The following is a 54,216-nucleotide window of genomic DNA, read 5'->3' as shown; positions in this document are numbered from 1 at the left end:
GATTCGCTTGAGCTTGGCCCGGAAGTCGTGGGCCCGTTGCACGTAGGAGGCGCTGATTTCCGCCAGGCGCGCGACTTCTTCGTCGCTGAGCGTGCGCGCCAGTTTTGCCGGCGCACCCAGAATCAGCGAATTGTCGGGAAATTCCTTGCCCTCGGTAATCAGCGCGCCGGCGCCAACGAGGCAATTGCGGCCGATCTTCGCGTTATTCAAGATCACCGCCTGTATGCCGATCAGGCTGCCATCGCCGACGGAGCAGCCATGGATCATCGCCTGGTGGCCGATGGAGACGCCCTTGCCGAGCGTCAACGGCGAGCCGGGATCGGCATGCAGCACCGAGTTTTCCTGGATGTTGGTGTTCTCGCCTATCGTGATCTGTTCATTGTCGCCGCGTATCGTCACGCCGAACCAGACACTGGCATTCGCCTCCAGCCTTACCCGGCCGATGACGCTCGCGGTTTCCGTCACATACGCGCTGGAATGGATTTCGGGCGTCAGGTCGCCCAGCTGATAGATGGCCATAGGGATTGAGTAGAATGGTGAATTTTTTGGCAAGCCCGCATTGTAACGCTGCACCTATGACTTCACCGACGACCGAACATTCCATGCCCAGTGAATTGCGCCAGGCTGCGCTGTTCTGGCTTGCCGAGCGCAATCCCGCGGCAAAGGCCGCCGGCGTGACTGCGCTGCGGGAAGCCTGGCTGCAGGGCGGCATCGCCCTCATAGCCGACGCTTCCATTCCCGCGCCGTCCGGCATCCCGGGCCGGCCCGAGCGTCCGGAACTGGTGCCGCCGCTGGCGGTGGAGCGGCGCTCGATGGCAACAATCGAGGGCAGGGCAGCGCTGCTGCATGCGCTGGCGCACATCGAGTTCAATGCGATCAACCTGGCGCTGGACGCGGTCTGGCGCTTTCCCGGCATGCCGCAGGAGTACTACGCTGACTGGCTGAAGGTGGCGGCCGAGGAAGCGCTGCATTTCTCGCTGCTCGATGCGCACCTGCGCACGCTGGCCCATGCCTATGGCGACTTCAGCGCGCACAACAGCCTGTGGGACATGGCGCAAAAGACTGCCGAAGATGTCCTCGCGCGCATGGCGCTGGTGCCGCGCACGCTCGAGGCGCGCGGCCTGGACGCCTCGCCGCCGGTACGCGCGAAGCTGGCGCAGGCCGGCGATGTGACCGCAGCCGGCATCATCGACATCATCCTGCGCGACGAAATCGGCCATGTTGCCATCGGCAACCGCTGGTACGGCTGGCTGTGCCGCGAGCGCGGCCTGGAGCCTGTGGCGACCTATGCCGAACTGGCGCAGCGCTACCGGGCGCCGACCCTGCGCGGACCGTTCAACCTCGAAGCGCGCCGCGCCGCCGGATTCACCGAATTGGAGCTTGCGCAACTGAAGTGCTGAGGCCGCGGCTCGCTCACGACACGCCGCACTACACTTGGGACTTCATCAACATCCAACGGAGTCGGGACATGAGAACCACCATCACGCTCGCCTTCTGTCTGACGCTGGCAGCGCTGGCGGGTTGCGAGCGCAATACGCCGCCCGAGGCGAAGGGGCCGGCCGAGAAGGCGGGAGAGAAAATCGACCAGGCCGCGGCGAAGGCGGCGCAAGGCATCAACAACCTGGCGGACAAGGCCGGCTCGGGATTGCAGAAAGCCGGCGAAAACATGCAGAAGGAAGCCAAGGAAGCGCAGGCGAACAATGCCGCGCGCGACGCCCAGGCTTCCGGTCAGCCACAGAAATGAAGCGACACAAGCGCTGCGGCTGAACCCTGTCGTGAACACTTTTCGGGGTTCATGACAGCGCCTTGATTCACTGCTGCCGCTGCGCTTCCCTTTCCCGCAGCACACGCCGCTGCACCTTGCCGGTCGTGGTCATCGGCAAGGCTTCGAGAAATTCGATTTCTTTCGGATATTCATAGGGCGCGAGCTTGCCCCGCACATGCTGCTGCAGATCGGCGATCAGCGCGGCGTCGGCGTCGGGGCCGCGTTCCACGCCCGGCGCCAGCACGATGAACGCCTTCACCAGGTTGCCGCGCTCGGGATCGGGCCTGGGCACGACTGCGGCATTCTGCACCGCCGGGTGCTTGACCAGGCAATTCTCGATTTCCGCCGGGCCGATGCGATAGCCGGCAGCCTTGAACATGTCGTCAGCGCGGCCGCCGTACCAGAGATAACCGTCCGCGTCCGGCGTGGCCAGGTCGCCGGTGCGGCACCAGTCGCCGCTGAACTTGTTGCGCGTGGCTTCCTCATTGTTCCAGTAGCCGAGAAACAGCACCGGGTCCGGATGGCCATGGATGTCGGTGCGATGCAGCGCGACTTCGCCGAGTTCGCCCGGCGCGACCGGATTTCCTTCGTCGTCGATCACCGCCACGCGGTGCCCGGGATAGGGCCGACCCATGCTGCCCGGCTTGACCGGCCACTTGCCAGCGCTGTTGCCGACGATGTAATTCATCTCGGTCTGGCCGAACATTTCATTGATCGTCACCCCCAGCGCTTCCTGCGCCCACAGGATCACCGCGTCGCCGACCGATTCGCCGGCGCTCATGATCGCGCGCAGCCGCAAGCGATAGCGTTCGCGCGGCGCCGGCACTGACTTCATCATCATTTTCAGCGCGGTCGGAAACAGGAAAGTATTGGTCACGCCGTACTTCTCCATCAGCCGGAACGCCGTCTCCGGTACGAAGCGGCCGCGATAGCCGACGATCGGCATGCCGAAATACAGCGCCGGCAGCAGCGCATCCATCAAGCCGCCGGTCCAGGCCCAGTCGGCCGGCGACCAGAACACGTCGCTTTCCTGCGGAAACCAGTTCTGCGAAGCGACGAAGCCGGGCAGATTTCCGAGGATTGCCGACTGCGGCAACAGCGCGCCTTTCGGAGCGCCGGTGGTGCCGCTGGTGTAGATCAATATCGCCGGATCGCCCGCTCGCGTTGCCGCCGGCGCGAAGTCTTCCGGCGGCGCCATCAGCTCCACATGCCAGCTGATACCGGCGTCGCAATCGATGGCCAGCACCTCGCGCAAGGCCGGACATTGCGTCCGCGTCTCCATCAGACTCGCCGCGGCGGCATCGTCGACGATGGCGTAGGCGGCGCCACTGTCCTGCAATCGGTAAGCAAGCGCATCGGGGCCGAACAGGATCGACAGCGGCACCGCCACCGCGCCCAGCAGGTGGCAGGCGATATGCGCAATTGCGGTTTCCGGTCGCTGCGGCAGGATGATCGCAATACGGTCGCCACGCTGCGCGCCACGCCGTTGCAGCGCCGCCGCCAGCCGCGTGGCCTGTTCCTGGAGTTGCGTATAGCTCAGGGTGGAAGACGTGCCGGCATCGTCCTCGAACAATACGGCGATACGCTCGCCATCGGCGGCCCAGCGGCTGCAGCACATTGCGGCGATGTTGAAGTCGGGCGGCACTTCCCAGTGGAAATCGCCGTAAAGCCGGCCATACGTGTCTCGAAGCACATCCTTGCTGCTGACTGTCATGAGGTCTCCGTGATAATCTTCGAACGTTCGTTCTATTATTGGCCTGACAAGTCCTTCTGCTGTCATTGCTTGTCGGGCGCATTTATTCACTTTGCAAGTTGCGGGCATTATCGCTTGCACATGCCCCGTTAGCGAGACCAACGATGAAAGCTTCCCGTTCCGAATTCCTGTCCCTCCGCGGCCTGCGGTACCACATCCGGCACTGGGGGGAAGAGGGCGCGCCGAAGCTGTTCATGGTGCATGGCTGGATGGATGTATCAGCATCCTTTCAGTTCATGGTTGATTGCCTGCAGCGCGACTGGCATGTGATCGCCCCGGACTGGCGCGGCTTCGGCCTCACCGACAACAGCGGCAGCGATACCTACTGGTTCCCGGACTACATGGGCGACCTCGATGCCATCCTCGGGCATTACTCGCCCACGGAGCCGGTGAACCTGCTCGGTCACAGCATGGGCGGCAACGTCGTCACTACCTATGCCGGTGTGCGCAATGCGCGCATCGCGCGGCTGGTGAACCTGGAGGGCGTGGGCATGCCGGCGACCCGGCCGGAACAGGCGCCGCGCCGCTACGAGAAATGGCTGGATGAATTGCGCACGCCGCCGGTGTTGCGCACCTATGCGTCGCGCGCCGAGGTGGCGGCACGGCTGCAGAAGACCAATCCGCGCCTATCGGATGCGCGGGCCGATTTCCTGTCGCAGCACTGGTCGCGTGAAAGCGCGCCGGGCGTCTGGGAAATCCTCGGCGATCCGGCGCACAAGGGCATCAGCCCGCTGCTGTACCACGTCGAAGAAATCATGGCCTGCTGGAGCCGCATTGCCGCGCCGACGCTGTACCTGGAAGCCGAGGACACCGACCTGTGGCGCTGGATGGGCAAGCGCGAAGAAGCGCGCGGCGAGATCGACAGGCGCATCGCCACGATTCCGCAGGTGAGCACGCGCATGATTCCGGATGCCGGCCACATGCTGCACCATGACCAGCCGGAAATGCTGGCCGAAATCATCGAAGGCTTCCTGCTTGCGTCATAGGAAGGCGGGATTGCAAGGCAGCGCCCGTGCGGCGAGCGTACAATCCGGCTTTGCATCCCCTCGGTCTTTGCGCCCCATGCTCAACTACGATCTGCACTGTCATTCCAATGTTTCCGACGGCGTACTCGCGCCGGCTTCGGTCGCAGCGCGCGCAAAGTCGCGTGGCGTCGATGTGTGGGCGCTGACCGATCATGATGAAGTCGGCGGCATCGCGGAAGCACGGCAGGCGGCGCGCTCGGCCGGACTAGACTTCGTGCCCGGCGTCGAGATCTCCATCACCTGGGCCGGGCAGACGGTGCACATCGTTGGCCTGCAGATCGATGAAACCAATCCGGTGCTGCGCCAGGGCCTGGAAGACACGCGTTCCGGCCGCGAACGCCGCGCAAAGGAAATCGGCGAGCAGCTCGCCGCGGTCGGCATCCCGGATGCCTTCGAAGGCGCGCTGCAATACGCCGGCAATCCCGATCTCATCTCCCGCACCCATTTCGCCCGCTACATCATTCAGCGCGGCGTTTGCCGTGATGTGGCCTCGGTGTTCCGCAATTACCTGACCGAGGGCAAGCCTGGCTATGTGCCGCACCGCTGGGCGTCGCTCAAGCAATCGGTGGAGTGGATACGCGCGGCGGGCGGCATACCGGTGATTGCTCACCCGGGTCGATACAACTATGACGACACGGCCTACGATGCGCTGTTTTCCGAGTTCAAGGATCTTGGCGGGCGCGCCATCGAAGTCGTCACCGGCAGCCATACCGTGGACCAGTACGAGGAATATGCGAAGGTCGCGAAGCGCTACGGCTTCCTGGCCTCACGCGGCTCGGATTTCCACGGGCCCGGCGAATCGCGTGTCGACCTGGGCGACCTGCCGCCGCTGCCGTCCGGCCTGACGCCGGTCTGGCATGACTGGTGACCCCATCGTTTCATGATGTTGCCTTGCTGTGCTTCTTGAAGCGCGCGGCCCTCGGCCGCATATGTGGCTCGTATTTCGGACGCCGCTTTCGAATGCCGTCCTGAAAGCACCTCTGGGGAGATCTCGCAATGAAACGCCTTTTCCTGTTCCTGGCGACCAATATCGCGGTCATCGCGGTCATGTCGATCGTGCTGTCGTTATTGGGTGTAAATCGCTTTCTGGCGGGCAGCGGGCTGAACCTGCCGGCGCTGATGGTGTTTTCGCTGGTGGTCGGCTTCACCGGCTCGATCTTTTCGCTGCTGATTTCCAAGCCGATGGCGAAATGGTCCACCGGCGCTCAGGTCATCGATGCGCCTTCCAATTCCACCGAGCTGTGGCTGCTCGATACCGTCAGGAAGCTTGCCGATCGCGCTGGCATTGCGATGCCGGAAGTGGCCGTCTATGAAGGTGAACCGAATGCCTTCGCCACCGGCGCGTTCAAGAACTCGGCGCTGGTCGCGGTGTCCACCGGGCTATTGCAGGGCATGACGCGCGACGAAGTCGAAGCGGTGCTCGGGCACGAGATCGCGCACGTGGCCAATGGCGACATGGTGACCATGACGCTGATCCAGGGCGTGGTGAATACCTTCGTAGTGTTTCTGTCCCGGGTGGTTGGCTATGTCGTGGACCGCGCGATCTCGCGCGACAACAACAGCTCGCCCGGCATCGGCTACATGGTGACGGTGATGGTGTGCCAGATCGTCTTCGGCATCGCCGCTTCGCTGATCGTGGCATGGTTTTCAAGGCATCGCGAATTCCGCGCCGACGCCGGTTCGGCCAAGCTGCTCGGCGGCCCTCAGCCCATGGTCAAGGCGCTGGCGCGGCTGGGCGGCATAGAACCGAGCCATCTGCCGGAATCGGTGGCCACGCTAGGCATTCATGACAAGCCCGGTTTTCTCGACCTGTTTTCCACCCACCCGCCGATCGAGCAGCGCATCGCGGCGCTGCGCGAGATGCGTTATTGACAGGGATTTCAACTGAACCGAACCCGACATGGCGGCGGCCAGCGGCTTCCGCCTTTTTTTCGATGAGCCAATTCTTCCAGATCCATCCTGAAAATCCGCAGCCGCGGCTGATCAAGCAGGCGGCGCAGATCCTGCAGTCCGGCGGCATCGGCGCCATACCCACCGACGCCTGCTATGCGCTTGTCGCGCGCCTGGACGACAAGGCTGCGGCCGACCGGCTGCGGCGCATCCGCGGCGTCGATGAGAAGCACCACATGACGCTGCTGTGCCACTCGCTGTCGGAGATCGCTACCTATGCCCAGGTCGACAACGGGCAATACCGGATGCTGAAGGCGGCTACTCCCGGTCCCTATACCTTCATCCTGGAAGCGACCCGGGAAGTGCCGCGCCGGCTGTCGCATCCGTCGCGCAAGACTATCGGCCTGCGCCTGCCGCAGAACCCGATCGCCCAGGCGCTGCTCGAGGAACTCGGGCAGCCGCTGCTGGGCATGACGCTGATGCTGCCGGACGATGAGCATCCGCTCTCGGATGTCGAGGAAATCCGCGCCCGGCTGGACCGCCAGATCGAGTTGATCATCGACGGCGGCGCCGGCGCGCTCGAGCCGACCACGGTGATCGATCTGACCGGTCCGGAACCCTCGCTGATCCGCCAGGGCCTGGGCGACGCCGCGCCCTTCGGCCTGTGAGCCGGGGCCGGCTGTCGCCCTGAATCGCTCTGCTAGAATGCCGCCGATGAACTCCATCCAAACCTTTGCCGTCTACGCGCTTCCCATCCTGTTCGCCATTACGCTGCATGAAGCGGCGCATGCCTATGCGGCGCGCTATTTCGGCGACAACACCGCGTATGCGCAGGGGCGCATGAGCCTGAACCCGGCGCGGCATATCGATCCGGTTGGCACGCTGCTGATTCCGATCGTGCTGTTCTTCGTCGGCAGTCCCTTCCTGTTCGGCTATGCCAAGCCGGTGCCTATCGAATATCGCAACCTGCGTCACCCGAAGCGGGACATGGCCTGGGTGGCGCTGGCCGGTCCGGCGGCGAATCTGTTCATGGCGCTGTTGTGGATGCTGTTCACCGTGGCGCTGTCCGCGGCAAATTCACACGAGGAATTCTTCTTTCGCATGGGACAGGCCGGCGTGCTGACCAATCTCGTGATCTTCGCCTTCAACCTGTTCCCGGTGCCGCCGCTGGACGGCGGCCGCATCCTCACCAGCGCGCTGCCGAACCGCGCCGCCTACAAGTTCGCGCAGCTGGAAGCCTATGGCTTCGTCATCGTGCTGGCGCTGGCCATGCTCGGCTTCCTGAAATACTGGATGGCGCCGGTGATGGCGGTGGCCAACGCCGGGCTGCTGCTGCTGATTTCCCCCCTGACCCATTTACTCTGAGCTGAATCACCATGTACCCAGACCGCGTAGTCTCCGGCATGCGCCCGACCGGCGTGATGCATCTTGGCCATTACCATGGCGCCCTGAAGAACTGGGTTCGCTTGCAGTCCGAGCACCAGTGCCTGTTCTTCGTGGCCGACTGGCATGCGCTGACCACGCACTATGACGATCCGAGCATCATCGAAACCAGCACCTGGGACATGGTCATCGACTGGCTCGCGGCGGGCATCGATCCGTCGCAGGCCACGCTGTTCATCCAGTCCAAGGTGCCCGAGCATGCCGAGCTGCATCTGCTGCTGTCGATGGCCACGCCGCTGGGCTGGCTCGAACGGGTGCCGACTTACAAGGACCAGCAGGAAAAGCTGGCCGACCGCGACCTGGCCACTTACGGCTTTCTCGGCTATCCGCTGCTGCAGGCGGCCGACGTGCTGATCTACCGCGCCAGCATGGTGCCGGTCGGTGAAGATCAGGTGCCGCACGTGGAAATGATGCGCGAGCTGGCGCGTCGCTTTAACCACCTGTACGGCAAGGAAAAGGATTTCGAGGAAAAGGCGCGCGAGGCGGTCAAGAAGCTCGGCGGCAAGCGTTCCCGGCTGTACAACGAGCTGCGCACCGAGTTCCAGGAGAAGGGCAGCGCCGATGCGCTCGAACAGGCGCGTGCGATGCTGGATGATGCGCAGAACCTGTCGATGAGCGATCGCGAGCGCCTGTTCGGCTATCTCGAAGGTAGCCGCAAGCTGATCTTGGTGGAGCCGCAGGCGATGCTGACCGAGGCATCGCGTCTACCCGGCCTGGATGGCCAGAAGATGTCCAAGAGCTACGGTAATGCGATCGGCCTGCGCGAAGACCGGGAATCGGTCACGAAGAAAATTCGCACCATGCCGACCGATCCGGCGCGGGTGCGCCGCACCGATCCGGGTGAGCCGGAGCGCTGCCCGGTGTGGCAATTGCACAAGGTCTACTCGGACGAGCCGACCAGGGAATGGGTGCAGAAGGGTTGCCGCAGCGCGGGCATCGGCTGCCTCGAATGCAAGCAGCCGATCGTCGACGCGGTGCTGAAGGAACAGGAACCGATGCGCGAGCGCGCGCAGCAATACCTGGATGATCCTTCGCTGGTGCGCGCGATCATCGCCGACGGTTGCGACGTGGCCCGCAAGATGGCCCAGGAAACGATGCGCGATGTGCGCGAAGTCATGGGCCTGTCTTACAGCTGATGAGCGCAACCCTGCCTCATGCGCCGCTTGCCGCGCCTTCGTCCTGGGTACGGCGCTTCGCGGCGCAGATTCCTCCGGGCGAAGTTCTGGATCTGGCCTGCGGCGGCGGACGGCATGCGCGTCTCCTGGCCGCGCTCGGGCATCCGGTGCTGGCGGTGGATCGCGACCCGCAAGCGCTGGCTGCCTGCGTAGCGGATGGCATCAATACTGAATCGCGTGACCTGGAGGATGGTTCGCCCTGGCCCTACGCGGCAGGGCGCTTCGCCGGCATCGTGGTCACGAACTATCTGCATCGGCCCCTGTTTCCGGCGCTGTTCGACAGCCTGGCGCCGGGCGGCGTGCTGATCTATGAAACCTTTGCGCTCGGCAACGAGCGCTACGGCAAGCCTTCGAATCCGGCATTCCTGCTTCGGCCTGGCGAACTGCTGGAGCTTGCGGCGCTGCGGTCCGAACGGCTGCGCATCGTTGCCTACGAAGACGGTCTTGTCGACGAGCCGAAGCCGGCGCGCTTGCAGCGTATCTGCCTGCTTGCCGTTGGAACAGACGAGGCAGCACTGAAGCTCTAGCAATCCGTGCGGGAAGGGCCCGGCATGCGCGGTATCGTGTGACCGAGCTATCCGCTACAATCGACGCTTTATTTTATTTTCCGCAGACCATCATCATGATCCAGGGCAGCATCGTAGCCATTGTCACTCCCATGCATCCGGACGGCAGCCTCGACCTGCCTGGACTGCGCAAGCTGATCGATTGGCATATCGCCGAAGGCACCGACGGCATTGTCATCGTTGGCACTACCGGCGAGTCGCCGACGGTATCGGTCGAAGAACATTGCGAGCTGATCCGCATCACGGTCGAGCATGCGGCAAAACGCATCCCCATCATTGCCGGCACCGGCGGCAATTCCACCTCTGAAGCCATCGAATTGACCGAATACGCGAAGCGTGTCGGCGCCGACGCTTCGCTGCAGGTGGTTCCCTACTACAACCGCCCGACCCAGGAAGGCATGTACCGTCACTTCCGCAAGATTGCGGAATCGGTCGATCTGCCGGTCATCCTGTACAACGTGCCGGGCCGCACCGTGGCCGATATGGCCAATGAGACCGTGCTGCGTCTGGCCGAGGTGCCGGGCATCGTCGGCGTGAAGGAAGCGACAGGCAACATCGGCCGAAATACCGATCTCATCCGCCTGGCGCCTGCCGATTTCGCGGTGTATTCCGGTGACGATCCGACCGCAATGGCGCTGATGTTCTGTGGCGGCAAGGGCAATATCTCGGTTACCGCCAATGTGGCGCCGCGCGCGATGCACGAGCTGTGCGTGGCGGCCATGAACGGCAATGTGGCCGAAGCGGTGCGCATCAACAATCGGATGCTGCCCTTGCATAACAAGCTCTTCGTCGAACCGAACCCTGTCCCGGTGAAGTGGGCAATGGCCGAAATGGGCCTGATCGAGCACGGCTTGCGCCTGCCGCTGGCGCCGCTGGCGGAAAGCCTCCATGACACGGTCCGCGCAGCACTGCGCGAATCCGGCCTGATGCAGTGAGCCACGCACCCATGTATCCCGATTCCCCAGATATGACAAACCGGAAATCCTCCTCCAGAACGCAACGCGCCCATGCACAACGTGGCGCCAACCAGGCAGTGCTGCGCGGCCTGACCGCCGCGGCGCTCATCTCCGGCCTCGCCGGCTGCGGCTCCATCAATTCCTCTTTCGGCACGCTGCTCGAGCCGGAGCGCATCGACTACAAGAGCGCGGCAAGCGCGAGCAAGCGCGGCGCGAATCTCGAAGTGCCGCCGGATCTGACCCAAGTGCAGCGCGACAACCGCTATGCGCTTCCCGACGCCAATCGCGGCGTGGCCACCGCATCCAGCTTCAATCAGCAGCGCCAGGACGCCACGGCGCCGGTGGCCGCCGGCAGCGTGGCACCGAACGCCATCGGCGGCGCGCCGGCTGTTGCCGCGTCGACCGGTGCCGCAGTGGCCCCTGCCGCGCTTGCCGATGTGCGCGTCGAGCGCGACGGTAGTCAGCGCTGGCTCGTGGTGAAGCAGCCGCCGGAAGCACTCTGGCAGCCGATCCACGATTTCTGGCAGGACAATGGCTTCCTGATCGCCTATGAAAACCAGGAAGCGGGCGTGATGGAAACCGATTGGGCGGAAAACCGCGCGAAGATACCGCAGGATTTCATTCGCAATACGATCGGCAAGGTGTTCGATTCGCTTTACTCGACCGGTGAGCGCGACAAGTTCCGCACCCGCCTCGAGCGCGGCCCCGATGGCACGACCGAGATCTACATCAGCCATCGCGGCGCGGAAGAAGTGCTGACCGGCCTGGAGAAGGAACGCACCGTGTGGACGCCGCGTCCTGCCGATCCGGGCCTGGAGGCGGAATTCCTGTCGCGCCTGATGGCGCGCCTGGGCGCCACCGATGCGCCGAAGGCCAAGGTGGCCGTCGTGCAGGCGCCGATCGAAGCCTCGCGCGCGAAGCTGGTGCGCGAAGGCGGCACGGCGATGGTCCGGGTGGACGAGTCCTTTGATCGGGCCTGGCGTCGCGTCGGTCTGGCGCTCGATCGGGTCGGCTTCACTGTCGAAGATCGCGATCGCTCGCAGGGCCTGTACTTCGTGCGCTATATCGACCAGGACAAGGATGCGGATAGCAAGGTTGCCGACAAGGGTTTCTTCTCGCGCCTGTTCTCCAGCTCGAAGAAAGATGCCGCCAAGGGCGCGCAGCGCTATCGCATCGCGGTGAAGCCGTCCGGCAGCATCAGCGAAGTCAGCGTGCTCAATGGCGATGGCGCGCCGGAGACCTCGAAAACCGGCGATCGCATCCTGACTCTGCTCACCGAGCAATTGAAGTAGGAGCGGTCCTGCGTTGAGGTTCGCCAGTCTGGGCAGCGGTAGCGAAGGCAATGCGCTGCTCATTTCCACGCATTCGGGTACGACCCGAACCACAGTCATGCTGGATTGCGGATTCGGCATACGCGAAACCGAGCGCCGCCTGGGCCGGCTCGGCATCGCGCCTTCCGAGCTGTCCGGCATCATCGTCACCCATGAGCACAAGGACCATGTCGGCGGCGTGTTCAAGTTCGCGCGCCGTCATCGTGTGCCGGTATGGCTGACCCATGGCACCTTGCGCGCGGTAAGCCGCGACAGCCACGACGTCGATATCCACCTCTGCCGCGACGGCGATCGCTTTGCGATTGGCGACCTGGAACTCGCTCCCTACACCGTGCCGCATGATGCGCGCGAGCCGGTGCAGTATGTCGCCAGCGATGGCGCGCTGCGCCTTGGCGTGCTGACCGATGCCGGGCAGTCGACGCCGCATCTCGTCGGTGCGCTGGCGGCGTGCGATGCGCTGGTGCTCGAGTGCAACCACGATCGCGAGATGCTCGCGAATTCCTCTTATCCGTATTCGTTGAAGATGCGTATCGGCGGCGCTTACGGTCACCTGTCCAATGACACCGCTGCCGAGATTTTGTCGGCGCTGGATCGCTCACGCTTGTCCCGGCTGGTCGGTGCGCATTTGAGCCAGCAGAACAATACGCCGGAGTTGGCGCGTCAGGCGCTCGAATCGGTGCTCACTGGCGAATCCACGGAAATCATGATCGCTTGCCAGGAAGAGGGCTTCGGCTGGGTTGACGTGGCTGCCTGAAGAACGCCAAGCGCGTCATTCCTCGTTTCTCATTGCCCCCGTCGCCGGATTGCAGGCGAAAAAAAACCGGCCTTTCGGCCGGTTTCAATACGTGTTGCTGATTACTTCGAAGCCGGAGCAGCAGGCTGGGCAGCGGAATCAGCAGCCTTGTTCGCGTCAGCGGCAGCCTTGTTGGCATCAGCAGCGGCTTGGTTCGCGGAGTCAGCAGCCTTGTTGGCGTCAGCAGCTGCAGCAGCCGGAGCTGCGGAATCGGCAGGCTTGCTGGCGTCAGCAGCCGGGGCAGCCGGAGCGGCAGGGGTTGCAGCCGGAGCGGCGGATTCCGGAGCGGTCGCAGCCGGAGCAGCGGCAGGAGCAGCTTCTTCTTTCTTGCTGCAAGCGGTCAGGGCAACGGCGGCCAGCAGGGACGCGATCAACAACGATTTTTTCATGAGGTTTCCTCTAGTAGATTTTGATGGTAATGCGATGTGTGGTTACCGGGGTATCGCTCTGCAAGGTGCTTTGCCCGTCGCGCGCATGATGCAGTGCGCCAAGCAGAAGCGTCCTAACCCGCGATTATATCGGAATCGATTTGGCATTGGGACAAGGGTATTGCATGAATGCAATCAAACGTGCAGTCATTTGCTGACTTTTGTGTAACAGGATTTTACGAGTGCACATCGATGTTCACCCAACCGTCGCAATACCAGGCATAGAGCGCCTCGCGTACGTCCTCGGAACTGGCGGCAATTTCTTCACTGGAAAGCTTTCGTTCGTTTGCCAGAGCGAGCAGTGCCTTGCGGTCAGCAGATCGGATCATGAAGGAAGCGCCGTTGATGAACAGATGCTTGCCGCTGTACAGCATCTGCGTCTTGCGCGACAGCCTCACGCCGCGCCGGGTCGCCTGCTGCTGAAAACGGCCAGCCGTGATCGGCGCATCGGGCGCATCGAACATCACGCCCGGTTTCGGTTCCGACAGGTATTCACCGAGGAAGATCGCAATGTCATCTTCGGTGAAGCGTATCTTTTCCAGTTCGGCAGCCAGGGCAGAGAGCATCGGCTTGCCGATCTCGGCGGGACGCTTCGTCGGTGTCAGATCCGGATCGGCATAGCGGCCAGGCAGTTCGACGCTATCCGCCATGAATTGCAGGAAGGCCTCGGCGATTTCCTGATGGGACGGCGCGCGAAAACCTATGGAATAGGTCATGCACTCGCCGATGGCCGTGCCCTCGTGCGCATAATGCGGCGGTAAGTACAGCATGTCGCCTGGCTCCAGCACGAATTCCTCCTCGGGCGTGAAATTCTGCAGAATCTTTAGCGGCATGCCTTCGACGATGCTCAGGTCTTTTTGTGCGCCGATGCGCCAGCGTCGCTGTCCATGCGCCTGCAGCAGGAAGACGTCATAGGAGTCGAAATGCGGCCCGACACCGCCGCCTTCGCTGGCATAGCTGATCATCAGATCATCCAGGCGCGCGTCCGGGAGAAAGCGGAAGCGGCGTAGCAAGGCGTCGGCGGCATCGTCATGCAGATTCACGCCCTGCACGAGCAGGGTCCATTCCTTCTGGTTCGGCGTCGGCAACGACAATTGCGGGCCGGAATGCATTTTCCATTGCTTGCGGAAATGCGTGATCAGCCGCGACTCGACATCCTCGCGCGCGGCCAATGCAAATAATTCATCACGTGACAGCAGAGCCCGGAAACCTGGAATCGCCTGACGAATCAAAAGGGGTTTCTTGTGCCAGTATTCGCGCAAAAAGCGCTCGGGCGTGATATCGCCCAGACATGTCAAATTTTTCATCCCGGTATTATCGCGGAAACCCATGGGGCAGGGTGGCGGAAAGTCGGGGACATGCGCCGCGTATAATCGCGCTCACATCAACTGAAAGGAAGTGCCATGCAAACCGCCAAAGACACTGTTGTTACCGTCAACTACAAGCTCTCGGATGCACAGGGCAACTTGATCGAGGAAAGCAGCGAACCCATGGTGTATCTGCATGGCGGTTACGAGAACACGCTTCCGGCCATCGAGCGTGCCCTTGACGGCCAGCAGCCGGGTTACAAAACCCGCATCCAGGTCGAGCCCGAGGAAGCCTTTGGCGAATACGATGCCGACCTGGTCAAGGTTGAGCCGCGCAATCGCTTCCCGGCCGATACGCAGGTCGGCATGCAATTCGAAGGCGTGCCCGACAACGGCTCGGATGGGGAAGCGATGATTTTCACCGTCACCGATATCGCTGACGACAAGGTCGTCCTGGATGGCAATCACCCACTGGCCGGCATGGCGCTGCGCTTTGATCTGGACCTCGTGGATGTGCGTGCGGCAACGCCCGAGGAAGTCGCGCATGGCCACGTACATGGCGCGCACGGCCATCATCATGGCGACGATGACGACTTCGGTGACGAAGGCGATCAGTTCCGCACCGTACCGCTGCAGTAAGCCGGCAATTTCAGGCGGCGAAACCTAACGCGCGCCGTGCTCGGCGCGTGTTAGGCGGAACAAATCCGAAGCGGCTGGCTGGACCATGACCTTCACCCAGCCCGCGCCCACGCCCAGCGTACCGAGATTTCCTGACCAGACGATCGCACCCGCGCCTGGCTCGATACGGCCGTGCACCAGCAACACCCGCCCGGGATAATGCGCTGCCAGTGTCTGGATCTGGCGGCGTACTTCGAGGTAGCCATCGCGCCGCACATTCTGCGGAGACGCCATTGGATTGGCATCGCAGAACAGCACAATGCCGGCCATCTTCTGACGCGCGGCGGCATAGAACACCCGATGCAGCCAGTAGCGGTTCGCGATCAGCCTATCCTCGAACTCGCTGTTGCGCCCGGCTGCGAACAGATAGTGATTGTTGTCGGCTGGCAGATTGACGGTGGCGAACCCGATGCTGCCGATTTCCCAGCGCGCATTCTCCGCATAGCTGCGGAATTTCGATGTCGTCGATTCCCGCATCAGCGGGATGCGGGTGTTGCCCAGGCTGGCGTCGTCCTCGAAGAACAATTCCCGAAACCTGGCCAGACGTTCGATGGCGGCCGATCGTCCGTCCGGATGCCGGCACTCGGCCCAGTCGCTGGCGGACAGGGACAGCACCAGGCCATTCTTGGCCTTTGCCAGCAATTGGCGCCGCCGCTCATACAAGTCATCGCTGCAAGCCTCGGATGGCGACTTGATGCCATTGACGACAACAAAGCCGAGATTGTCCGCATCGGTTTCTTCAATGGCCCGGGACAATGCCGCTTCATCCGAACGTTTGCGGAAGGCATGGCCGATGACCGCAAAGTCAAAACCAGTATCGCCAGCCCAGGCGCTGGCCTGCATTGCGGCCAGGAGCAGAAGCAGAATGCGCGCAGGGCGCCTCATGCGTGCTGCGCCAGAATTGCCTTGAGCCGGTACAGCGCATCGAGCGCCTGCCGCGGCGTCAGCGTGTCGGGGTCGATATCGTTCAGTGCGTCGGTCAGGGGATGGTCGAGCTGTGCTTGGGTGTCCGCTTCCGGCTCACTGGCAGTCTCGGTCTCGGCCGGTGCGGCAAACAGATCGAACTGCGGCGAAGCCTGCAGCGAATGCGCTTCCAGTTCCGCGAGATGCTTGCGCGCGGCGCGTATCACCGTCTGCGGCACGCCAGCCAGCTGCGCCACCTGCAGGCCGTAACTCTGCGACGCCGGACCAGGCTGCACTGCGTGCAGGAAGACGATGTTGTCCTTGTGCTCGACCGCCGACAAATGCACATTCACTGCGGTCGGATGGTTTTCCGGCAGCTGCGTCAATTCGAAGTAGTGGGTAGCGAACAGCGTGAAACTGCGTGTCGCGTCCACCAGGTGACGCGCAATTGCCCAGGCCAGCGCCAGTCCATCGAAAGTCGAAGTGCCGCGGCCGACTTCATCCATCAACACCAGTGATTGCTCGGTCGCGCCATTCAGGATCGCCGCCGATTCGGTCATCTCGACCATGAAGGTCGAACGGCCGCCGGCAAGATCGTCCGCTGCGCCGATGCGGGTGAAGATGCGATCGATCGGTCCGATGGTCGCCGAAGTCGCCGGCACAAAGCTGCCGACATACGCCAGCAGCGTGATCAGCGCCACCTGCCGCATGAAGGTGGATTTGCCGCCCATGTTCGGGCCGGTGATCAGCAGCAGACGACGCTCATCATTGAGCCGGCAGTCATTCGGAATGAAGCGCTCTATCGTGTTTTCGACCACCGGATGGCGCCCGGCTTCGATGTCGAGCACCGATTCTTCCACCAGGCGCGGCGCGCACCAGCCATGACGCTGCGCATGCACCGCCAGCGCGGTCAGCGTATCGACCGCAGCGATCGCATGCGCGATGCGTTGCAGCACGGCGATATGCGGCGCCAGTGCGCGCAATACCTCGTCGTACAGGCTCTTCTCCCGTGCCAGGGCGCGCTCCTGCGCGGACAGCGCCTTGTCTTCAAAGGCTTTCAATTCCGGCGTGATGTAGCGTTCCGCGTTCTTCAGCGTTTGCCGGCGCCGATAGTCGTCCGGTACCTTGTCGGTCTGGCCATTGGTGACTTCGATATAAAAGCCGTGCACCTTGTTGTATTCGACCCGCAAATTTGCAATGCCGGTACGCGCGCGTTCGCGGGTCTCCAGATCGAGCAGAAACTGTCCGGCGTTCTGGGACAGACCGCGCAGCTCATCCAGTTCGGCATCGAAACCCGTGGCGATCACGCCGCCTTCGCGCACCAGCGCGGCCGGCTCGGGCTGGATCGCGCGTTCGAGCAGGTCCAGACATTCGTCGGGCGTGGCGAGCGCGGCGCGTATGCGCACCAGCATCGAGCCTTCGGCATTGCCGGTACTGCGGCTGATCTGCTCGCACAGGGCCGGTAATTGCTGCAGTCCGCGACGCAGCGCAGCCAGATCGCGCGGACGCGCGGACAGCAGCGCCACGCGCGTGGTTATGCGTTCGATATCCGGCACTTCAGCAAGCACCTGGCCGAGAGTGTCAGCACTTTCTGCATCGATGATCAGCTGTATTGCCGCATTTCTGGACATCGCCACACGCCGGTCGCGGCGCGGATGATGCAGCCAGTGCCGCAACAGCCGCGAACCCATCGTGGTGCGGCAATGGTCGAGCAGGGAAAACAGCGTCGGCCCGGCATCCTGGCTACGCAGCGATTCAGTCAGTTCGAGGTTGCGCCGGGTGGAAGCATCCAGGCCGATGTATTCCTGCTCGCGTTCCACCGTCAGCGTGCGCACATGCTGCAGGCTTTGGCTTTGCGTGGATTGCGCATAACGCAGCAGCGCTCCGGCAGCGCCCAATGCCGCGGACAAGCCTTCGGCGCCATAACCGGAGAGCGTCGCGGTGGATAGCTGGGTCAGGAGCGCCTTGGATCCGGCCTGCCCATCGAAATGCCAGGCGGGCAGCGTTGCGGCACGCAGCGGCCAGCCCTCGTCCTGCGCGCAATCCTCGCCGATCAGGATTTCAGCGGGCGCGATGCGATCCAGTTCCTGCCGCAAGCGCGCATCGACGGTTGTCGCATCACCCGAAATTTCCATGACCCGCAGCGCGCCGGCTGCCATCGACAGCCACGCCAATCCGATGACCACGGTCTTGCGCTGCGTTTGCCGGCACAGCGCGAGCAGCGGGCGTTCGGCCTTGTCCGGCAGCAGTTCAGATTCGGTCAGGGTGCCGGGCGTGACGATGCGTACGACCTTGCGTTCAACTGGCCCCTTGCTGTTGGCCGGGTCGCCAATTTGTTCGCAAATCGCAACCGATTCACCCATGCGCACCAGGCGCGCCAGATGCTGATCGACGGAATGGAAGGGCACGCCAGCCATTTTCACCGGCGCGCCATTTGAGCTGCCACGCTGCGTCAGCGTAATGCCCAGCAGCCGATGCGCCTTTTCCGCGTCTTCATAGAAAAGCTCATAGAAATCGCCCATGCGGTAGAACAGCAGGGTCTGCGGATGATCGGCTTTCAGACGCAGATACTGCTGCATCATAGGGGTATGTTTTTCCACGTCGTTTTTTATCGTTTGTTTCCCTGGAAAATCCGCGTCGTGCAATTTCATTAAAGTTCTCTTCCTATAGAGGAGGTATTCGAGAAAACTGAACTAAACAAAGGATTTTTCCCTCGTGGAAATTTTCCAGGTGCGACGCCCAGCACCAGCATTTTAGTGGAAAAGTCGTGGAAAAAATTTAAAACAGGTTTAAACTGACGTGGAAAAATTTGGGAGGCCGGCATGGCAAACTTCAAAACAAAATCTGATGTGGCCAAGATGATACCTCCTGCGTTCAAAGGGGATTATTGGTCGTCCAGCCAAGAGGGCTTCGGCATCCGCATCGGCGGCCGTAAGAAAGACGGGTCGTTTCAAAAAGAGTACCTGGCGCGCTGGCGTGATGAGCACGGCAAAGACCAGCGCCCGACCATCGGCCGCTACGATGAAATCGACTTCGCTGCGGCATCGGACATCGCCCGCCAGCGGGTAGCCTTCGAAAAGAAGAGGGTCAGCGATATCAAGAAGGGCATCGCGCCGTCGCTTACGATGAATGAGGCATATCAGAGGTTCATCCTTGAAAACAAAGTGGGCTGGTCGAAGATAACAGTAGTCGGCTATGACTCCCGGTGGAAAAACGTGGAAAAATTCCACAACCGCCCTATGGAGGAAATCACGAACTGGGAGTGGTTTGACCTGTACGCCGAACTTGTAGAAAAGAATGGGCCAATTGCAGCGCTAGCAGCGCACAGTCTAGCCAGGAACGTCTACAGCTACTTCATCAAGGAAAACCTCATTGAGACTAACCCCTGTGAGGACCTCGAACGCTTGGCAAGGAAAAAAGAAAGGATTGTCCAGAAGCCTAAGAAACGAGAAAGGCATGTGTCGCTCGAACTGATGCCGGACTATTACCAAGCCCTGATGACGCGCGCCGGCCCAGCCCAACGTGACTACATCCTTTTTGGCCTGCTCACCGGATTTCGAGCGAGCCTGCTCGGCAGTCTGGCCTGGGCAAGGCTCGACATGAGAAGGCACACGTACCATGTTGAGGCCGTCGACATAGGGAACAAGTCAAAGATAGCGTTCGACTACCCGATTTGCGATTTTCTCTGGGAGCGCGTCATCGTGCCACGGCTGGAGATTCGTGAACCTGGCGCAGAGTGGATTCTTGAATCGCCGCAGTATCCTGGATACCCGCTGTGCTCTGTCCGCGGAACGCATGAAAAGCTGGAGAAGCACGCGGGCATCAAGCTGTCGGACCACGACCTCCGCAAAACCTTCGGCTCCATCGCATATGCGGCTACAAAAGACTTGCTTACAGTGCAGCGCCTTCTGACTCACTCTCAAGCACCGAAGAACCGGGAGACAGAGATTACCGAGCTGTATGTCCGCACATCAGAGCGCACATTCAGAGAAGCGGTCGAAGCTACGGCTAGGCAGTTCGTGATGTATACGAAGAGGGAGACCGCCGGGACTGGCTTTCTGCCCGAGGCCACGCTGGATTACGAAGAGAAGAAAAAGCTCGAATACGCTGACCAAGCAAGGGCGGAAGCCTTGGTTGCTGAAGCAGAAGCAAAACAGGCTGGGCTCGCTGCCCAGCCTGCCTAAAAGGCGGTGATGTCCTGGCCAACTTGTCGATGCGCGGTTGGCCAAGGATGCCTGGCAGAGGAACTCCGCTCAGGCAGCTTTCTTAAAAGCCGTCTTCTTTGCGACGGCCTTCTTAGCTACGACTTTCTTGGAGGTGGCCTTCTTGGCTACTGGTTTCTTAGCATCGGCCTTCTTGGTGGTGGCTTGCTTAGCCGTCGGTTTTCTTAGAGCGTCGAGTAATGACTCGTCCTCAGGCTGCTTTGCAACAGCACGTGCCGGCGTCTTTTCGAATTCGCCATAGCGCTTATTAAACTCTGCGATGGTCAAGGCCAGTTCGAACTGTTCTCTTTGCGCAATTCTCCCGCAGCGTTCACGGTCTTTTGGCGTTTTGGCGGACATCTCAGACAGAAGACTGTAGAAATCAGACTGTTCTAAGTGCTCACAGTAGCCTTTCAATACCTTGAGTAGAACCCAAGCGCGTCGGCGATTCTCTTCTGTAACGGCATCACGCCTTTCTTTGTCGCTTGCTTTTCCATATTTCTCTACAGCGCGTGCATAAGCAACAAGTGTTGCTGCGGTATCTTTATTAATCACACAGTTCCTCTGGTTTTGGCAGTAAAAAGACAATGTTACCAGATGGAAATATAAGAATATATTGCTATATTGCAACGTAAGACGCAACCACCCAACGAAACAGAAGCAGGGTCAATCCCTAGACATGGCACGCTGCCAATCTCGGAGCGCCTTCCCGCAAGAAACGCGACGTTGAGCCCAGTGCGTTGTGCAACCTCACGTAAGTGTACGGGAAAGATAGTTTGGTCTACATCACTGCCGAAAAGTGCATTGCCGCGCCGCGCGGAATTTAAGTAGAATAACCGCAGCGCCCCGGTCCGGCCGAGTTTCGAGCGACTCAATCAATACTCCCCCTCCTGTTATCTGCAATACCTGCCGTAACCACCACGTGATTTTTCCATCGCGCGGTCAGATAAGCGCTCGAGTGCCCGCGCACGAACATGGAGATTCGTGATGGTGACCATTTTTTCGACGATAGCGTTTGTCCTTCGCAACGCCAGCCGCGCTGCCCTTACACCAGTATCCGTGAGCTACGCGCAGCAGCTCGTCGCCGCCGCATTGGGCTATGACTCGCTAGCGGCTTACCAAGCCTCTGCCGAAACGCAGACGACCTTCGACGGGCCGAACCACTATGTGCTAGACGGTGACCGGATATCCCTGCGGGCGCATCAGCTGGGTTGCCACAGGACGGCGCGCTCTGGCTGCCCTTGATAGTTTCGGCCATCGGCCACTGCCTGCCCGGCGCGAAGTTTCACGATTCGGAATTCGCGGTCGACGAATACCTGCTCCGCCTGGTGGAAGACGCGGTGCTCCGTGACGATGACGTGAACAGCGCGATGAACCAGACGGATAACGACGGCATTGGTGAAGTGTATTTACCCATCGAGGAGTTTCACTTGGCGGAGCTACCGCCGCCGGGCGAAGAACTCGACCTGAGTTTTGGCGGGCATGTGTCGATGGACATCGATACCGAGCGCCCCTATAGCGGACATCGTATTCCGGTGCAGGTTGCGCTCTGGCTGGAAGCCAAGGGCCGCGTCTGCTTTGCCGCACCGCGTTTCGAAGTGCTGGAGGCAGGACTCGACTACGGCTGGGGCGACGATGAGGTCCCCCAGCAGCCGCCCCGCACGCTGGCCGAAGCACTGGCCGATGCACTGGGCCTGGAGGTGGCCGAAGCCGAGGAGTTAGTTGACATCGAGCCCATTGTCAACGAGAGCGATGACGGGCTGGTGTATTCATACCTCTTTGATTTCAGCGAAGAGGTATCGCCAGAGCTCGCGCAGAAGATACTAGCAAACCACGGCGAGCTGCGGCTGGAGGTCTCGCCCGCGTTCTTCGACGGGGTGCGTCGCGCCGATGATTAAGCTCTGCATGGTGCATTGAGGGGTGAATAAAAATCCAGCCTATAAAACCCCACACTTCGCGATAGCCGTTCCAAAAAGGCTTGCTAGAAAGAAGTGGCCACCTCCAAGGGTGGTCACTTCCATTTCAGGTGACCGTTTTTGTACGACTTCTGGGACTTTGCCCAAAAACGGTCACCTGAACCCAAGCCACCAGTCCTTGTCATAATCTCAACCAAAGGGGGCAGGCATGGAAGACGAACCAAAGACGCCGCTAGAGCGGTTCGTAGCGCACGGCGATACAGTGCTGAAAGTAGTCGCTGTCTTGTTCGCCGTCGACGTAGTGGTGCTGCTCGTCTCGCTATCGCATAAGTTTCACGATGAGCGTATGGAAACAATTGTGCTGATTGCAGCTGCAGCGGTCGTCGGCTTCGCCGTAGGCCGAGTGCGCAGCCTGGCGTGGTTCAGCCGCCGGGGCGGTGGATGACATGACGCTAGCGGAGGGCTGGGCAAACATCGTGCAGCACGTGCACGAAGCGACCTGGGCACATCTGGCGCACGAGCTTCGAGGGCTCGGAATCACCTACTTCGTCCTCGGCGTCGGCGGCGTAGGTCAGTGGCTCTACTACCGGTGGGCTGACCGACGTCGGCGCCGGTCAGAGGGCTAGGAGCACGGCATAGCGCGCGAAATAGCCCGGAATTTCGCCCCGTCTGGATTTCCCGGAACCCGGCCACGCTCCGCCAAGAAGGCGCCCTGGCGATGCATCCTTGGCCAACACCGTTAGCAGACACCTCTGCAAAAGCTTTCCAGACTCGTCGCACGAAAAGGGGAGGCCGAAGCTCCCAGTTGGCTACTTCAAGAAAATAACGGCTAAGACTACAACTACCATGCCAATGGTCATGAGAGCCATCGCGACGTTTGCGAGCACTCTTGGCGCGCGTTCCGTGTCCCCCAGAAAATCTCTAATCGCCTGAAGATTCCAAAGGCGACCTAAAGCAAAACCGAGAACGCCAGCGCTAAGCGCAATTACGAATGTGTTCATTTGCTGCTTTTCCTTTCCGGCTAAGCCTCCAAAAAACTTGTTCTTTTAAAGCCCCTACTCACAAAGTGGATACCTACATTATTTGGTGCTAAGCTGTCTGAATCAACAGCGAGCGGAGGTGAAATGGACATCCTCGGCAAAGTTGGCACCTTCTTGGCGGAGTTCGCTGCAGCGATGAACGCCCCCAGCAATTGCGACGGGTTCAGGAGTTCGCAGACAGTCATCAACCCAAGTACAGGCCTGCCCACTGTTGGCGGTGTGGGTACCCCCGACTTAGCTGGGACCACTTGGGGCACTTACGACGGGACCAGTAGCAGCATATGTGACGACAACACGTTTCCGGAGACGGCTATCAATCCTGGAACGGGACTACCCACTATCGCCGGCATTGGCTCGCCGGATGTGGCGGGCAACGCGTGGGGTAGTGGCTTTCCAACCTACGATGACACCTTCGGAAGTGGTAGCTTCATGGACGACAACTTCAGTAGCAGTTGCGGCAGCAGCATGTTTGATAGCTAGGAAAAAAGAAGGAGACCGAGGTCCCACAAATCAAAGTGCATGGCTTGCCTTGTGGGATTCACGCAGCGCATCGAGCCTTTATCCTGCAAGACCGGGCGTATTGCCCTTGAGGATTTCAATGACGGTCGCACAGATGCCGACGCTGCTAATCCGGCCGATGCCGGACTTCGACTAGCCTGAGCTTCTTGGCCAACCTTGTAAGCTGGTGACCTAGTGATTCACACATGCCAAAGAAAAGCCCCTCTTGCGAGGGGCTCGAATCAACTCTCTATTAGGTCCTTCTTATAGGCCTCCAATGCTGCTTGGTCCCAACCTTCTACCCAGTACCCGGAAAACGTGCCCAAGTGTGCGGGGGCATGCCGTGGCTGATTCGCCTTGTACGCGGCGATGCCTTCAGTGAAAGCGCGGTTCGCCAAGAAATCATAGAACGCTTGCAAAGTTCACTCCCTTTGTGTGTTTGCCTGTCTCGTATAGCGAAACTGGCGACAAAGGGAATACACCGCATAGCGCCGCGGCCTTTACGCCTCGCCCATCGCCTTTCCGGTCCTGACCAGCTTGCCGTCGACAATCTCAATGCCGTTCTGTGCCAAGACTTCTGCCATTACGTCGGCGTCGAGCGGCTGGGCGAAGTCGGACATGCTGAAGCCGCGCTCTTCCCACTGCTGCAGGCTTGTACCCATGGAAGTCTCATCGTGTGGGACCGCAGCGTGTGCTTCGTCCATTTCCTGCCTGATGGTGCGGAGGGTAGCTTCCAGCTTGCGCTCTGCACGGACATCGTTACCGGCGTCCAGCTTCTCCAATAGTGCCTCGAGCGACTTATTCAACGCTTTTAGGTAAATCATCGCGCGATGGTCGTTGCCGGTCAGCAGATTGCCGGCGATATCTTTTGTCAGCGCGTATGACAGAGAAACAGTGCTGCGATTCAGGCCCTTGCTCACAATGATTCCTTCATCTTGGATAAAACAAAATATTAACACGATGAAACAAAAACCAGCGCACTGACATGTCCGAGTTCTCCGTTATGAACGATTTTCTCCACATCCGGCGCTTCGCTTTGTAAATACTATTCCAGCATAAGAAGCTGTTTCTTTATGAAAATATGTTATTGCAACGGAAATTTCCTTCGAGTCACTAATAAATATCGAGGAGGGAGTGTCGCCAATGGGCTTTTCAGCGGGTTGTCGCGCTTTCACTCGTTTTACAAGTTATCGCTGCCGCAGAAAAAGGCCCGACCCTGAACCTTTTAACGGAATATTGATTATGAAAACCTACAAGTTCCAGCCCTATTTCACCGGAAAGCCGCTCGTCCGCGTTGAGTATTCCTATAACGAGACGACGATGTTTTGCAGGATGGGAGACCACTTGACCTCGGTGTCGATTAACCCCGAGCAACTGTCAGAACTCAACAGCTTGAATGCAAACGAGCAAATGCGGGCCGCCGCCATCTTCGCCAGTTGCATCTAAGGAGGCCGACATGGAATCCGCTCAGCGAGAAGTACAGGTGTGCGAGCCCGCCGCCGATAGCGTGAAAGCGTTCCAAGCGCTGCTGGCAAAGCACCGCTTGGGCTACCTGATTGTCTGGACTTCGGCTGGCTGGCATAAGCACGGCGTCATTCGCGTCTTTCCGCTAACGGAGAACGGCGCCCTCGATACGCGGCATTTGGTATTTGCCGAGGAATTCACGCGCTCGAATTCCTCGTGGGGTGTCGCCGACCGAGTATTGGGCCGTGTGCGCACCGGCAGCCCAAAACATCGCGCAATCTTGGCCCTGCTCGCCAGCCTATCCAACCGTTTCGACTAGACCTTAACCTCCCTGTGCAGGAGGCAGACCATGAGTGCTACTACCATTGCCCTAAGACCGTCTACGTCAGGTTCTCCGATTCCACTCTGACCGACGCCGCCGCGTCGGCCTTTGCCCCACTATGCTGGCAAAGGTAAAAAAGCGGCTCAAGCATGGTTTATGCGGTGTCGGAGTGGCGCACAGACACCAACCTTCCCCTGCAGAGAGTGGCAGACGACAAGGCGACGGATTACCGCTTATGGTCGCGAAAATTGTAGCTATCTTTTTTGAAACATTGACGGGGAATTGTAACGTTAAAAAATTTTCCGAAAAATTTCGAAAACGTATAATTTTTTTGTAATTCCTTGCTATACAGAAGAGGAGAGGGGTGCTTCTCTCTTCGACTTTATAAAACACCCTAAGGAAATTGGAAATGAATACGCTTTACAAGAATACGGACGCTGCAGCCATGCTAGATATTACGCATTTTCACTTCAGGAAAGCGCTTGATAAAGTTCACTATACCCGCGAACGACTGCGACAGAAAGAGGAGGCATACGAAATCACTCAAAAGCTCGTCGATATGTTGGGACATTTAGAGCTCATTGGTCCTCAAGCCAATGCCAATAAACTTTTGAAGAGCATTGGGCGTGCTTTGGAAAAGCAACGTAAAATATACTTAGACGCAGTAACTGAATGCCAGGTGGTGGAAAATAATATTGCATCGAAAGTATCCGATATGCTTCGAATGGTGGGTGGTCAAGAATGTGATTCCGCCGGATATGGGGTCGTCTTTACGCAATGAAGCAGATTGATTCCGTCCCCGGTATTCTTGCCGGGGACCCGTAACTATTTGCATATGGGAAAAAATAGTGCACAGCACCAATTAAGAAATTGCTTGGTTGCTGGCGTCATCGAAGTTTTGCAGTTCTTGTGTCCTGACGCCATTCAGCACTGCGCTGACTTGTGGTGGAACAGTCGCGCCAGCCGTATCCCAAAAATCGCTGTGCTCATAGCACGTTAGCTCTGTTTCAAAATTGTTGGTATAGCGAAGCTTACCCGCGCGGCGGCGACGGCCTATGATGCCCACGGCATCCGGAGGGTGATTCCAACGAATGCGCAACTGACGTTCAAGGTCGAGGTTTTGTCGGTGCAGTGACAGCTGCGCATCGCCTTTTAGAGCTCCTTACGGTTCCACAGGATACAGTAAGTCGGCATAGTGTCTGCCGAGTAGTTTCTGTGGCTGGTATCCCAAAATCTCAACTGCCGCTTCATTTAGATGAACAAAGCGTTCGCTCTCACCCAGTAACGCAATTACATCCAACGAGTTAAAAAGCAGCCACAACAACAAGGGGCCAAGGGTCTAAATGGTCATTGCCCGCAAGGTTTTAAAACTGTTTATAAGCGATTCAGAAGTCGAGAAAAAGTTCTAAAAATTGATGCATTTTCGGGGTGGGCAAACAACTCGCAACTTTTTACACATCCTTTGCTCAAAAGCTAAAGAGGACCTAGACCCATTTCAATAAATGCATTAAGCTTCGCGCGGGTTTATAGGTTTGCATTTTTACCAAAGTAGACAATACTGATTTGCTGATGGTGAAAAAAAGAATATGCGAACAGTGTAATTTTTCAACCGAGGAGTGAAAGATGGCAACGTACAAAGAGATTCAAAATCAAATCGCTGAACTGCAACGCGCTGCGGAAGAAGCGCGCGCAAAAGAGGTGCAGGGAGCCGTCGACCAAATCAAGACCTTGATGGCGGATTACGGCTTGTCTATTGAAGACCTCGCTGACTCCAAGAAGCGCGGTGGCGGCGGAAAAGCCGGTGCCAAAAGTAAAGCAAATGGCAAAGTGCAGTTTCGTGACGACCAAGGTAATACTTGGTCTGGCCGTGGTCGCATGCCCGGTTGGCTGCACGGACAGGATAAAGAGCAGTATCGAGTTGCCTAACCAAAAAGGAATAGTCGCATGAAGTGTTCCTTTTTCGGTCTTGCTTTAGTTCTTGCTGCCACTTCATCTTTCGCGGCGGCGCCTGCAAAAGAAACGCTGCCGTCGGGCGTAGTTATCGAGACTATCAAGGCAGGCACTGGTGCCTCGCCCAAAGCTACGGATACCGTCGTAGTGAACTATCGTGGCACGCTGGCTGATGGTACGGAATTCGACAGTTCGTATAAGCGCGGACAACCCGCGACTTTCCCGTTGAATCGGGTGGTACCTTGTTGGACTCAAGGCATTCAGCACGTCAATGTCGGCGGCAAAGCGAAGCTGACTTGTCCTGCGGCGACTGCATATGGTGAGCGTGGAATTCCTGGCGTTATCCCTTCGAATGCGACGCTGACTTTTGAAGTCCAGGTTCTGTCACTACAGTAGCAACCATTCCTTGGTTTGCATCTGGAAAACACAAATGCCGTCCGCCGTTCCGCAGTAGAGCAAGGAAGTCGGATGGCATCAGTCGTATGGCTTCATGAGCCAAACCTGCCTGACCTGCCGTGCTGTCACATCAACGGCATGCTCCTTATGCCCAACGAACGTGAGACGGTCGTCGCCAACTTTGACGGGTTGAGGCTCGTAGAGTAGTGCGACCACGTCGATATCTTCTACTTTTTGAAGGTTTGAAAATAAGTCGAGCCCGGCAGACGAGAAGTCCAAAAAGATTCGTTTCCGGCCAGTCCTCAAGTAGCAATTGCCCTTGGTGGCGCGGAGCTTTAAGTAGTTCACTCTTTGTAAGCGCGATACCATCTTTCATTGCCCTGATGATTGCTACCTGCATAGTTCGATAAGGCCGTACGCATGTACAGTTTATCAACTAGGGATGGGAACTAGGGTTGGGGTATGTCAACAGCACCAATGAATTCGAGGTCGGCAGGACTTGACATTTTGACATTCGAAATATCTGTGACGTCCCCTTTTTCTGCGTGATGCGGTAATTTCCCTCCCATGGGCATTCCAGTGGGAAGGAAAAACCTTGTCGATTGTTACTTCTGCTTCCGAGGGTCCTCACCGCATATCCATGCCAACCTCCCATACCTGTCTTGGTTCGGGAGCAAATTCGTGATGAGGTTCGGCCCAGCGACGTGGGCCGCTTGACCCTCTCACCGAGGGAGAGAGTAGAGTATTAGACCAGTTTGCAAAATGTCCCTACACTACGCACGTCCGATATCTCTCTAACTCGATGCACCGGTCCTTTTCATCGTTCTGTCGCCTGGTAGCGTGCTTCTTGGTCATGACCGTCCTGGTCAACGGAATCGCGATGGCTGCCTACGCTTGCCCGCGGCTGACACCGGCGCCGGTGGAAGAGATGGCCATGGCAGGGATGCCCTGCGCAGAAATGGACAAGAAGGAACCCGTCCTTTGCGCTGAACAGCAAATCGGCGTCCAGCTGGCGCTCGAGCATCTGGCGACGACGCCCGCCTTGGGGCCGCTTGCCACCACCTCTGTCATGCCGGCCCCCTTGTCGGTTGTCCCGCTTGTCCTCGCCGCCAAGAAGGGCAACATTCCTCTGTCATCCGGAACAGACCCGCCCTACCTTCAGACGCTCCGACTCCGCATTTGACCTGAACTTCTGTTGATTCGCTGGCCGGCATGTTGCCGAAGCTGGCGCACGTCCAATCACAGGAGAATTCATGTTTTGCAGCATCAAATCGCTGCCGGCAGCCAATAGCCGGAAGCACTATCGTTTTCATCTGAGTGCCCTAGTGGCGCTCGCCATCGTCCCAGTTTTCAGCCTGGCCGAGTCCAGTGGGCTTACCTTGGACCAAGCAGTGCAACTGGGCGTTCAGCACTCCGCCTCTAGCCAAGCTGCGGCTGCTTCTGTACAGGCTAGCCGGGAAATGGCTGTGAAGGCAGACCAATTACCAGCCCCGATGCTAAAGTTGGGCGTCGATAACCTGCCCGTGACTGGCGAGGAAAAGTACAGCTTGACGCGTGACTTCATGACCGCGCGCCGCGTCGGCATCGAACAGCAGTGGGTTTCCTCCGACAAGCGCATCGCCCGCGCCGAACGTGGTCAACGAGCCGTCGAAGCCGAAGAAGCCAATTACTTAGCCAACGTCGCCGACGTGAGAAAAGAGACGGCCGTAGCCTGGATAAATGTGCTGTTTGCTCAGCGTTCCTTCGAACTGCTGAAGGCATTGGAAAATGAAACAAGGCAGGACCTGACCACGGGCCAAGCAGCGTTGCGCGGCGCAAAAACAGGAGCAGCCGACGTTCTGCAAGCCCAGCTAGCCTTGGCACAGGCGCAGGACCGCACTCGCAAAGGCGAGCAGGTGCTCAAGAGCGCCAGGACGGCGCTGTTTCGGTGGATAGCCGTTCCCGTGGAGTTCGTTGACGGCACGCTGCCACCATTGACCTCCCATGTGGTGAACCTTCCGGTCGAGGAGCTTGAGAAATACCACCCGATGCTTTTGTCAGCTAAGCGAGGGGTCGCCTTGGCCGATGCCGAAACGACGGTCGCCACTACTGAGCGACAGCCTGACTGGAGCTTTGAAGCCGCCTATGCCCAACGAGGCAGCCAATACTCCAATATGGTTTCGGTCGGTGTCAGCATCCCGCTCCCAGTCAACCGCGCACAGAAGCAGGACCGCGACATCGCTGAGAAATCAGCGCTGGGCACCAAAGCCCGGATGCAGTACGAAGACGCCCGGCGACAGCTGCAGGCCGAAATTGATGACCAGGCTCTGACCTTGTCTAGCCTTCAAGAGCGGGTGTCTCAACTCAAAAAGGAATTTCTGCCGACGGCAGACCAGCAGGTCGAGTTGGCCACGGCTGCATACCGGTCAGGAACAGGCAGCCTGGCGGCAGTCTTCAATGCCAAACGGATGTCCTTGGACGCCCAAATGCAGGTGCTCGATGTCGAAAAGGAAGCGGCGACCACTTGGGCCGAGCTTGAATACCACGTCGTCCCGCATGACCAAACAGCAATGCGGAGGGTCGACCAATGAAGTCGAACATCGTAATGAAAGCCTTAGTTCTTGCGCTGGCTGGCGCCGGGCTGGCCTATGGCGGCTACTGGGCCGGCATGCATCAGAGCACGAGCCAACCCGCTACGCCAGCTGCGTCGGCGGCCCCGGTAGCAGGCGACAAGATTGACCCGAAGACGGGTCGCAAGGTTCTGTACTGGCATGACCCAATGGTGCCCGGCCAGAAGTTCGACAAGCCGGGTAAGAGTCCTTTCATGGACATGGAGCTGGTGCCTGTCTATGCCGATGAAGCGTCCGCAGAGGGCGGGGTCAAAGTTAGTCCCACCGTGCAGCAGAATTTGGGAGTCCGGTTCGCTACCGTACGCCGTGCGGAAACGCGAGACTCGCTCGAGGTAGTTGGCACGACCCAGTTCGACGAAAGTCTTTCTGAAGTCGTACAGAGCCGCGTGACCGGCTACATCGACCGGCTCTATGCCCGCGCGCCCATGCAGCGCATCAAGCGCGGAGAACCGGTCGCCTCGCTGTTCGTTCCAGACTGGATTGGTCCGCAAGAGGAGTATCTGGCACTCAAGCGGTCCGGGAACGACGCACTGGCGGCCGCCACGCGCCAACGGATGCAGGCTCTCTCCATTCCGTCAGGGCTGGTCGACCAGGCTGAACGGACGGGCAAGGCGCAGAGCCAGCTTACGCTGACGTCGCCAGTAACCGGCGTTATCACAGAGTTGGCGGTGCGCGAGGGCGCCATGGTTTCGCCAGGAGTGACCGTAGCCAAAGTGGCGGGCCTGAACAAAGTCTGGCTGGTGGCCGAAATTCCGGAGGCGCTGGCCAATTCGGCGCGGTCAGGAATGCTGGTCGAAGCCGCACCATCCGGCGACGCGAATCGGAAATATACGGGCAAGGTGCGTGAAATCCTGCCTGGCGTGAGCACCGCCACGAGAACGCTACAAGCCCGCCTTGAGCTGGACAACCGGGATGGTAGCCTGACCCCGGGAATGCTCATGCGGGTCCGCCTTGGCGCCGACAAGCCGGTTTCTCGTCTATTGGTTCCCACCGAGGCGGTCATCGTGACCGGAAAGAGGTCAGTGGTCATCATCGCAGGCGAAAACAACAGCATGCAGCCGGTGACCGTCACGACTGGCCGGGATATCGGGGAAGACACCGAAATTCTTAGCGGCCTGGCCGAGGGGCAGAAAGTAATCTCCTCCGGACAATTCCTGATTGACTCGGAGGCTAGCCTAAAAGCCGCTCTGCCGAAGCTTGCCGAAGCGACCCAGGCGCAGGGACAAGCGCGGCCGGGCCCCGAGCCTACCTCGACCAGTACGGCGCCGGTGTACCACGGCGTGGGCAAGGTAGAGAAAGTCTCTCCACAGGGCATCACGTTCTCGCACAAGCCCATCCCGGAACTTCAATGGCCAGCCATGACTATGGAGTTTGTTAAGCCACGTCCGGACGCCTTCTCGGAAACCAAAGTTGGCCAGGACGTCGAGTTCTCGTTCAAGGAAGGCAAAGACGGCAGCTACGTGCTCGAAACCGTCACGCCGGTTGACGGGGGCAAGAAATGATTGCCCGTATTATTCGGGCATCCATCGCCAACAGGTTCTGGGTGCTGCTTACTGCCGCTGTCATCTTGATTGTGGGCGCGCGGGCGGCAATGACCGTTCCGCTCGATTTCTTGCCCGACATCGGGGAAACGCAGGTAATCATCCGGGCCAATTATCCGGGGAAGTCGCCGCAGCTCATTGAAGACCAGGTGACGTTCCCGCTCAGTACGGCCCTGCTGTCCGTACCCGGCGTGAAGACGGTTCGAGGCTATTCTTTCTTCGGGGATTCGTTCGTCTACGTCCTGTTTGACGACAGCACCGATTTGTACTGGGCACGCTCGCGGGTGCTGGAATACCTGAGCCAAGTCCAAAGCCGCCTGCCGCCGGGCGTACGAGCGGAACTGGGGCCGGATGGCACGGGGCTTGGCTGGGTCTACGAATACGCCTTGGTCGACCGCACTGGACAGCACGACCTGAGCCAGTTGCGAGCGATGAACGACTGGTTCCTGAAGTACGAACTCAAAACGGTTCCGGATGTTGCTGAAGTTGCCAGCATCGGTGGCATGGTCAAGCAATACCAAGTGGTCCTGGACCCGGACAAGCTGCGGATATTTGGCATTTCGCACGCGAAGGTGCTCGATGCTCTGGCGAAGGCCAATCAGGAAACAGGCGGTTCTGTCGTCGAAATGGCCGAGACGGAATACATGGTCCGCTCGCGTGGGTATCTGCGCTCCCTGGAAGACTTCCGTAATGTGCTCTTGAGTGCCAGCGACACCGGGACGCCCGTCCTACTGCGCGATGTCGCCACCATCCGTCTGGGGCCGGAAATGCGCCGCGGTATCGCCGAACTGAATGGTCAGGGCGAAGTCGCAGGCGGCGTGGTCGTGATGCGCTCGGGGAAGAATGCCCTGGACACCATCAAGGCGGTCAAGGCGAAGCTGGCAAGCCTGCAAGGCTCCCTGCCCAAAGGCGTTGAGGTGGTGCGCACCTATGATAGGTCAAACCTGATTACCGCTGCGGTGAAGAATCTCCGCAATAAGCTCATCGAGGAATTCATTGCGGTCGCGGTCGTCTGCGCCATCTTCCTGTTCCATTTCCGTAGTTCCTTGGTCGCCATCCTGTCACTTCCAGTGGCGGTGCTCGCGGCGTTCATTGTGATGCGGTACCAGGGGGTGAATGCCAACGTCATGTCCCTTGCCGGGATAGCTTTGGCAATCGGTGCCGCCACTGACGCCTCCGTCGTGCTCGTGGAGAGCGCCCACAAGCATCTGGAGGCCTATGCGCATGCTCACCCCAATCGACAAATCGGCAACAAAGAACGCTGGGAGCTTGTGACAGCGGCCGCCATTGAAGTCGGGCCGGCACTGTTTTTCTCGCTCCTCATCGTAGCGCTGTCATTCGTTCCGGTGTTCGCCTTAGAAGCCGCGGAAGGTAAGCTGTTTTCGCCCTTGGCGTACACCAAGACCTACGCATTGGCGGCGGCGTCCGGTTTGGCAGTTACGCTGGTCCCGGTCCTGATGGGCTACTTCATCCGCGGCCGCATTCCCAGCGAGGCGTCCAATCCGCTCAACCGGGTACTAATTCGCGCTTACCGGCCGCTACTGGAGGCCAGTATCCGGTATCCAGCCTGGGCCATTGGCATTGCTCTTATCGCTCTAGCGTTGACCGCCATACCGGTCTCGCGCTTGGGCGGTGAATTCATGCCAGCGCTGGATGAGGGCGACCTGCTCTACATGCCATCCGCATTGCCTGGACTGGCTGCATCCAAGGCGAGCGAACTCCTGCAGCAGACTGACCGGCTCATCAAAACGGTGCCCGAGGTGACTACGGTCTTCGGCAAGGCGGGCCGCGCGGAGTCAGCCACTGACCCGGCGCCGATGGAGATGTTCGAGACGACCATCCAGTTCAAGCCCAGAGAGCAATGGCGGGCCGGCATGACTACTGAAAAACTGGTCGAGGAACTAGACCGCGTGGTGAAGGTGCCAGGTCTCTCTAACGTGTTCGTGCCGCCTATTCGTAATCGTCTGGACATGCTCTCTACGGGAATTAAAACGCCAGTCGGCGTGAAGGTTTCAGGAGCGGACCTCGAAGAAATTGACCACATCACGCGGCAAATAGAGTCAGCCGTCAAAGGCGTCCCGGGAGTGACGTCGGCGTTGGCAGAGCGGGTAAGCAGTGGGCGATACATCGATGTCAATGTCGACCGGGCACGCGCGGCAAGGTATGGCTTGTCTGTGGCCGATGTGCAGTCTGTCGTGTCATCGGCGATTGGCGGCGAGAACGTTGGCGAAGTCGTCGACGGCCGCCAGCGCTTCCCCATCAACGTACGCTATCCGCAGCAATACCGGGACTCGGTGCAATCCCTGCGGGAGTTCCCAGTTGTCACCGACAAGGGGGCGCAGATTCGGCTGGGCGATATCGCCGGGGTGCGCATCACCGATGGGCCGCCAATGGTACGCAGCGAAAATGCCCGGCTGTCGGGGTGGGTCTATGTGGATGTACGCGGCACGGACTTGCTCTCAGCGGTCAAGGCCATGCAAGGCGCGGTGGCTCGCGAGGTCAAGCTTCCGCCCGGCTACTCAATCGGGTGGTCCGGCCAATTCGAAAGTATGGAACGCGCGGCTGCGCGGCTGGAAACTGTCATTCCGGCTACGTTGCTGGTTATTTTCTTCCTACTGTACCTGGCCTTCCGGTCGGTCTCGGAAGCGCTTCTGCTGATGCTGACCGTGCCATTTGCACTCATCGGCGGCTTCTGGTTCATCTGGCTGCTCGGTCACGCGGTTTCGGTCGCCACGGCGGTCGGTTTCATCGCGCTGGCGGGGCTTGCAGCGGAGTTCGGCGTAGTCATGCTGGTCTACCTGCGCAATGCGCTCCAACAACGCTTGGACGCCGGGCGCCCGTTAACCAAGGAACTGATTGCCGAGGCTATACGGGAAGGCGCGGTGCAGCGCGTTCGGCCCAAAGCCATGACTGTCTCTGTCATCTTGGCCGGACTGATTCCTTTGATGCTGGGGCATGAGGCAGGGCATGAAGCTATGTCGAGACTCGCAGCGCCTATGGTCGGAGGGATGTTGACGGCACCGTTGCTGTCCCTCTTTGTCATCCCCGCGGCTTGGCGCCTCCTTCAAGAGCACAAGCTACGACGCAATACCCATTTTCCACTCTCATCCACAAAGGAGTCATCCCATGGAGAATTTACTGATTAAAACCACCGCAGCTTTCGGCTTTGCCATGCTGGTGCTGAATGCCTACGCTGACCAAGGTAATGGCAGCATGAAAATGGATATGGGCAACATGAAAATGAATTCTATGCAAATGGGCTCATCCAAGACTGCTGGACTGGCCACGAATGAGGCAGAAGTGAAGGCGGTCGATAAGGCAGGAAAAGCCATCACCATACAGCATGGCCCCTTGAAAAGCACAACGGTCGAAATGCCACCGATGACGATGACTTTCCCAGTTCAAAACGCTTCGCTGCTTTCGACGGTTAAAGCAGGTGACAAGGTCAAAGTCGCTGTTGAAAGGGTCAAAGACCAGGCGACGGTTACAGCGTTGACTGTGGAAAAGTAGTAAGGGCTCGCGCGGTTTTCTTGCAAATGCCTATCCACCTAGTGCGCATGGCGATGGTAAATGTCCGGAACGCGGGAATGATGCGTCAACAGCTCATGGCAATGCAGTTGGACATGCGGGTTCTATCCGTCCCACGCGAGGTCGTGCTGACGTTGGGAATGCTCGCCATGCGTACGCAGGCGAGCATGAGGCGTTAGTTGATGGGAGTAAACACATTTGCGCTTTCCGGTCTGGTGTAGCCAGACTCATGTTTCTCAATCGAGCACCCGCAAGAAAATCGAAGGATTCTTGCGGCATGTACGTTAATCCAAAACGAAAATACAGTGCCAAATCAGTTGCTGAAAAATGTTTTGGAACGTATAGTCTAAAATCTCCATCTATAGGACAACACCGATTTAAACACTTTCTTGTAATAGAAGGAGACGAAAAATGGTTGAGCAGAAACTCCGTCCAACGGTGCTTCTATTTGACGTAAATGAGACGCTGCTAGATTTGACGCCGTTGTCGGAGAGCATCAATGCCGTACTCCTGGATGAGCGCGCCGCTAAACTATGGTTTACAACCATGCTTCAGTACTCTCTCGTCATGACAGCCAGCGAACAGCACGCATCGCTACCGGACATCGGCGCAGCCGTTCTGGAAATGATGGCTAAGAATACGGACGTTGTTTTGACTACGGAGCAGGCGAAGAAAGCTCTCGAACCAATGCGCACGCTTCCTGCGTTTCCGGATGTACGACCGGGATTGGAGCAATTGAAGCAGAAGGGCTTTCGGTTGGCGACGTTAACGAATTCTTCGCAGTCAGGCGTCAAAGCACAAATCGACTACGCGGGGCTGTCGGATTGCTTTGAGCGTCAACTTAGTGTCGAAAGCGTCGGAAAATACAAGCCACACCGCTCCGTTTACGAATGGGCAGTCAAAGAAATGGGTTGTGAGCCAGGCCAGTGCATGTTGGTCGCTGCCCATGGATGGGATGTCGCCGGCGCAAAATGGGCTGGCTTGCAAACTGCGTTTGTCGCCCGCGCGGGCCAGCAACTTTTTCCTTTAGGACCAAAACCTGATTTCAACGTTGCTGATATACAGGTTTTGGCTGACCAGCTCTGCAAGGGAAATTAGCTTGCTATCACTGGGACTCCATCCATTCGAAAATACGCCGCGCATACTTGCCGCTTAACCACACAAACAAGGCGGCCAGTCCAAGGTTCCATATCAATATCATGATTGTGGCATCAAGCGGATGGAATACCGACAGCGCAGCTGCCGTCATCGCCGCGACAGAGAGGCTACCCGTCATCGCGACGGAATTCGGTGATAGCCGGGCTACGTGCCGTAACATGAGGAGCATCAAGAGGGACAGCGGCATGCCGACCAATCCCAGCGTTGCAAAGCAACGTGCCGTCTCGCCAAAAGAAATGCCGTCCGGACCAATGGCAACCCACTCAGACAGGCAACCATAGCCAATCGTCCCGAACCAGACGCCCGCCGCTGGTATCGGCAACAAAAGCCACCGGCGTAACGTCCCTGGGACACTAACCATGAACGCCGCTACGGCAGCGAGCAGCCCTGTGGTGATGGCTGCTGCTACACCGAGAAGAAAACGAGGCTGGCCGAGCTTCAGCTCCCAGTCTGGCCGCAGACCGTGCGCGATACCGACGAGAACCATGATTAGCATGGCAAACAATATCCAGCATGCGGCTCTTACAATGGGAGCGCGAAGCCGCTTAACCGGCTTTACGTCTGCAACAAGCAGGTTAATCAAGTCATTGGTTCGGTTCATCATCTCTTATCTCCCTGCTTGAATAGCTCTTGCAGGCGCTTCATTGCCCGGTGCGTCGCGACCTTTAGCGCGGATATCGACATCCCGCTCGCAGCGGAAGCTTCCTCTAGTGACATTTCTTCCAGCTTCAGCATGCGCACGGCGTGACGCTGTCCTGCCGACAAGCGCTCGACGGCGGCGCGTACCAAGCGCGCGTCCACAGCTTCTTCTTGCGAGTTAGTATCCGTGGAAACAAAAGTTTCGTGCTCAGGTTGAAGCGGCATCTCGCGCGCGTCAACACGCCCACGCCGGCGTAACCCGTCGGTAATTCGCCTGTTCACAATAGCAACCAGCCATGGCCCGAATGGGCGCGACGGGTCATAGGTATGGCGTACCGAGTGTATCGTCAGCAAAACATCTTGAACCGTATCCTCGATGTCGGCGCTATTGCGTATCTGGTGGGCCACGAGCGCTCGTACATAAGGGGTGATGCCTTCAAGGAGTCGGCGATAGGCCTCCTGGTCGCCAGCTTGTGCATTGGCCATCGCAATGGACCAGTCCAATGTCCCGTCTCCTCGAAGACTTGACGATTCAGTCTGCACTTTCGACGTGGTGAACTTCTCGGCTTCATGCTCCAGGTCTGTGGAGGGGCCGAGACGAAATGGGTACTTGAGCATGGCTGCATTTTGCGCGATGGACCGGGCAAACGTCATGCAAAAAATATTTTGAAAGGACGGTAACCTTTAGCGGTGTTCCGCCGAACTTCAAGATACGGTGCCGAAATCGGGCCGCAATCTTCCGGAGAATGCAAGATGAACAAACACGTTTTGGCCGCCTCGACCCTGTCTTCAGCCATCGGCTTGGCGCTCGCCATGCAAGCTCTCCCTGCTCAAGCACAGCAGTCGAAAGATATGGGCGCCATGCCGCAAGTGGTCAAAGACAACATGGCAAGAATGAAAAATAGCAAGCTCGAAAAATGCTACGGCATCAATGCCGCGGCAAAGAATGACTGTGCCGAGGGAGCCCACTCCTGTGCCGGTCAGGCGACGCAGGCGCGCGATACGAAGTCGTTCGTTCTGCTACCAGCAGGCGATTGCAGCAAAATCCAGGGCGGCAAGCCGAATCCTACCTGAGCGAGAGTCGGCTATGCATGCTGCATTATCTGCTTCGCTGCGTGCATCCAGCCTGATTCCGGCACGCGCCGGCGTCGGGCTGCGCTTCCGACATCATCAGGAAGTGATAGATGAGCGTCCTGCTATCGCCTGGTTTGAAGTGCACACGGAAAACTACATGGGCGGAGGTAGAACGCCTGGCTGTCTGGACTCCATTCGACGCGACTATCCGATTTCGCTGCATGGAGTCGGATTATCACTTGGAAGTGCCGAAGGAATCGATGTTCACCATTTGAACCGCGTTCGCGCAGTCGTAGAGCGTGTCGAACCTGGACTGGTATCGGAGCATCTCTCGTGGAGTGTCATCGGCGGAAGGTATCTAGCCGATTTGCTACCGCTGCCGTTGACCGAGGAAGCGTTGCGCGTCGTATGCAATAACGTTGACCATATGCAGTCTTGCCTGCAGCGCCGTATCGCAATCGAAAATCCCTCGTCCTACCTACGTTTCCAACATTCAACTATCCCAGAGTGGGAGTTTCTCGCCGAAGTGGCACGGCGAACCGGTTGCGGCATCTTGTGCGACGTCAACAACATATATGTCAGCGCCAAGAACCATGGCTGGGATGCCAAAGCCTATCTGGATGCCTTGCCGCCGGAGGCAGTTACCGAAATTCATTTGGCTGGCCACAGTGAACGCCAACTCGACAATGGCCAGGTCATTCTCATCGACGACCATGGTTCACGTGTTGCGTCGTCAGTCTGGTCCCTTTATGAGCAAGCGCTCAAACGTTTCGGATGTGTCCCGACCTTGATTGAATGGGACACGAGCGTGCCCGCGCTCGACGTGTTGATGGAAGAGGCGGCAATTGCCACGGCAGCTTTGGAGAAACAGCGAAATGCATCCCCGTACGCCAACGCTGCTTGAGCTGCAGCAGGCAGTCTACTCTGACCTACTCAGTGCAGGCGATAGTCATGCCTCCGAATTTGTCGTGACTGATGGACTGGACGCCCGTAGCCGAATCACGATTTACCGTAATACCGTAACCAGTACGCTGGTCAGCTCACTACGCTTGTCTTATCCGGTCGTCCAATTGTTGGTCGGGGCCGAATTCTTCGAGGGCGCCGCACGCTTGTTCATCGAGCAGAACCCGCCGATGAGCGCGTACCTGGACGCCTATGGCGCCGGATTTCCGGATTTTTTTGCACGCATGCCCGAAGCGGCGGCACTTGGCTATCTCCCTGATACTGCACGGCTTGAATGGGCTGTGAATGAGGCCCTGCATGCGCCCGATAAAGAACCTCTCGAGGTCGCTCGCCTCGCTTGCGTGGAACAGTCAGAACTCGGAAACGTGCGGTTTGTGGCGCATCCTGCCGTACGGATGCTCCAGTCCACGTTTCCAATCGATGTCATTTGGCGCGCGGTCTTGGACCGTGACGAGAGCGCCTTGGCGCAAATCAGCCTGGATAACGCTGCGGTGTTTTTGCTTGTTCGCCGGTCCGCGTCGGGAATAGAAGTGGAACGAATAGCGGGGTGGCAGTGGAAGCTTACCGCCGCGCTGCTTGCAGGACAGCAATTGGGTACGGCTCTCGTCGGGATGCCGGAAGCCGAGACACATCTTTGGCTCGCGTCGCTTCTTGCATCAGGCTGCTTCACCGATATTGACCTGTCCATGAGGGCGCGCGAGTTATTACTCGGAGAGGATGTCATATGAAGCATCTTTCACAATCTGCATTATGGGACTCGTCGTCGACAAGCTGGTCGCGAAGCATAGTTGGATGGCTCGAGCGGGTGCCCTACAGCTTGCTCGCGCTCCCGTTACGGTTCGCTGTCGCCACCATATTCTGGAACTCGGCGATGACGAAGCTGGCCAATTGGAGTACCGCGCTTGAACTATTCCGGGAGGAGTATCGGTTGCCGTTTCTTCCTCCTGAGATTGCCGCCTATCTTGCAGTCTCTATCGAGCTGACAACACCGGTACTCCTAATCCTCGGGTTGGCGACCCGCCCGGTGGCCTTGGTGTTGCTCGGGATGACGACCGTCATTGAGGTGTTTGTGTATCCGCTTGCATGGCCAACCCATATTCAATGGGCAGCAATGCTGCTTATCTTGTTGTGCCGAGGCGCTGGAAAATGGTCAGTAGACTACTGGCTATACCGACGGCTCAGTGGACCCGTAGTCCTGGGCCGGTAAGTCGCGGGGGCAAAGAATAAGAAAGTCTACGCGTTTGCAATTCACCATTCCGCCTGAAAGTGCGGCACAGTTGGTCGCACTTGACCATCCACACAAGATGGACGCCCGCTTTGCGCTCGATGTTTCCAGGCGTAAAGCGCTGTAGACAGAGTATGCCTGTTCCGTCTCGTTACCACCAAAATCCTCCCTTGACCTTCCCATCGTTGGAATCACTATCGTGAGGGACATAGACAGGAGGTTTTATGGATACCGCTGTTAGGGAAAGAGCAGACACCACGGAACTGAGCTTCAAAATCGGTGGGATGACTTGCGCATCGTGCGTCTCACGTGTGGAAAAGGCGTTACAAGCAGTTCCTGGGGTGAAGAGTGCTTCCGTCAATATGGCAACCGAGAACGCCACCGTGTACGCAGCGCCCACCGTAAGCTTCGAGGCGATTTCGAAGGCGGTGGAAAAGGCCGGTTATGAAGTGCCCGGAGAACAAGTCGCATTGTCGATTTCCGGCATGACCTGCGCGTCTTGTGTGGCACGCTTGGAAAAGGTGCTCAGAAAGGTGCCGGGCGTCACCGAGGCGTCTGTCAATCTTGCGACTGAAAAGGCGCAAATCCGCACGACTGGTGTGCCGGTCGATGTTCTCATCGCCGCCGTGCAAAAAGCTGGCTATGACGCAGCTGTCGAAGCCGGGGGCGCGCCCGCGTCACAACCCGCGAATCGACTTCCAACGTGGTGGCCGGTCGCGGTATCAGCCCTGTTGAGCGCACCACTGGTCGCCCCGATGTTCGGAATGCTGTTCGGCCGGGACTGGATGCTGTCCGGATGGTTGCAGCTATTGCTGGCCACGCCAGTGCAGTTCTGGTTGGGTGCCCGCTTTTACAAGGCGGGCTGGAAGGCGCTGCGAGCCAAGTCAGGCAACATGGACCTGCTCGTCGCTCTCGGGACAAGCGCTGCCTACGGCCTGTCGGTTTATCTGCTGATAAAAGACGCGGGCCACCAAGGCATGCATCATTTGTATTTCGAATCGTCTGCCGTTGTCATTACGCTGATTTTGCTCGGCAAATGGATGGAAGCTCGAGCGAAACACCAGACGGTTGCCGCCTTGCGTGCGCTCGAATCCTTGCGTTCGGCCGTCGCAATTATTCGGCGTGATGGTCAAGAGAGCGAGGTGCCGATTGCTTCTGTTCAGGTAGGCGATACGGTGATTGTCCGCCCGGGAGACCGTCTTCCGGTCGATGGCGTCGTTATCGAAGGAAGCAGCCACCTGGATGAATCCCTTCTGACCGGCGAAAGCCTGCCGGTGGCCAAGACCATTGGCGACGCAGTGACCGGGGGCGCGGTAAATGCCGAAGGTCTTCTCGTGCTGGAAGCTACCGCCGTTGGCGGCGCGACGATGCTCTCGCATATCATCAAACTGGTCGAAGAGGCGCAAGCGGTAAAGGCCCCGATTCAGCGGCTCGTCGACAAGGTGAGTGCAGTCTTCGTCCCGGTTGTCTTGTTCATCTCACTGGTCACGTTCTTCGGTTGGGGCTTGCTTACCGGAGACTGGCAGCAAGCCTTGTTGAACGCTGTGGCGGTCCAGGTGATTGCCTGCCCTTGCGCGCTTGGTCTGGCCACGCCGACTTCCATCATGGCTGGCACCGGCGCAGCCGCTCGATACGGCATCCTTATCAAGGATGCGGAAGCTCTTGAAACCGCGCATGCGGTAACTACGGTGGCGTTCGACAAGACCGGCACGCTGACGGAAGGCAAGCCAGCAGTCGTCGGTATTGAGGGCGCTGCCCGGTCAGATAGTGAAGTTCTCGAGCTCGCCAGGGCCGTTCAGCAGTACAGCGACCACCCTTTGGCGAAGGCAGTCGAAGTCGCTGCCGTTTCCCGCGCAGTCGTACTTCGCCCCGCTTCCGCAGCCAAAGCGCTTCCCGGACGTGGCGTCCAGGCTGATGTGGACGGCGCAACGGTGTTCTTGGGCAACAAGCGCCTGATGGAAGAAATCGGCGTCCCGGTAACGCAGATGGAAAACGCTGCCAAAGCCCATGAAGACGCCGGACAAACCGTATCCTGGCTAGCGGTGCAAACTGCTGACGACATTGCACTTGCCGGGCTCTTGGCCTTTGGCGACACGCTCAAGGCTTCGGCGAAGGCAGCGGTGTCCCGGCTTAACCGCATCGGGGTACGCTCGGTAATGCTGACCGGGGACAATGCAGGAAGTGCGAAAGCCGTTGCAGCCGCCGTCGGCGTTACGGATTTCGAGGCCGAGGTTCTGCCTGCGGACAAAGCGAACGTCGTTACTGCGCTGAAACGCGATGGAGGCAAAGTGGCGATGGTCGGTGACGGCATCAATGACGCGCCTGCTCTTGCGGCAGCCGATGTCGGCATTGCCATGGCCACCGGTACGGACGTCGCCATACACACGGCGGGCATTACCCTGATGCGTGGAGACCCGGTGCTCGTGGCAGACGCCATCGATATCTCCAAGAAGACATACCGCAAGATTCAACAAAACCTTGGCTGGGCCTTCCTCTACAACGTCATCGGCATTCCGCTGGCAGCTCTTGGATATCTGAATCCGGTGATTGCGGGCGCAGCAATGGCATTCAGCAGCGTCAGCGTGGTCTCGAATGCACTGCTGCTGCGCCGGTGGAAGCCAGCAACCGGGCAGGGAGGGCAGTCATGAACATCGGACAGGCAGCAGAGGCATCTGGTGTGAAAGCAAAGATGATTCGGTATTACGAAAGCATCGAATTGATTTCTGCTGTTCACCGTACTGAATCCGGGTATCGCCAGTATGGCCAGACTGACGTGCAGAAACTACGCTTCATCAAACGCGCACGCGAGCTGGGATTCTCTATTGAGCGTATCCGAACGCTACTCGAGCTCTGGGAAGACCGTAGTCGCAGAAACTCAGAGGTCCGCAAGCTCGCCCGCCAGTACATCAGCGAGCTCGACGCAGACATCGAAAAGCTGCAGTCCATACGGAACCAACTGCAGCACCTTGCTGATACCTGCGAAGGAAACCACCGGCCGGAATGCCCAATTCTCGACGAGCTCGAGCGAACCGCTCGCCACTAGGCAGAAGAAGGAAGCCTGTAGGCAATTCCCGCGAATATCGATGGAGAAATGATATGCCACATTGGTTGATTATCCTGGCCTGGTTGTCTGTCATTGGCGGCGTGATGACAGCGCTTGCCATTGGAGTGGATGTCATGGCGCATCCACAAATGATGAAAATCATGAATCTGGTCTGGCCGATTACAGGCTTGTACTTCCCGATGATTGGCTGGTGGCTGTACACCGGCATGGGGCGCCCACTCGCTATGGATGCCCCCAAGTCGGCGGCAAGCAAGCCGCATTGGAAAAGCATATTCCTGTCGGCTACGCATTGCGGCAGCGGGTGCGTGCTCGGCGACCTGATTGGCGCACCAATTGTCTTTGTCATCGGATGGCAGGTGTTGGGAGAGCGGCTGTACGCGGACTATTTGATGTCTTTCACGTTGGCCTACCTGTTTGGCATCGCGTTCCAGTATTTTCCTGTTCGCGCGATGACCAAAGCATCGCCTGTCGAGGCGCTGAAAGATGCGGTGAAGGCTGATACCTTGTCCCTCATTGCATTTGAGGTCGGCATGTTCGCATGGATGGCGGTGGTCTATTTCATGCTGATGCCATCGCACCGCCCTGAACCGACATCGATGGTGTTCTGGTTCATGATGCAGGTCGGGATGGTCCTAGGTTTTCTGACCACCTATCCTGCCAATTGGCTACTCGTGAAATGGGGTGTCAAGAGTGGTATGTGATGGAAAGTTCGACCGAGACGGCCTTATTTCAGCATATCGACATCAAGACCGAGTGCGAGCGATTGAATGATTGGGCATGCGCCTTGGTGCTCTCCATGCTCACATTGTTGTACGAGGCGGGTCAGTGCTTGGCGCATGTTCAACAGGTCGGCAATCTTTGCCTCGATAAGGGACAATTTATCAATGGCAAGCTCATGCATATCATGGCAGCAGTCCGTACCTTCCAGCCGCAGAAGATGCTCAATTTCATCCAAACGAAAACCCAAAGCCTGGGCGCGCTTGATGAAGCGAAGGCAACGAACGTCAGCGTCATCATAACGACGCTGACCGTTCAGTGGCTTTGTTGGCTCGCGCAGCAGGCCACGGCGCTGGTAATACCGCACCGTTTCGACATTAACATTGGCCGCCTTGGCAATTTGTCCGATAGTCAGCATGGCAGTTCGACTACTACAAGAGGTGCTTGATTCCGTACCAAGGTACGCAGTCTATACTTTGGTTGTCATTTGAGGGAGGAGTTCGTTCATGCTTTTTTGGGATTCGAAACGGTCGCTAGCCGTTGGCGTTTTGGCCGCCATTGGCGCCTCAGTTTGCTGCGTCGGTCCTTTACTGCTGTTGACGCTCGGTATTGGTGGCGCCTGGATTAGCAATCTGGTGGCGTTCGAACCGTACCGGCCGCTATTCATTGGGCTTACCGTGCTTTTCTTTGCCATGGCGTTTCGCCGTCTCTATCTGGTCAAGCAAGTCTGTAGTCCGGGGCAGGCTTGCGCTATTCCTGTGGTAGTCAAACGGCAGCGTGCGATTTTCTGGGTGGTCACCGTCTTCATCATCGGATTGCTCGCTTTCCCGGCGGTAGCCCCTCTATTTATCTGAAAGGAACCAAAATGCGACTTCTTGCAAAAATCCTGGCGCTGGGCCTGTTACCCATGGCGTCGGCATTCGCGGCGTCACAGTCGACAGTTCTCGATGTGAAGAACATGACCTGCTCGCTATGCGAAGTGACCGTGAAAAAGGCGCTGCAAAAAGTGCCAGGCGTTGAAGACGCCAAGGTCGATTATGACCACAAGACGGCGACGGTCCAGTTTGACCCGGCCAAGGCGGATACTGCCGCGCTGGTCAAGGCTACAACCGATGCAGGTTACCCATCCACGCCACGAAGGTAATCAGGATGACCGGTCCAATTACCGAATCGATATTGACTTGCCCAAGGTGCGGTTTCGCCAAACGCGAAACGATGCCGACTGATGCCTGTCAGTTCTATTACGAATGCGAGAACTGTAAGACTGTTCTTCGTCCGAAGTCTGGGGACTGTTGTGTCTTCTGTACGTATGGGTCGGTAAAGTGCCCGCCGGTGCAAGAGCAACGAGATTGCTGCAGCTAACGTAGGCGACCATTCCGCCGCTGGCACGCAAACCCAACGCACTCATGCGCAAAAAGGATATAACAAATGGCGAAGCAATATGACCTCGTTGTGATTGGCGCCGGCACGGCGGCGATGGTGGCGGCTATGCGGGTACGCGCAGCCGGCTGGCAAGTTGCCGTTATCGATTTCCGTCCTTTGGGCGGTACCTGTGCCTTGCGTGGTTGCGACCCCAAGAAGATGCTGATTGCGGGAGCTTCTGCGATTGACCATGTCCAACGCATGCGCGGCAACGGAGTCGTCGGCGATGCCCATATCGACTGGGAAAAGCTGATGGCGTTCAAGCGCTCTTTCACGGACCCGGTACCAGAAAAAAATGCGCAGCGTTACACCGACAAGGGCATTGATACCTATCATGGCCGGGCGCGACTCACCGGCAGAAACTCCCTCGAAGTAGATGGCGAAGCGCTCGATTCGAAATACATCCTGCTCGCCTCGGGGGCTGAACCGGTTAAGCTCAATATCCCGGGTGAGGAATACCTAATCGACAATGAAGGCTTCCTTGCTCTTGAGAGCCTGCCACGGCGAATCGTGTTAGTGGGTGGGGGCTATATTGCCGCCGAGTTCTCCCATATTGCAGCTCGTGCTGGCGCGAACGTGACGATTCTTCAGCGTGGCGACCGCATGTTGAAGGGATTCGATGCCGACCTGGTGGCTTGGCTGATGGAGAAATTCCAAGCACTTGGCATTGATGTCCGCACTAAAACGTCGGTAGAGGCTGTCGAGAAAATTGGCGCAAACTACCGTGTCCATGCGTCTACGAATGGCCGCAAAGTCACTATTGACGCGGATTTGGTTGTCCATGCTGGAGGACGCTCTCCCGACCTGGAATCGTTGAATCTCGTCGCGGCGGGAGTAACTACCAAAAACGGAAAGCTGGAGCTCAACGACTATTTGCAAAGCATATCGAACCCCGCAATTTACGCAGCCGGCGACGTCGCGCAAAAAGGGCCGCCATTGACGCCGGTTTCAAGCCATGATGCCAAGGTGGTAGCTGAAAATCTACTCAAGGGAAACCACCAGCGGCCTGATTATCGCGGCGTACCGAGTGTCGCGTTCACTATCCCGCCAATTGCTCGCGTAGGTCTGTTAGAACAGGAAGCCCGGGCCCAAGGGCTCAAATTCCGTATCCAGAGCGAGAAAGCATCAACCTGGTTCACGGCTCGGCAATCAGCAGAGCCAGTATATGGCTTCAAGGTGCTCGTTGAGGAAACCACAGAACGGGTATTGGGCGCACATTTGGTCGGGCCAAATGCTGATGAAGTCATCAATCTCTTCGCTCTAGCTATTCGGCATGAACTAACCGCCCAAAACTTGAAGTCGACGATATTTGCCTATCCAACAGGTGCTTCCGATATCGGCTATATGCTTTGAACGCCGGCCTTTTCTAAGATGACTCCTGCGCGCTTAGCACGTCGCCATACCAAGCCGGAACGAAGTCCGGCTTGGTAGCCTACCTCAAGGATGGCTTTTACGACTCAGTTTTCGGGCTCCATTTCTTGGAGGCGAACTGCGGGTCTACTTCGGTATGGAATACGTGATTGGCGTAATTGCTGATGGTCTTCACAGCAATGGCCAAGATGATGTCGAGTACATTTTTTTCGGTATATCCTGCATCAAGGAATTTCTGCAACTCTTCAGGCGTCGGATTCCCCCTCGTTTCAACCATCGTACGTGTGAAGGTGGACAGTGCTTGGAGCTTCGGCTCGTCGATGGCTGCATCCTCGCGGACCGCTTGGATAGCCTGATGAGGGGTCTTCGAGATGGCCTCGGCAATAAAGCTATGGGCAGCGACGCAATAGGTGCATTCGTTCACGCGCGCAATCGTCAGGAACACCAGTTCTTGCTCCGCTGGAGTAAATCCCGCCTCATTGCGGAAAAGACCGTAGCCATACAGATAGGTGTCCAATAAAGCGGGCGCATTAGCCATACCGGCATACATGTTGGGAATGAAGCCTGCCGACTTTTTTCCAGCTTCTAATACTTCTTTAGTTCGGCCCTCAGCGGACGAAGGTTGAACAGGGGAAAGCGAAAGTTTTGCAACCTTTGAATGCTCCATCATGGTCTCCTTGTGAAAAAGAACAGTGAATTACAATTTTGTACCAATCGGTACAAAATAGCGAAAAAAATTTATGCCGTTAGCTGTTGCACGAGAAGGTCGATAAATGGGGCGAGTTCGGCCGCTGAGTAACCGCCTTTGGCCAATACACGCATCCCGGCAATGCCTGTAACAAGTGTCAGAGCAACGGCATCGGCATCACAACTGAAGTTGATAGTGCCCGCCTGAACGCCTGATTTAATGATAGCGGCAAACGCCTTTTGCATCGCCATAAAACCCGACTTCAGCTCGGTTTGCACGTCGACGGATTTTGCGCCTAACTCGGCAGCAGTGTTAACCAGCAAGCAGCCCCGTCCATCGTCGTTGCATTGGGCAACATTAAGAAGTAGTTGCCGTAATGCGCCGACGGTATCGCTTTCGTCTACAAGCCTGCGGACTGCCGCACTGTGCATGTTTGCATAACGAGCAAGGGCGTAGAGGAGCACATCTTGCTTGGATTTAAAAGCATTATACAAAGATGACTTCGCAACACCCATGGCGCTCGCAAGGTCCGCCGTTGAAAGTGCTTCATAGCCGTTGCTCCAAAAGGCTTCAACAGCACTATCAACTACCTCTTCATGTGAGAACTCTCTTGGTCGCCCCATAGTAATGTCAACGGATAATTGAAAATGATTTTGGGCCAATCATACCAAAACCAGGGAAGAAGTGCACGTGCCACCTATTGTTGCTTTGAAGTATTTGACCATGGGGAGGTTGCCGTCCCACTTTCCTATCCAGTTCGTAGTGAATAGGGCAGGCATACTATGTCGTTTCGTTTCGTTTTGGTATAATCGGTCCAAAAATAAATGCTACCTAAATATGCTGGTTTTTAGGGCGTCCTAAAGATTCCGCCATTATGGTGTGGTCGCCCGCGCCAATGAAATCTGGCGGTTATGCCAACCCGGCACTTCAACATGCGGCGGTGAAAGCGCGCGTGCAAAGAAAGCACTTTGCAGTGACTGCGAATTAAAAAGGGCTCCCTATATGCTAAATAGCAAAGTACTTCTTGCCGCTAGTCAAATTATAGCGGGGTGATATAACACCTAGTTGATGCGGAACCCTGCAAACATTCATATGGAATTGTTTCAGATAAAAGGGTGTGCAATGCAAATGAAAACATTTTCTTTTTTTCGGTATTTCGGAAGAATCGTGCTGGCCGCTAAAAACCCCGTTATTTTTTGGGCATCGTTGCGGACGTCGTTGTTCGTAGGCTCAATTCTTAACACAATCAACCAGGGAGGCGCATTCATTGAGGGCGCGCCAATCGCGGTAGGGCACCTTTTGATGAATTATGTTGTTCCATTCTGCGTTTCAAGCTACAGCGCGGCACGCAATGAAATATTTCGGAATTCTTCTAATGTTGCGCAGGAAAAGCAAAATAATATAAAGCGGTGAGGGTGTTGAGGAGGTGGTATGGATTCTCTGTCGGGCGCTTTAATGAGTTTAGGCTTTGTGAGGATGTGGCGCGTATTGTGTTAATGGTGATGTGATGAGTCAAGGTTTTGGGGGATATGTCCAGTCCTTATTCCCAAGGCGATGACCGTGTCATCATAAAACAATTTTTGACATTGTACGCTTTTCATCTTTCAGAATGTTTAACGGTGTATTTGCTTATAAGGAAATAGATGAAATCAATTCGGTCAATGCAGGAAGTTTTTCGCAAGCTGCTTCACATCTCTGAAATGTTTGGTTTGGTTGTTATCGCTATTGCGACTACCTACGCAATGGCACGTGAGGCATGGGCAATGGCATTTTTTGGTAAGGTAACGCTTACCGACTTACTGCTGATGTTTCTTTTCCTTGAAATATTAGTCATGGTTACCCAATATTTTAAAGCCGGCCAATTGCCGGTTCGTTTTCCGCTGTATATCGCCATAGTTTCGTTGGCCCGAGAGTTGATTCTCAATATTGAGCGCATCACCGAATGGCATATGCTTGCATCAGCGGGGGCGATATTTCTCCTTGCTCTCGGCGTGCTACTAATTCGATACGGGCAAAGCAAATATCCAAGTAATGGTGACTCTGAAAAGGAAGAGGGCACTGTAATGCGGTGATGGCGATAAATAGCGCCTAAAGCATCCCTCTTCAGTGCTTGGAGAGGTCGCATTATCTCGATACCAAGCTAACTTCCATTTGTCCTCTGCTAGTCGTCATCGTCGTGATGGTGGTGCTTATGCCAGCGACGGTCCCAACGGTCCCCGTAGCCGTAGTAATCAGGTTGAGCAGGTGCCACATAGTATCCTGGCTGCTGAACAACCATGGGCGGTTGCGCATATACCGGGGCGGGTCGTACGTAGACGGGAGCAGGTTGTACATAGACTGCGGCGGGCTCTTGAGCCACCGGCACTCGCACCTGGTCGACGACAGTGCGGCAGCGCTGGACCGAGCGAAATCCGGGGCCGCCGCTATTGGCGATTTGGTCGCCGACCAACGCACCGGTCACGGCACCAACCGCAGTCGCAACAGCACGTCCGTTTCCGCCGCCAACTTGGTTGCCCAGGATGCCACCGGCAAGTCCACCGAGAACTACGCCACCATAGCCCTGACCGGCGTTTTGTACAGGGACTTGCTCGTTCCAGCACTCCTGGCGCGGGCGCTCGAGGATGCGATATTCCGTCGCAGAGGCCACAAGAGGAAAGGCGAGAACCGCGATTACGCTCAATGTCCGGAATGACATGGCCGCTCCTTGGTGTTTAGAAGTTTCGCTTGGCGACTTCATTACCGACATATCCGCCGCCGACTGCACCGGCTATGGTGGCCAGAGTCTTGCCGGTGCCTCCGCCTACTTGGCTGCCGAGCAGACCGCCGACAACGGCGCCGACACCAATTCCAACCGGACTATTGCTTGCAGCAGGAGCAGGACGCTGATAGACCGGGGCGGGTGCATACCGGGGAGTTGAATCATATTGAGCGTACTGCGTAGCATGGGTATGCCGTGGTGCGGTCGCGTGCTGCACATACTGGTCATGCACAACTGTCCTGTGCTCTACAACCTCTCTCACCACAACAGGAGCGGTTTGTTGAGCCTGTGCCGGGATATTGGCGACAGCAGCTTGCTGGGTCGCCACTGGCACATGTTCAGCGACGGTGCCATGCGAACTCGGAAGCAGGCCCGTAATTGCAGCGACACCGACCAAGCTTACTAGCATGACAGACGCGGCAGCGCCGGCGACAAGGGGATGGATACGATTTGATGCTTGGTTCATTTCCATGTTGTGCTCCTTAAGCAAGTGCGATTGGGTTGTTCAAAGAATATTCCCAGACCAACGGCATTGGTACACAGAAAGCTGTTTCACCGGTAACGGGTTGTAAATGCTGCCACAGCGGAATAGGAAAGACATCCCGAAGTCGCTGAAAAAGGCCCCATTCGGGTCTCCGGACACTGTGCAGCGAACCTCGGTAGACAAAATGAACGTTGTGCGACCGCTTTTTCAGTCAATGGCTCGCACAGCATGAACTCTGAATTTCCGGATGAGCCGACTTCGACGTACGACGCTGACGCTTTTGCAAATCATTCGGTGTCCGTGAGTCCAAGACAAAGCGCTTATCGACATTGAGAGGCGCATCGGAGCCATGTTAAGGAAGCGCGGGACCATGCAACCAAAGAACCTAACGATTGTGTTACCTGTATGTTAAGCATGCATGCTTTGTCCGTTTTCCAATGCTCGGCCGCACGTTGCTGCTATCCTGCGATTCGCGTTGTACTGCCGCCGCTTGCGGCCGGGTCGCTGTAACAGTACGTCCATAGGTGAAATTATGAAAATGACGTCCAAACTCATTGCGCTCAGCGCGGCAGTTCTCGCCGGATGTGGCGGAGGCGGTTCCGCGGATGGTGGTGCAGCACAAACATCACCACAATTTATCGTCTGGGCGGGTAGCAGCGCAGGCAGTCATGTCATCGATGGTCCCGGGCATGTGTTTGCGTTCTACGCCGACACGGGATGCCTGTACAACTACCAGACAGGACAGGAAAACAGTGCATTTTGTCTTCTCCCGAGCAGCAATGTTGTCGCCTATGGCGCATTTCGGGGGCAAGTCGCTAACGTTCTGGCATCGAACGGCACATGTGAGGCTGCGATTATCGATTCGTTGACTGGTAATTTTAGCGATATCGAGCTCGACACCTATGGCAGAGAAGTGGTCGTTACTACGCAGTTACACCCGGCACTATGCGCGCCTTGACCAATAACCACCAAAGCGACCGCGAAAGCAACAATTGGTCATATTTCTCTTCTCAGCCCTAAGACCACCATAAACGGTATATTTAAAGGCGAGAATTCCTTCAGAATTTCCATCGCTGCTTATCAATAAACAAAACGAAATTTTAAAACGACCGATTTATTTATCAATGACAAATTTCATGAAATCCAAGTCTAAATTCTTCAGCTTCGCGGGCTCAATGCTCTTTTCAGCGCTTGCATTCTCCCCGGTAAGTTCTGAAGCTGCACTGCTAAACCTGCCTTTAAATATCAATCTCAATACGCAAGAGACAGTCACCCCCATTCAGTTAGCCAAGGGCGTATCTTGCCCTGCGGGGACGGCCTTTGTAGGCATGTCGGCAGGTACGGGGACGATAACAGTCGGTGCTGGCTCGAGAGGCTATAGCGGCCCAATTACTGCGACGGCTACTGATTGTGCCACTTCAAACCTTCAGTTCAGCGACGGCAAACTTACAATCACTGCCGTGAACGGCGATAAGCTTACTGCCACATACTTTGGCGCTTTCATTCCGACCGCGACGCCCGGGCTTTTTACCATTAACGGTGGCGCATTCACGATAACAGGCGGGACAGGGATTTTCGCTGGAGCTTCTGGCACAGGACAACTCCAAGGTACGGAACTCATTAACCCAGCTAACCCACTTTACTACGGCAAGCTACAAGCCACTGGAACGATATCGTTCCCACTGCCTAATTTCGAGCAGGGCAATACTTTCGGCCGGCAAAGCGAGCAATAGTGGTATTGGGTTCCCTAGCCGCCAGTCTCGGCCACATGACGGTAAAACGATTTAGTGGTCGCGGAACTACTGAACGACCGTACCTTATTTGGATTGCCCTCATAGAATTCGAAGACGTATAAAGCCCTGCGCTACACGGACGGCCCAGGTTCGACGGGGTGACTATCAGGTCGCGAAGCCAATGCCTGTAAAACCTCACCTCGAGGCGCCCGCCTAGTTCCCTTAAGCTCTCACCATCTGCAGGCCGGTAGTCCGGGGCTGGCTTGTCCGAGAGCGGCCAGAGTATGCGCGAGGGACCCACCCTTGGCGTTTTGGAGATAGTCATCAACACGAAGTTGAGCCGTAATTTGCTGCGCTGCGCTGTAGGCATTTGCGTCATCGGCTATAGAGCTAGTTCCTGACAAGCTCGTTCTTTGTGCACCCATTTGTTGCGGCGCAATAGATTGGTAAAGTAGTGCTTTGGGGGCTTACGTAAGATGGCAAGCTGCGCTGACATCGCAAAACGACAGCAAGGTCACGCAATGAATCGCTTGGAAATCGCAAAGTTGGGTGTGTCGTCAGATGCAGAAGCAGTTAAGGCATTGGGCACGACTTCACCACCTTCCGACGATTCACGGGGGTTGCTCAGCATTTTGGAGCCCATCATCGCATGCCAGTTGCTTCTTTTAGCGCTGGTCGCCATCATCATTCAGCAATACAGTTAATAAACAAACTGGCTTGCAGCTCGGCAGCCCAGCGTAATGGGTGGTCCGTAATGCGCGGTGGTCTCTTCCGCAAATAGCGGCTAAGCTTTTCTAACCACGCAATCACTCACACCGCCACCGGTCCCGCGTCAAGGGCGAGTTGCACCGTCAACGCATAGCTTATTTCCGTTACGGACGCAGTACCCGCTTGCTGCGTAGCCGCGGCATCGACCGCCGAAGTCAGCCTCTGGAGGTGTTCAGCATCACGTGTGACCGCCGCACGTCGATGAGCGGGTGATGTTGCGCCACTGGGAAGGAGACTTTCGTCAAATGAGCAGGCGCTCAGTCCTCGATTGGCATGCTGGTTGAGCGCAGCAGCCGTCTGGTGCGACTGGCGCGCATGGGGGATGCAACTGTGGCTACAACTGCGGCAATGGCCGGCTCTACTGACAATCCCAAGCTATTAGCACACCGCAGGTCCACGGCATGACGTACGACCGAGGTAGAAGTACGACCGACCATTTCGTTGTTGGATTTGCCCCCGTACTACCGGACACAGCGTCACACCAAGGTTAATGATTCCGTCCCGCGGCGAAACTCGCGTGGCGAACGATATTTCAGCGCGCTATGAGGATGCTGCTCGTTGTAATGTATATGAACGCCTCCCTTTGCGAGAGGTTTCTATAGCAACTAAGAACAAGTTGGGCTGCAGCTGTATATCCGGCCTTGTTGCAGCTCCAAGCCGCCGCTGCGGGCCA

General features: G+C 57.7%; 59 protein-coding genes and 1 pseudogene (1 of these 60 only partly in view). 43 read left to right on the top strand and 17 right to left on the bottom strand.

From position 1 onward, the window contains the following. Positions 1 to 519 carry the 5' portion of a gamma carbonic anhydrase family protein gene (locus tag JJB74_RS00300; RefSeq protein WP_200589496.1) on the bottom strand. The gene continues 9 nt to the left of window position 1, outside the view, so the window shows 519 of its 528 coding nt (coding positions 1–519); its start codon is at positions 517 to 519; its stop codon lies off the left edge, out of view. Between the two features lie 56 nt (positions 520 to 575). Here JJB74_RS00300 and JJB74_RS00295 point away from each other — a divergent pair, with 56 nt between their 5' ends. Both JJB74_RS00295 and JJB74_RS00290 read left to right on the top strand, forming a co-directional pair. After that, positions 576 to 1,400 (top strand): ferritin-like domain-containing protein, encoded by an 825-nt coding sequence (locus JJB74_RS00295; protein ID WP_200589494.1) that lies wholly within the window; start codon positions 576 to 578, stop codon positions 1,398 to 1,400. Between the two features lie 68 nt (positions 1,401 to 1,468). Beyond that, complete coding sequence (locus JJB74_RS00290) at positions 1,469 to 1,744, top strand: hypothetical protein (RefSeq protein WP_200589493.1); 276 nt, start codon at positions 1,469 to 1,471, stop codon at positions 1,742 to 1,744. A gap of 67 nt (positions 1,745 to 1,811) precedes the next feature. Here the strand turns inward: JJB74_RS00290 and JJB74_RS00285 are convergent, their stop codons facing one another. Further along, positions 1,812 to 3,479 (bottom strand): acyl-CoA synthetase, encoded by a 1,668-nt coding sequence (locus tag JJB74_RS00285; RefSeq protein WP_200589491.1) that lies wholly within the window; start codon positions 3,477 to 3,479, stop codon positions 1,812 to 1,814. 143 nt (positions 3,480 to 3,622) lie between these two features. Here JJB74_RS00285 and JJB74_RS00280 point away from each other — a divergent pair, with 143 nt between their 5' ends. The 10 genes from JJB74_RS00280 to JJB74_RS00235 all read left to right on the top strand — a co-directional run bounded on the left by JJB74_RS00280 (position 3,623) and on the right by JJB74_RS00235 (position 12,658). Beyond that, a complete protein-coding gene (locus tag JJB74_RS00280; RefSeq protein WP_200589490.1) occupies positions 3,623 to 4,504 on the top strand; it encodes an alpha/beta fold hydrolase in 882 nt (293 codons plus the stop codon). A 76-nt stretch (positions 4,505 to 4,580) separates the two neighbouring features. Continuing rightward, positions 4,581 to 5,411: a 3',5'-nucleoside bisphosphate phosphatase gene (locus JJB74_RS00275; protein WP_200589489.1), complete on the top strand. Its 831-nt coding sequence runs from the start codon at positions 4,581 to 4,583 to the stop codon at positions 5,409 to 5,411. Positions 5,412 to 5,539: 128 nt separating this feature from the next. Beyond that, positions 5,540 to 6,415: a protease HtpX gene (gene htpX, locus JJB74_RS00270; RefSeq protein ID WP_200589488.1), complete on the top strand. Its 876-nt coding sequence runs from the start codon at positions 5,540 to 5,542 to the stop codon at positions 6,413 to 6,415. Between the two features lie 62 nt (positions 6,416 to 6,477). Then, positions 6,478 to 7,101: an L-threonylcarbamoyladenylate synthase gene (locus JJB74_RS00265; RefSeq protein WP_200589487.1), complete on the top strand. Its 624-nt coding sequence runs from the start codon at positions 6,478 to 6,480 to the stop codon at positions 7,099 to 7,101. A 46-nt stretch (positions 7,102 to 7,147) separates the two neighbouring features. Continuing rightward, complete coding sequence (locus JJB74_RS00260; protein WP_200589486.1) at positions 7,148 to 7,798, top strand: site-2 protease family protein; 651 nt, start codon at positions 7,148 to 7,150, stop codon at positions 7,796 to 7,798. Between the two features lie 11 nt (positions 7,799 to 7,809). After that, positions 7,810 to 9,012, top strand: coding sequence for a tryptophan--tRNA ligase (locus tag JJB74_RS00255; RefSeq protein ID WP_200589485.1), 1,203 nt, complete (start codon positions 7,810 to 7,812; stop codon positions 9,010 to 9,012). Beyond that, entirely contained in the window at positions 9,012 to 9,578 is a 567-nt protein-coding gene (locus tag JJB74_RS00250) for a class I SAM-dependent methyltransferase (RefSeq protein ID WP_200589484.1), read from the top strand. The genes JJB74_RS00255 and JJB74_RS00250 overlap by 1 nt, the downstream gene beginning before the upstream one ends. A gap of 95 nt (positions 9,579 to 9,673) precedes the next feature. Beyond that, positions 9,674 to 10,552: a 4-hydroxy-tetrahydrodipicolinate synthase gene (gene dapA, locus JJB74_RS00245; protein ID WP_200589482.1), complete on the top strand. Its 879-nt coding sequence runs from the start codon at positions 9,674 to 9,676 to the stop codon at positions 10,550 to 10,552. A 32-nt stretch (positions 10,553 to 10,584) separates the two neighbouring features. Continuing rightward, positions 10,585 to 11,865, top strand: coding sequence for an outer membrane protein assembly factor BamC (gene bamC, locus JJB74_RS00240; RefSeq protein WP_200589481.1), 1,281 nt, complete (start codon positions 10,585 to 10,587; stop codon positions 11,863 to 11,865). A gap of 13 nt (positions 11,866 to 11,878) precedes the next feature. Beyond that, positions 11,879 to 12,658: an MBL fold metallo-hydrolase gene (locus tag JJB74_RS00235; RefSeq protein WP_200589480.1), complete on the top strand. Its 780-nt coding sequence runs from the start codon at positions 11,879 to 11,881 to the stop codon at positions 12,656 to 12,658. 101 nt (positions 12,659 to 12,759) lie between these two features. Here JJB74_RS00235 and JJB74_RS00230 read toward each other — a convergent pair whose 3' ends face one another. Both JJB74_RS00230 and JJB74_RS00225 read right to left on the bottom strand, forming a co-directional pair. Then, positions 12,760 to 13,086 carry a hypothetical protein gene (locus JJB74_RS00230; protein WP_200589479.1) on the bottom strand — a complete coding sequence of 109 codons (327 nt, stop codon included), beginning with the start codon at positions 13,084 to 13,086 and terminating at the stop codon, positions 12,760 to 12,762. Positions 13,087 to 13,301: 215 nt separating this feature from the next. Continuing rightward, the gene (locus JJB74_RS00225) at positions 13,302 to 14,432 is read right to left on the bottom strand and encodes a cupin domain-containing protein (protein WP_200589478.1); all 1,131 of its coding nucleotides are present in this window, start codon (positions 14,430 to 14,432) and stop codon (positions 13,302 to 13,304) included. A 96-nt stretch (positions 14,433 to 14,528) separates the two neighbouring features. On the opposite strand from JJB74_RS00225, the gene JJB74_RS00220 reads away from it, so the two are divergent. Further along, on the top strand, positions 14,529 to 15,071 hold the full coding sequence (locus JJB74_RS00220; RefSeq protein WP_200589477.1) for an FKBP-type peptidyl-prolyl cis-trans isomerase: 543 nt from the start codon (positions 14,529 to 14,531) through the stop codon (positions 15,069 to 15,071). Between the two features lie 24 nt (positions 15,072 to 15,095). On the opposite strand, the gene JJB74_RS00215 is transcribed toward JJB74_RS00220, so the two are convergent. Continuing rightward, entirely contained in the window at positions 15,096 to 15,995 is a 900-nt protein-coding gene (locus JJB74_RS00215) for a hypothetical protein (protein ID WP_200589476.1), read from the bottom strand. Next, positions 15,992 to 18,595, bottom strand: a complete 2,604-nt coding sequence (gene mutS, locus JJB74_RS00210; RefSeq protein WP_200589475.1) for a DNA mismatch repair protein MutS — start codon at positions 18,593 to 18,595, stop codon at positions 15,992 to 15,994. Before mutS ends, JJB74_RS00215 begins: the two co-directional genes overlap by 4 nt. 240 nt (positions 18,596 to 18,835) lie before the next feature. On the opposite strand from mutS, the gene JJB74_RS00205 reads away from it, so the two are divergent. Beyond that, positions 18,836 to 20,197 (top strand): tyrosine-type recombinase/integrase, encoded by a 1,362-nt coding sequence (locus tag JJB74_RS00205; protein ID WP_200589474.1) that lies wholly within the window; start codon positions 18,836 to 18,838, stop codon positions 20,195 to 20,197. A gap of 69 nt (positions 20,198 to 20,266) precedes the next feature. On the opposite strand, the gene JJB74_RS00200 is transcribed toward JJB74_RS00205, so the two are convergent. Next, a complete protein-coding gene (locus JJB74_RS00200; RefSeq protein WP_200589472.1) occupies positions 20,267 to 20,770 on the bottom strand; it encodes a hypothetical protein in 504 nt (167 codons plus the stop codon). 656 nt (positions 20,771 to 21,426) lie between these two features. On the opposite strand from JJB74_RS00200, the gene JJB74_RS00195 reads away from it, so the two are divergent. Together JJB74_RS00195 and JJB74_RS00190 are read left to right on the top strand one after the other, a co-directional pair. Continuing rightward, complete coding sequence (locus JJB74_RS00195; RefSeq protein ID WP_200589470.1) at positions 21,427 to 22,113, top strand: hypothetical protein; 687 nt, start codon at positions 21,427 to 21,429, stop codon at positions 22,111 to 22,113. 226 nt (positions 22,114 to 22,339) lie between these two features. After that, complete coding sequence (locus JJB74_RS00190; RefSeq protein ID WP_200589468.1) at positions 22,340 to 22,576, top strand: hypothetical protein; 237 nt, start codon at positions 22,340 to 22,342, stop codon at positions 22,574 to 22,576. A 364-nt stretch (positions 22,577 to 22,940) separates the two neighbouring features. Here the strand turns inward: JJB74_RS00190 and JJB74_RS00185 are convergent, their stop codons facing one another. Next, positions 22,941 to 23,132 (bottom strand): hypothetical protein, encoded by a 192-nt coding sequence (locus JJB74_RS00185; protein ID WP_200589466.1) that lies wholly within the window; start codon positions 23,130 to 23,132, stop codon positions 22,941 to 22,943. 123 nt (positions 23,133 to 23,255) lie between these two features. On the opposite strand from JJB74_RS00185, the gene JJB74_RS00180 reads away from it, so the two are divergent. Beyond that, positions 23,256 to 23,651 (top strand): hypothetical protein, encoded by a 396-nt coding sequence (locus tag JJB74_RS00180; protein WP_200589464.1) that lies wholly within the window; start codon positions 23,256 to 23,258, stop codon positions 23,649 to 23,651. Positions 23,652 to 24,169: 518 nt separating this feature from the next. Here JJB74_RS00180 and JJB74_RS00175 read toward each other — a convergent pair. Then, on the bottom strand, positions 24,170 to 24,589 hold the full coding sequence (locus tag JJB74_RS00175) for a hypothetical protein (protein ID WP_200589462.1): 420 nt from the start codon (positions 24,587 to 24,589) through the stop codon (positions 24,170 to 24,172). Positions 24,590 to 24,911: 322 nt separating this feature from the next. Between JJB74_RS00175 and JJB74_RS00170 the strand changes: the two genes are divergently transcribed. The 3 genes from JJB74_RS00170 to JJB74_RS00160 all read left to right on the top strand — a co-directional run bounded on the left by JJB74_RS00170 (position 24,912) and on the right by JJB74_RS00160 (position 26,236). Continuing rightward, on the top strand, positions 24,912 to 25,115 hold the full coding sequence (locus tag JJB74_RS00170; protein WP_200589461.1) for a hypothetical protein: 204 nt from the start codon (positions 24,912 to 24,914) through the stop codon (positions 25,113 to 25,115). Positions 25,116 to 25,125: 10 nt separating this feature from the next. Beyond that, entirely contained in the window at positions 25,126 to 25,452 is a 327-nt protein-coding gene (locus JJB74_RS00165) for a hypothetical protein (protein ID WP_200589459.1), read from the top strand. Positions 25,453 to 25,864: 412 nt separating this feature from the next. Next, complete coding sequence (locus JJB74_RS00160) at positions 25,865 to 26,236, top strand: hypothetical protein (RefSeq protein ID WP_200589458.1); 372 nt, start codon at positions 25,865 to 25,867, stop codon at positions 26,234 to 26,236. A 381-nt stretch (positions 26,237 to 26,617) separates the two neighbouring features. Here the strand turns inward: JJB74_RS00160 and JJB74_RS34120 are convergent, their stop codons facing one another. Further along, positions 26,618 to 26,755, bottom strand: coding sequence for a PAS domain-containing protein (locus tag JJB74_RS34120; RefSeq protein WP_407672268.1), 138 nt, complete (start codon positions 26,753 to 26,755; stop codon positions 26,618 to 26,620). Between the two features lie 323 nt (positions 26,756 to 27,078). Here JJB74_RS34120 and JJB74_RS00150 point away from each other — a divergent pair, with 323 nt between their 5' ends. From JJB74_RS00150 to JJB74_RS00115, 8 genes are all read left to right on the top strand, one after another. Then, positions 27,079 to 27,381 (top strand): H-NS histone family protein, encoded by a 303-nt coding sequence (locus JJB74_RS00150; protein WP_200589456.1) that lies wholly within the window; start codon positions 27,079 to 27,081, stop codon positions 27,379 to 27,381. Between the two features lie 18 nt (positions 27,382 to 27,399). Continuing rightward, positions 27,400 to 27,801: an FKBP-type peptidyl-prolyl cis-trans isomerase gene (locus JJB74_RS00145; protein ID WP_200589455.1), complete on the top strand. Its 402-nt coding sequence runs from the start codon at positions 27,400 to 27,402 to the stop codon at positions 27,799 to 27,801. A gap of 853 nt (positions 27,802 to 28,654) precedes the next feature. Further along, positions 28,655 to 28,984: a hypothetical protein gene (locus JJB74_RS00140; RefSeq protein ID WP_234483761.1), complete on the top strand. Its 330-nt coding sequence runs from the start codon at positions 28,655 to 28,657 to the stop codon at positions 28,982 to 28,984. A 70-nt stretch (positions 28,985 to 29,054) separates the two neighbouring features. After that, complete coding sequence (locus JJB74_RS00135) at positions 29,055 to 30,371, top strand: TolC family protein (RefSeq protein WP_200589453.1); 1,317 nt, start codon at positions 29,055 to 29,057, stop codon at positions 30,369 to 30,371. Continuing rightward, on the top strand, positions 30,368 to 31,912 hold the full coding sequence (locus JJB74_RS00130; RefSeq protein WP_200589451.1) for an efflux RND transporter periplasmic adaptor subunit: 1,545 nt from the start codon (positions 30,368 to 30,370) through the stop codon (positions 31,910 to 31,912). The genes JJB74_RS00135 and JJB74_RS00130 overlap by 4 nt, the downstream gene beginning before the upstream one ends. Continuing rightward, positions 31,909 to 35,097, top strand: coding sequence for an efflux RND transporter permease subunit (locus JJB74_RS00125; RefSeq protein ID WP_200589449.1), 3,189 nt, complete (start codon positions 31,909 to 31,911; stop codon positions 35,095 to 35,097). Before JJB74_RS00130 ends, JJB74_RS00125 begins: the two co-directional genes overlap by 4 nt. Beyond that, on the top strand, positions 35,078 to 35,461 hold the full coding sequence (locus tag JJB74_RS00120) for a copper-binding protein (RefSeq protein WP_200589447.1): 384 nt from the start codon (positions 35,078 to 35,080) through the stop codon (positions 35,459 to 35,461). Before JJB74_RS00125 ends, JJB74_RS00120 begins: the two co-directional genes overlap by 20 nt. Positions 35,462 to 35,890: 429 nt before the next feature. Beyond that, positions 35,891 to 36,577: a haloacid dehalogenase type II gene (locus JJB74_RS00115; RefSeq protein WP_200589445.1), complete on the top strand. Its 687-nt coding sequence runs from the start codon at positions 35,891 to 35,893 to the stop codon at positions 36,575 to 36,577. A gap of 7 nt (positions 36,578 to 36,584) precedes the next feature. Here JJB74_RS00115 and JJB74_RS00110 read toward each other — a convergent pair whose 3' ends face one another. Together JJB74_RS00110 and JJB74_RS00105 are read right to left on the bottom strand one after the other, a co-directional pair. After that, positions 36,585 to 37,238: an NrsF family protein gene (locus JJB74_RS00110; RefSeq protein WP_200590697.1), complete on the bottom strand. Its 654-nt coding sequence runs from the start codon at positions 37,236 to 37,238 to the stop codon at positions 36,585 to 36,587. Then, positions 37,238 to 37,894 carry a sigma-70 family RNA polymerase sigma factor gene (locus JJB74_RS00105; RefSeq protein ID WP_234483417.1) on the bottom strand — a complete coding sequence of 219 codons (657 nt, stop codon included), beginning with the start codon at positions 37,892 to 37,894 and terminating at the stop codon, positions 37,238 to 37,240. Before JJB74_RS00105 ends, JJB74_RS00110 begins: the two co-directional genes overlap by 1 nt. A gap of 135 nt (positions 37,895 to 38,029) precedes the next feature. Between JJB74_RS00105 and bufA1 the strand changes: the two genes are divergently transcribed. The 7 genes from bufA1 to JJB74_RS00070 all read left to right on the top strand — a co-directional run bounded on the left by bufA1 (position 38,030) and on the right by JJB74_RS00070 (position 44,303). Beyond that, on the top strand, positions 38,030 to 38,350 hold the full coding sequence (gene bufA1 / locus JJB74_RS00100) for a BufA1 family periplasmic bufferin-type metallophore (protein ID WP_200589443.1): 321 nt from the start codon (positions 38,030 to 38,032) through the stop codon (positions 38,348 to 38,350). A gap of 13 nt (positions 38,351 to 38,363) precedes the next feature. Then, positions 38,364 to 39,254, top strand: coding sequence for an MNIO family bufferin maturase (gene bufB, locus JJB74_RS00095; RefSeq protein ID WP_200589441.1), 891 nt, complete (start codon positions 38,364 to 38,366; stop codon positions 39,252 to 39,254). Beyond that, positions 39,226 to 40,041, top strand: coding sequence for an HvfC/BufC family peptide modification chaperone (locus tag JJB74_RS00090; RefSeq protein ID WP_200589439.1), 816 nt, complete (start codon positions 39,226 to 39,228; stop codon positions 40,039 to 40,041). Before bufB ends, JJB74_RS00090 begins: the two co-directional genes overlap by 29 nt. Beyond that, positions 40,038 to 40,520 (top strand): DoxX family protein, encoded by a 483-nt coding sequence (locus tag JJB74_RS00085; RefSeq protein ID WP_200589437.1) that lies wholly within the window; start codon positions 40,038 to 40,040, stop codon positions 40,518 to 40,520. The genes JJB74_RS00090 and JJB74_RS00085 overlap by 4 nt, the downstream gene beginning before the upstream one ends. 242 nt (positions 40,521 to 40,762) lie before the next feature. Further along, positions 40,763 to 43,186 (top strand): heavy metal translocating P-type ATPase, encoded by a 2,424-nt coding sequence (locus JJB74_RS00080; RefSeq protein WP_200589435.1) that lies wholly within the window; start codon positions 40,763 to 40,765, stop codon positions 43,184 to 43,186. Continuing rightward, positions 43,183 to 43,581 (top strand): Cu(I)-responsive transcriptional regulator, encoded by a 399-nt coding sequence (gene cueR, locus JJB74_RS00075; RefSeq protein ID WP_200589433.1) that lies wholly within the window; start codon positions 43,183 to 43,185, stop codon positions 43,579 to 43,581. The genes JJB74_RS00080 and cueR overlap by 4 nt, the downstream gene beginning before the upstream one ends. Positions 43,582 to 43,634: 53 nt before the next feature. Then, positions 43,635 to 44,303, top strand: coding sequence for a DUF4396 domain-containing protein (locus tag JJB74_RS00070; RefSeq protein ID WP_200589431.1), 669 nt, complete (start codon positions 43,635 to 43,637; stop codon positions 44,301 to 44,303). A 23-nt stretch (positions 44,304 to 44,326) separates the two neighbouring features. On the opposite strand, the gene merR is transcribed toward JJB74_RS00070, so the two are convergent. Then, positions 44,327 to 44,737: an Hg(II)-responsive transcriptional regulator gene (gene merR / locus JJB74_RS00065; RefSeq protein WP_200589429.1), complete on the bottom strand. Its 411-nt coding sequence runs from the start codon at positions 44,735 to 44,737 to the stop codon at positions 44,327 to 44,329. A gap of 88 nt (positions 44,738 to 44,825) precedes the next feature. On the opposite strand from merR, the pseudogene JJB74_RS34325 reads away from it, so the two are divergent. From JJB74_RS34325 to JJB74_RS00050, 3 genes and pseudogenes are all read left to right on the top strand, one after another. Then, a pseudogene (locus tag JJB74_RS34325) lies at positions 44,826 to 45,463 on the top strand (mercuric transporter MerT family protein). A 5-nt stretch (positions 45,464 to 45,468) separates the two neighbouring features. Next, complete coding sequence (locus JJB74_RS32995; protein WP_234483411.1) at positions 45,469 to 45,681, top strand: GDCCVxC domain-containing (seleno)protein; 213 nt, start codon at positions 45,469 to 45,471, stop codon at positions 45,679 to 45,681. A gap of 66 nt (positions 45,682 to 45,747) precedes the next feature. Next, on the top strand, positions 45,748 to 47,094 hold the full coding sequence (locus JJB74_RS00050; RefSeq protein WP_200589423.1) for a dihydrolipoyl dehydrogenase family protein: 1,347 nt from the start codon (positions 45,748 to 45,750) through the stop codon (positions 47,092 to 47,094). Positions 47,095 to 47,191: 97 nt separating this feature from the next. On the opposite strand, the gene JJB74_RS00045 is transcribed toward JJB74_RS00050, so the two are convergent. Together JJB74_RS00045 and JJB74_RS00040 are read right to left on the bottom strand one after the other, a co-directional pair. Further along, positions 47,192 to 47,782, bottom strand: coding sequence for a carboxymuconolactone decarboxylase family protein (locus JJB74_RS00045; RefSeq protein ID WP_234483410.1), 591 nt, complete (start codon positions 47,780 to 47,782; stop codon positions 47,192 to 47,194). A 68-nt stretch (positions 47,783 to 47,850) separates the two neighbouring features. Then, a complete protein-coding gene (locus JJB74_RS00040; protein WP_200589421.1) occupies positions 47,851 to 48,462 on the bottom strand; it encodes a TetR/AcrR family transcriptional regulator in 612 nt (203 codons plus the stop codon). A 466-nt stretch (positions 48,463 to 48,928) separates the two neighbouring features. Here JJB74_RS00040 and JJB74_RS00035 point away from each other — a divergent pair, with 466 nt between their 5' ends. Further along, a complete protein-coding gene (locus JJB74_RS00035) occupies positions 48,929 to 49,213 on the top strand; it encodes a hypothetical protein (protein ID WP_234483409.1) in 285 nt (94 codons plus the stop codon). 230 nt (positions 49,214 to 49,443) lie between these two features. Then, positions 49,444 to 49,872 (top strand): phosphate-starvation-inducible protein PsiE, encoded by a 429-nt coding sequence (locus tag JJB74_RS00030; RefSeq protein ID WP_200589419.1) that lies wholly within the window; start codon positions 49,444 to 49,446, stop codon positions 49,870 to 49,872. A gap of 89 nt (positions 49,873 to 49,961) precedes the next feature. On the opposite strand, the gene JJB74_RS34115 is transcribed toward JJB74_RS00030, so the two are convergent. Continuing rightward, positions 49,962 to 50,495, bottom strand: a complete 534-nt coding sequence (locus JJB74_RS34115; RefSeq protein ID WP_200589417.1) for a glycine zipper 2TM domain-containing protein — start codon at positions 50,493 to 50,495, stop codon at positions 49,962 to 49,964. A gap of 16 nt (positions 50,496 to 50,511) precedes the next feature. Continuing rightward, positions 50,512 to 51,030, bottom strand: a complete 519-nt coding sequence (locus JJB74_RS00020; RefSeq protein ID WP_200589415.1) for a glycine zipper 2TM domain-containing protein — start codon at positions 51,028 to 51,030, stop codon at positions 50,512 to 50,514. Between the two features lie 544 nt (positions 51,031 to 51,574). On the opposite strand from JJB74_RS00020, the gene JJB74_RS00015 reads away from it, so the two are divergent. The 3 genes from JJB74_RS00015 (at position 51,575) to JJB74_RS32985 (ending at position 53,479) form a co-directional block, all read left to right on the top strand. Then, on the top strand, positions 51,575 to 52,000 hold the full coding sequence (locus tag JJB74_RS00015; protein ID WP_200589413.1) for a hypothetical protein: 426 nt from the start codon (positions 51,575 to 51,577) through the stop codon (positions 51,998 to 52,000). 178 nt (positions 52,001 to 52,178) lie between these two features. Further along, a complete protein-coding gene (locus tag JJB74_RS00010; RefSeq protein ID WP_200589412.1) occupies positions 52,179 to 52,775 on the top strand; it encodes a hypothetical protein in 597 nt (198 codons plus the stop codon). Positions 52,776 to 53,296: 521 nt separating this feature from the next. After that, entirely contained in the window at positions 53,297 to 53,479 is a 183-nt protein-coding gene (locus JJB74_RS32985) for a hypothetical protein (protein ID WP_234483407.1), read from the top strand. Positions 53,480 to 54,216: the final 737 nt, after the last annotated feature.

It is taken from the genome of Noviherbaspirillum pedocola (genome assembly GCF_016632335.1).
Classification (GTDB): domain Bacteria; phylum Pseudomonadota; class Gammaproteobacteria; order Burkholderiales; family Burkholderiaceae_D; genus Noviherbaspirillum_A; species Noviherbaspirillum_A pedocola.
This window is presented reverse-complemented; position numbering and strand designations above follow the sequence as displayed.

What these genes read in the sequence shown, in the direction of transcription:
- bufA1 (WP_200589443.1), top strand. Translation starts at nt 38,030, where the DNA reads ATGAACAAACACGTTTTGGCCGCCTCGACCCTGTCTTCAGCCATCGGC.
- JJB74_RS00085 (WP_200589437.1), top strand. Translation starts at nt 40,038, where the DNA reads ATGAAGCATCTTTCACAATCTGCATTATGGGACTCGTCGTCGACAAGC.
- JJB74_RS00045 (WP_234483410.1), bottom strand. Translation starts at nt 47,782, where the DNA reads ATGATGGAGCATTCAAAGGTTGCAAAACTTTCGCTTTCCCCTGTTCAA.
- JJB74_RS00115 (WP_200589445.1), top strand. Translation starts at nt 35,891, where the DNA reads ATGGTTGAGCAGAAACTCCGTCCAACGGTGCTTCTATTTGACGTAAAT.
- JJB74_RS00280 (WP_200589490.1), top strand. Translation starts at nt 3,623, where the DNA reads ATGAAAGCTTCCCGTTCCGAATTCCTGTCCCTCCGCGGCCTGCGGTAC.
- JJB74_RS32985 (WP_234483407.1), top strand. Translation starts at nt 53,297, where the DNA reads ATGAATCGCTTGGAAATCGCAAAGTTGGGTGTGTCGTCAGATGCAGAA.
- JJB74_RS34115 (WP_200589417.1), bottom strand. Translation starts at nt 50,495, where the DNA reads ATGTCATTCCGGACATTGAGCGTAATCGCGGTTCTCGCCTTTCCTCTT.
- JJB74_RS00160 (WP_200589458.1), top strand. Translation starts at nt 25,865, where the DNA reads ATGAATACGCTTTACAAGAATACGGACGCTGCAGCCATGCTAGATATT.
- JJB74_RS00110 (WP_200590697.1), bottom strand. Translation starts at nt 37,238, where the DNA reads ATGAACCGAACCAATGACTTGATTAACCTGCTTGTTGCAGACGTAAAG.
- JJB74_RS00205 (WP_200589474.1), top strand. Translation starts at nt 18,836, where the DNA reads ATGGCAAACTTCAAAACAAAATCTGATGTGGCCAAGATGATACCTCCT.
- JJB74_RS00020 (WP_200589415.1), bottom strand. Translation starts at nt 51,030, where the DNA reads ATGGAAATGAACCAAGCATCAAATCGTATCCATCCCCTTGTCGCCGGC.
- dapA (WP_200589482.1), top strand. Translation starts at nt 9,674, where the DNA reads ATGATCCAGGGCAGCATCGTAGCCATTGTCACTCCCATGCATCCGGAC.
- JJB74_RS00010 (WP_200589412.1), top strand. Translation starts at nt 52,179, where the DNA reads ATGAAATCCAAGTCTAAATTCTTCAGCTTCGCGGGCTCAATGCTCTTT.
- JJB74_RS00250 (WP_200589484.1), top strand. Translation starts at nt 9,012, where the DNA reads ATGAGCGCAACCCTGCCTCATGCGCCGCTTGCCGCGCCTTCGTCCTGG.
- JJB74_RS00225 (WP_200589478.1), bottom strand. Translation starts at nt 14,432, where the DNA reads ATGAAAAATTTGACATGTCTGGGCGATATCACGCCCGAGCGCTTTTTG.
- JJB74_RS00035 (WP_234483409.1), top strand. Translation starts at nt 48,929, where the DNA reads ATGAAAACATTTTCTTTTTTTCGGTATTTCGGAAGAATCGTGCTGGCC.
- JJB74_RS00220 (WP_200589477.1), top strand. Translation starts at nt 14,529, where the DNA reads ATGCAAACCGCCAAAGACACTGTTGTTACCGTCAACTACAAGCTCTCG.
- JJB74_RS00255 (WP_200589485.1), top strand. Translation starts at nt 7,810, where the DNA reads ATGTACCCAGACCGCGTAGTCTCCGGCATGCGCCCGACCGGCGTGATG.
- JJB74_RS00285 (WP_200589491.1), bottom strand. Translation starts at nt 3,479, where the DNA reads ATGACAGTCAGCAGCAAGGATGTGCTTCGAGACACGTATGGCCGGCTT.
- JJB74_RS00090 (WP_200589439.1), top strand. Translation starts at nt 39,226, where the DNA reads ATGCATCCCCGTACGCCAACGCTGCTTGAGCTGCAGCAGGCAGTCTAC.
- JJB74_RS00135 (WP_200589453.1), top strand. Translation starts at nt 29,055, where the DNA reads ATGTTTTGCAGCATCAAATCGCTGCCGGCAGCCAATAGCCGGAAGCAC.
- JJB74_RS00105 (WP_234483417.1), bottom strand. Translation starts at nt 37,894, where the DNA reads ATGCTCAAGTACCCATTTCGTCTCGGCCCCTCCACAGACCTGGAGCAT.
- JJB74_RS00030 (WP_200589419.1), top strand. Translation starts at nt 49,444, where the DNA reads ATGAAATCAATTCGGTCAATGCAGGAAGTTTTTCGCAAGCTGCTTCAC.
- JJB74_RS00015 (WP_200589413.1), top strand. Translation starts at nt 51,575, where the DNA reads ATGAAAATGACGTCCAAACTCATTGCGCTCAGCGCGGCAGTTCTCGCC.
- JJB74_RS00295 (WP_200589494.1), top strand. Translation starts at nt 576, where the DNA reads ATGACTTCACCGACGACCGAACATTCCATGCCCAGTGAATTGCGCCAG.
- JJB74_RS00260 (WP_200589486.1), top strand. Translation starts at nt 7,148, where the DNA reads ATGAACTCCATCCAAACCTTTGCCGTCTACGCGCTTCCCATCCTGTTC.
- JJB74_RS00290 (WP_200589493.1), top strand. Translation starts at nt 1,469, where the DNA reads ATGAGAACCACCATCACGCTCGCCTTCTGTCTGACGCTGGCAGCGCTG.
- JJB74_RS00050 (WP_200589423.1), top strand. Translation starts at nt 45,748, where the DNA reads ATGGCGAAGCAATATGACCTCGTTGTGATTGGCGCCGGCACGGCGGCG.
- JJB74_RS00180 (WP_200589464.1), top strand. Translation starts at nt 23,256, where the DNA reads ATGGACATCCTCGGCAAAGTTGGCACCTTCTTGGCGGAGTTCGCTGCA.
- JJB74_RS00165 (WP_200589459.1), top strand. Translation starts at nt 25,126, where the DNA reads ATGGAATCCGCTCAGCGAGAAGTACAGGTGTGCGAGCCCGCCGCCGAT.
- JJB74_RS32995 (WP_234483411.1), top strand. Translation starts at nt 45,469, where the DNA reads ATGACCGGTCCAATTACCGAATCGATATTGACTTGCCCAAGGTGCGGT.
- JJB74_RS00275 (WP_200589489.1), top strand. Translation starts at nt 4,581, where the DNA reads ATGCTCAACTACGATCTGCACTGTCATTCCAATGTTTCCGACGGCGTA.
- JJB74_RS00070 (WP_200589431.1), top strand. Translation starts at nt 43,635, where the DNA reads ATGCCACATTGGTTGATTATCCTGGCCTGGTTGTCTGTCATTGGCGGC.
- mutS (WP_200589475.1), bottom strand. Translation starts at nt 18,595, where the DNA reads ATGATGCAGCAGTATCTGCGTCTGAAAGCCGATCATCCGCAGACCCTG.
- JJB74_RS00185 (WP_200589466.1), bottom strand. Translation starts at nt 23,132, where the DNA reads ATGAACACATTCGTAATTGCGCTTAGCGCTGGCGTTCTCGGTTTTGCT.
- JJB74_RS00215 (WP_200589476.1), bottom strand. Translation starts at nt 15,995, where the DNA reads ATGAGGCGCCCTGCGCGCATTCTGCTTCTGCTCCTGGCCGCAATGCAG.
- JJB74_RS00190 (WP_200589468.1), top strand. Translation starts at nt 22,340, where the DNA reads ATGGAAGACGAACCAAAGACGCCGCTAGAGCGGTTCGTAGCGCACGGC.
- JJB74_RS00265 (WP_200589487.1), top strand. Translation starts at nt 6,478, where the DNA reads ATGAGCCAATTCTTCCAGATCCATCCTGAAAATCCGCAGCCGCGGCTG.
- cueR (WP_200589433.1), top strand. Translation starts at nt 43,183, where the DNA reads ATGAACATCGGACAGGCAGCAGAGGCATCTGGTGTGAAAGCAAAGATG.
- htpX (WP_200589488.1), top strand. Translation starts at nt 5,540, where the DNA reads ATGAAACGCCTTTTCCTGTTCCTGGCGACCAATATCGCGGTCATCGCG.
- JJB74_RS00170 (WP_200589461.1), top strand. Translation starts at nt 24,912, where the DNA reads ATGAAAACCTACAAGTTCCAGCCCTATTTCACCGGAAAGCCGCTCGTC.
- bufB (WP_200589441.1), top strand. Translation starts at nt 38,364, where the DNA reads ATGCATGCTGCATTATCTGCTTCGCTGCGTGCATCCAGCCTGATTCCG.
- merR (WP_200589429.1), bottom strand. Translation starts at nt 44,737, where the DNA reads ATGCTGACTATCGGACAAATTGCCAAGGCGGCCAATGTTAATGTCGAA.
- JJB74_RS00145 (WP_200589455.1), top strand. Translation starts at nt 27,400, where the DNA reads ATGAAGTGTTCCTTTTTCGGTCTTGCTTTAGTTCTTGCTGCCACTTCA.
- JJB74_RS00130 (WP_200589451.1), top strand. Translation starts at nt 30,368, where the DNA reads ATGAAGTCGAACATCGTAATGAAAGCCTTAGTTCTTGCGCTGGCTGGC.
- JJB74_RS00125 (WP_200589449.1), top strand. Translation starts at nt 31,909, where the DNA reads ATGATTGCCCGTATTATTCGGGCATCCATCGCCAACAGGTTCTGGGTG.
- JJB74_RS00230 (WP_200589479.1), bottom strand. Translation starts at nt 13,086, where the DNA reads ATGAAAAAATCGTTGTTGATCGCGTCCCTGCTGGCCGCCGTTGCCCTG.
- JJB74_RS00140 (WP_234483761.1), top strand. Translation starts at nt 28,655, where the DNA reads ATGACCGTCCTGGTCAACGGAATCGCGATGGCTGCCTACGCTTGCCCG.
- JJB74_RS00120 (WP_200589447.1), top strand. Translation starts at nt 35,078, where the DNA reads ATGGAGAATTTACTGATTAAAACCACCGCAGCTTTCGGCTTTGCCATG.
- bamC (WP_200589481.1), top strand. Translation starts at nt 10,585, where the DNA reads ATGACAAACCGGAAATCCTCCTCCAGAACGCAACGCGCCCATGCACAA.
- JJB74_RS00150 (WP_200589456.1), top strand. Translation starts at nt 27,079, where the DNA reads ATGGCAACGTACAAAGAGATTCAAAATCAAATCGCTGAACTGCAACGC.
- JJB74_RS00080 (WP_200589435.1), top strand. Translation starts at nt 40,763, where the DNA reads ATGGATACCGCTGTTAGGGAAAGAGCAGACACCACGGAACTGAGCTTC.